The following is a 57,671-nucleotide window of genomic DNA, read 5'->3' as shown; positions in this document are numbered from 1 at the left end:
CTGTAATTGCCGAAATGCTTACCGTAGATCGTCAAGCCGCGCTTGTTCACCGGTTTGTCGGTGACGGCAATGCGGAAGGTCAGCTCGCTTTTGTAATCCAGCTTGATGTCGTCAAGGGTAATGTCTGAGATGCGGCAGCCGTCAATGAAGCTGCCCTCCTGATTGATGCGGATCAGCTTCAGCATGCCGTACTGGTTGAGATGGGGAGGCCACCAGTCCGGGTTGAAGGTGCCGCGCGCATCGCCGAAGTCACCGGGGCTGGTCCAGAAGCCGATCTCGATGCCGTTCACATAGAAATACAGATCCGAGGGATAATTATCGCTGAACCCAGGAGCCTCGGAGCCAATCTCCATGGAGAACTGGATTTCCCGGAAGGTCTGGTTGGCTTTGAGATAGTTAGGGATGCGGTATTCCAGGAAGCCTTCGGCCATCCAGATGATCTCGGAATCGATCCGCTGGGGATCGGCGAAGTAACGCGGCTCGTCGAAGTCCCCGATAATGCTGTCCTTGGTGGCCAGTCCGCAGGTCGGAACAGCCTGATAATTACTGTAATGGCCCACCTGAATCTCGACCTCGTACAGATTATCGACATCCTTGCTGCGCAGATCCACCATCAGCTTATCTTTATTCAGGTAGCAGACCTTCTGAATTCCGTGCTTGCCTACGGCCGTATTAATCTCAATTAAGCCGCTCTCCTCCAGCTTCTTGATATGCATGGTAATAGCCCCGTTGCTGAGATTCAGCTTCTTGGCAATTTCGTTGAGATTCAGGGCCTGATTGGTCGCCAGCAGCTCAAGAATCTGGATGCGGATTTCCGAGCTGAGCGCCTTGAAGATATCAATCCCGCTCATCAGATCTTTAATATAAATCATATTTAGAGTACCTTCTTCCACTGAGGTCATGAGAATCGAAACTATTTTATAAAATTATAAACTAACCGACCCTAAAAGGAAAGTATTCTGCCTTTATTTGTAGAAATCGATTAAATTTAAGCTAAAAGTAAAAGTTAAAGGCTGTTTGTTTTATATAATTATGAATACTTAATGCGCGGTTAAGTCAATATTAAATGATTTTTTTCAGTAAAAAGACAATAAACAACGTTTAGTTTGAATGTATTTAAAAAGATTTAAACTTTTATATTTACACTCCACTTTATATATGCTATTTTATACCTGTAAGCGAATACATTCAATTGAATTTCAATTATTTAATTAAAGAGTGAAACATAATGCGTCATGCGGTAGCTTGAACTAACAGAGCCGGTGAGGTTCCCTAGTTCTTCTATATAGATTGTATCAATCGAATTGCTCAGCAAATCCTAGGAGGGGTTACAGTGTTAAAGAAAAAGGGCTGGTTCACACTGCTGTCGTTGGTTCTGATGGTATCGGTTGTACTTACAGGCTGCGGCGGGAAGAACAATGCATCGTCCGGGGGCAATAGCGGAAGCGAAGCTACGGCGAATGCCGGCAGCAAGGATTCCAAGGAAACCAAGAATCTTACCTTTATGTTCCGCGGGGGAACCGATGAGCAGAAGGCCTATGAGGGTGTAGTGAAAAAATATGAAGCCGATCATCCAAACGTTAAGGTTAAGATCGTTGTGACTGCGGCAGATCAATATGCGACTAAGCTGAAGGCCTCTATTACCGGGAACAGCGTTCCGGACGTATTCTATTTTGAATCCGGTGATCTGAAGGCTTATGTGAACAGCGGTGTGCTGCTGGACCTGACCAGCTATGTGGAGAAGAACCCTAACATTGATTTGAATAACATCTGGAAATATGGCGTGGATCTGTACCGTTACGACGGCACCATGGCCGGGCAAGGCAATCTGTACGGGATGCCTAAGGACGTAGGCCCTTTTGCACTCGGCTATAACAAGACCATGTTCGAAGCTGCGGGTATCCCGCTGCCGGACAAAGACAAACCGTACACCTGGGATGAATTCATCAAAGTCGCTCAGCAGCTGACGATTGACAAGGACGGGGACGGCAAGCTGGATCAATTCGGCGCAGGCTTCAACGTACAGTGGGCCTTGCCTTCCTTCGTCTGGAGCAACGGGGCGGACTGGCTGGATGCGACCAAGACCAAGGTTACCATTGATGATCCGAAATTCATCGAAGCCCTGCAATTCTTCACTGACATGCAGCTTAAATACGGCATTACGCCGTCTACAGAACAAGCACAGACTCTGGATACCTACCAGCGCTGGATGAAAGGTGAAATGGCCTTCTTCCCTGTAGGTCCGTGGGATATGAGCACTTACGAGAAGCTTCCCTTCGATTATGACCTGATTCCATATCCTGCCGGCTCCACAGGCAAATCCGCCACATGGACCGGCTCACTCGGCATCGGTGCTTCCGCCAAAACCAAGCATCCCGATGAAGCCGTGGATCTGATCAACTATCTGACGGCCTCCAAGGAGGGAATGGAAGCGCTGGTGAAGGCTAAGGTGCAAATTCCGAATCTGATGGATATGGCTAAGGAATGGGCTGCTGATACTACGACCAAACCGGCGAACAAGGAAGAATTCCTCCAGGTCGTGAATGAATACGGACGGGTGCTGCCTGGCCACTACACGTACAATGCGGAATGGTATAACCTGTTCTACACGGACATCCAGCCAGTGCTTGACGGCAAGGTTACCCCGGAGGAATATGTGAAGACGGAACAGCCGAAGATGCAGAAGCTGCTGGATAAAGCGGTTGAGCAAGAGGCGAAATCCAAGAAATAAGCGGTACACATCGTTCTTGTCCAGCATACAAAGTGATGTCCGGTCTCCTATAACAGCGGGCCGGCATCACTTTATTCTGAGATGAACTTGTATATATTTTGGGGACCCCGCTAAGTATCTGAATACTCATCGGAGCTGATGCATCACTTTGTGGGGAAAGTTATAGACTATCCGAATTTGAGGTGATTCTAATGAACACTAAGCTGGGTCTGTACCGCAAGGAGAAAATCTACGGATTTCTGTTTATCCTGCCTCCGCTGCTGGGACTGCTGATTTTTACGCTGTATCCGATGATCTATTCGATCTATGGCTCATTTACGGATTGGGATGGGCTCGGCCAGATGAACTTCATCGGCCTCGGCAACTTCAAGGATCTGTGGTCGGATGAGCTGTTCCATAAGGCCTTATTCAATACCTTGTTCATGATGCTTGGCATTCCGATCGGCATTACGCTGGCGCTGCTGCTGGCGCTTGGGCTGAACCGGGGGGTGCCTGGGACTACAGCGTTCCGGGTCATCTATTATGTTCCGGTGATCTCTTCTCTGGCCGCAGTCTCGATCATGTGGAACTGGGCCTATAACGGTGACTATGGTCTCGTCAACCAGTTCCTCGATCTCTTCGGAATCAGCGGGCCGAACTGGATGGCGAATAAATATACGGTCAAGCCGGCGCTGATCATTATGGCGGTATGGAAGGGCCTCGGGTATACGATGCTGCTCTATCTGGCGGCGCTGCAGAGTGTCTCCAGATCTTATTATGAAGCGGCGGAGCTGGACGGAGCCAGCGGCTTCAAGTCCTTCTGGCATATCACCTGGCCGATGGTGCGCCCGGTAACCTTTTTCATCATCGTGACCAACATTATTGGAGGATCGCAAATTTTTACCGAGATGAACATTATGACCCCTACAGGCGGGCCTGAATATGCTTCAGCCTCCGTGGTGTTCTACATTTGGCAAAAAGCCTTCGGCAACTTCCAGATGGGCTATGCCTCTGCTATGGCGGTATTCCTCGGCGTGTTCATATTTGTTGTGACTCTTATCCAATTCCGAATGAACGAGAAGCAATCGTTCGATGTCGATTAACCGAAGAGGGAGGAGACCATAACTATGACGAGCAGAAGAAGAGTTACGCATAGCATTATCTTTGTTCTACTTTTAATCGGCGCGGTGTTCATGATCGGCCCGTTGCTCTGGATGCTGTCCACCTCATTCAAGGATAAGCAGGATGTGTTCGCCCTGCCTCCGGTGTGGATTCCGCGGCCGTTCCATTTCGATAAATATAGTGAGATATGGGAAGCGGGTCCGCTGCTGAGCGGGATCAAGAACAGCTTGATTATCGCCGTCACGGTAACGATCGTGGGTACGTTCACCTCCAGTCTTGCGGCGTTTTCGTTTGCTAAATTGCGGTTTCCTGGTAAAAATAAAATATTCCTGCTGATGCTGTCATCCCTGATGATTCCGTATCCGGCAGTCATGATTCCGCAGTTCTTCATGTTCTCGAAGCTGGGCTGGATTGATACGCTGCTGCCGCTGATCGTGCCGGGCTTGTTCGGCAATATCGTCATGATCTTCTTCCTGCGGCAGTATCTGAGCAGTGTGCCGAATGCCATTATCGAAGCGGCCAAAATCGACGGAAGCTCGTACTTCCGCCTGTACAGCTCGATTACCTTCCCGCTGATCAAGCCGGCGGTTGCAGCGCAGCTGATCCTGTGGTTCATGGGCATCTGGAACGACTACCTGTCTCCGATTATCTATCTGAATTCACCGGAGAAGCAGACCCTCCAGCTGGTTATCGCCAACTTCAATGCGACCTATGCGATCCAGACGGACTACCCGCTGATTATGGCGGCTTCGATTATTGCCCTGCTGCCGATGCTAATTATCTTCCTTGTTTTCCAAAAGCAAATTATTGAATCTGTTGCCATCTCCGGAGTGAAGGGCTAACAGAGACAAGACCAAAGGAGAAACCATAATGAATACAAATAGAGAGTACACTAACCCGCTTGTCGAACAGCGTGCAGATCCCTGGGTATACAAGCATACCGACGGCTATTACTATTTCACCGCTTCCGTGCCGGAGTACGACCGGATTGAAGTACGCAGAGCGTTAACGATTGAGGGGCTTCGGGAAGCACAGCCGGTAGTCGCCTGGCGCAAATATGAGAGCGGCCCGCTCAGCGCCAATATCTGGGCACCTGAAATCCATTACATCGACGGCAAATGGTATATTTATTTCGCTGCCGCCCGGACCACCGAAACGAAGGAAGGACTGTTCGACCACCGGATGTATGCCCTGGAGAATACTTCGGCGGACCCGCTGCAAGGGGAGTGGGTGGAGAAGGGCCAGATAAAAACGGCCTGGGAATCCTTTGCCTTGGACGGTACCTCATTTGGGCATAAGGGAGTACAGTACTATGTATGGGCGCAAAAGGACCCTGAGATTGGCGGCAACTCCAATCTGTATATCTCAGCCATGGAGAACGGCTGGACGCTCAAGGGTCCGCAGACGATGATCTCTTCGCCGGAGTATCCGTGGGAGGTCATCGGCTTCAAGGTGAATGAAGGCGCTGCGGTGCTGAAGCGGGGCGGCCGGATCTTCGTGAGCTTCTCGGCCAGCGCCACCGATCATAACTATTGCCTGGGACTGCTTACCGCAGACGAGGACAGCGATCTGCTGGACGCCGCATCCTGGACCAAGCATCCCGAGCCGGTGTTCCAGACCAGTGAGGAGAACGGGCAGTATGGTCCGGGTCATAACAGCTTCACAGTGGACGAGAACGGCGAGGATGTGCTGATCTACCATGCCCGAAGTTATAAGGAGATCACCGGAGACCCGCTCTACGACCCCAACCGCCACACCCGTGCCAAGCGCCTGCGGTGGAACGCGGACGGCACGCCGGATTTCGGAGTGCCGGTGAAGGATAGCCTGAGCAAGTTCTGATAATAAACGGAGATCCGGCAGCTCCGAAGCATTCAATGCATCAGGAACGCGGCTATTGCGGCGCTGCTTAAGCGGTTGACTCCCTAGAAATACACTATAATAGAGGTAGCCAAGGACATTATGATGATGTCCTTGGCTACCTCTATTTTTACATAGGCTCAGCCTGGAGAAGTTGACCTTGCGCGGATTTAACTTTATTAGCCGGGATGTCACATCAGGGCAGGGCTCATCCGTAGTACAGAATATAAAGAGTTCACAGGGACTTTAGGAAAGGGGTGGGAAAATGGATGAAACTGATCTGCAGCAGATCATCCCGGATATCCTCAACGGGGATACTGCTCAGTTTGAACAGATCATGCACCGGTATCAGAGACGGATTTTTTCGTATTGTTACCATATGTTAGGTCATTATACAGAAGCGGAGGATTGTACGCAGGAGGTATTTATTAAGACATTCCGGAAGTTAAGCCAATACAACCTGGAGAAGCCTTTTGAAGCCTGGCTGTATGCGATAGCCTCTAACTGCTGTATCGACACCATTCGTAAGCGAAGGTTAAGTAAATATCTTCCATTCCTGTATCGCAGCGATGAACAGAATCAGCATGTAGATCAAGCCATTGAGGATAACTATTACAATGAGCATGTTCTGCGGGCAATGTCCAAATTGACACCTGAGGAACGAAGCCTGCTGATTCTGCGATGTGTGGAAGATAAGGGCTATAAGGAAATCGGAGAAATTATGCAGCAAAACAGCAGCAGTCTCCGTAAGAAATTTGAACGCACGGCAGCTAAATTCAGAAAGTATCATGCTCATCTTACAGGAGGGATATCGGATGGATCACGACAGCAGTCAAGACCTCAGAACCATATTTCATAACGTCAAAGTTCCTGAGGCAGATGTAACGAAAGCTGTGATGAATATATTGGAGGATGAGAAAATGAATAAACGGGTTACCTTCTATTCTAAATATAAGCTGAGTACTCTTATCGTACTGGCATCACTGTTGTTAGCTTCATCAGCCTTTGCGGCTACACAGCTGATTACACTCACGAACAACAAAGGGGATGTAATCTATGAGGAAAAGAAATTCGAGGATTCAAATTTTCCGGATTATACGAAGGAAGAGCAGCTACGCAGCTTAAAAGCACACGGTCTAGGAAACGACTTGCTGCAGCCGGGCCAAGCAGCAGCAATCTATATGGCAGGAGAGAATACTGAGGGAGAGCTTTACATCAGGAGAGGAGCAGCATCCGGGTTCTCGGATGCAGCTACACTTCGCGATGAGCTGAAGCAGTCCGGCGCACTTATTTATGATAGGCTGCAGGATAAATATGATTTTGTTACAGGTGCTTTGACCTATAATCCTGATCCGCTCACCGACCAGAAAGAAGCTGAATTGACAGAACAATTAGCGCAAGAAGCCCGGGATTCCAAAGATGGATATGCTATGAGAATGCTTGATGTGTCTAAAGAGGGCTGGAGTATGATCGTTACGTATAAAGGGGAGGGACAAATGATTCTCGTTCAGCCGATGAAAATGAATGAGAAGTTAACGATACACCATTCTGAGGAGCCGTCAGCAGAGACTATAACAGTCGATGGTGTTGAAATGCTATATTCCTTATATACAAGCGGCAGCCAAGGGATTCGTTTCATTCACAATCTTCCCAGCAGTGATTTCCACATCGTTTATTATATTGAGGCTACCAAGGGGGTTACCAAGGAGGAATTGCTTGAGATCGCCAAAGCTTATTTGCAGTAATCATCTGATCAGCAGATATAAAGCCTATAAAAACTTGAAGCCTTTAGCCCCACTTGCAGCGTGGGGCTAAAGGCTTTATTGGGTTCTAATCAGCCGCTGCCAGCAGCGGCTGATTACATTCCATCACGAACTGTTTTATTTGCCCCCTAGAGGAACTGGAATAGTGTGTCTATAGAACTTAATATAGTGGAAGCCGTCCATCTCCAGGAATTCCGGCTTCTCTGTGGTCTGGAAGGAATATGTGCGCTCCCACAGGATATTGCCGTTCTTGAGATCCCAAGGGCGGGAATCGGATATCGAACTGACGGGAACGGCGGCTCCTCCGGCTTGAACAGCCAAAGTATCCTTATCCAGCATAGTGAACTGCTTCCCGGCGACCACAATATCATAGCCGTCAGCAGTCCGGGAGACGCTGCGAATCCAGAGCTTCTCCTCGCCGACTGTAACGGAGTGGTCTGAGGGTGAGGCCAGCGGGATCGGCTGACCGACCTTCTGATATCCGCTGAAATTATCCAGTACAAGTTCAACACTTTGCAGCTTGTCTGTTGGCAGCACATCGTATTCAATTATAAATTCCGGGGTTCCCTTTTTGCTGGAATTCGTACCCCGCATCGACCGGGAATTCATTTCCGTCCCATTCACATACAGTTTGGTTACAGCAGAGAATCTTGGATTTTCTCCATTATCCATCTTATAATGTCCCTTTACGATGGTTGACGTAGGAGAAGCCGTAATCGTGTCATAGTAGACGGTTCCCTGATCCACCGGAACGGCTTGATGAATATCGGCGACCAGGATGCTCTTCATGGCTCTACTGGCGTCAAAATTAAAGGAGAGCTTGGATTGCGCAGGCTTGTCTTCGGCCTGATAGCTGTATAGAGTAAGGGTCAGACTTCTGGCGAACGGACTGACCGGCTCAAATTTGTTAATTCCCTCATACCGGGTTTTGTCACTGTTGTAACCGCCGCCGCCACTTGTCGGTGAAGAGTCCGTCAAAAACCCTGTAATACGGCTTAACGCATACAGCGACGCCGGCTCCTCATCGAACCCTCCCGGCGGCAGGTCAATACTGTAATACATCAGTAGGGCATTATCATCCGCAATCACTCCGTTAATCGTGAATACAATCCCGTTCTCCAGCGTTATGCTTTTGTTGATGGTCTGTCCGTAGCCATGTTCAGCGACTCCAGAGAATCCAAGCGTGTACAGATCAGTCTGGTTAAACAGCTTCCCGCCGTAATAGGCCAACGCCGGATACTGATAGACGCCCACTGTCAGTAACATGGCTGCGGCGGCTGTGGCGGCCCAGGTCCGTGTCCCTCCAGCCCGTGATTTCCGTCTAACCGGAGCCTGCTCCAGCGCCTTCCGCAATCTGCCTTCAAGTTCTGACGGCGTCATGGTCTGCTGATGCTCCTGTAATCTCTCCTCGATCGTTCTCATAACGGTCACCTCCAATCATAGTTTTTAGTTTCTGTATTCCCTGCGAGATTCTGGACTTGATCGTGCCGACCGGCGCTTCCGTAATATCGGCAATGGTCTGATACGGCAGATCGTGGACATAACGCAGCTCAATCGCTTCCCGCTGCCGGGGATTCAAATGTGCGAGCAGGACGGACAAATCCATTTCAGACTCGGTATCGCGGTACGGGTTAGTTGCAGTCCATGCCTCCATTGCAGGCTCCGGCGCCTCGTCCTCCTCCAGGGGAACGAACCGGTTCTGGTTGCGGAGGACCGTTTTGCAGCGGTTGACAAGAATGGTTTTACTCCAGCTATAGAAGGCCTCGCGCTTCTTCAGTTGTTCCAGCTTCTCATAGAGCGTGACGATCATATCCTCCATTACATCCATCGCGTCATGCTCATTCCTCATGTAGCTATAGGCAAGACGATAATAAGCGTCCTGTTCGGCTAGGATTAGTTCTAATAATGCTTCTTTGTTACCGCGCTGTGCGGCTCTGACAAGACGGCTTATATTCATGTGCTCACCCCTTTCACAGATAAGAGTGCGTAGCGGCCCGGAAAGTTCATTATGCTCTCAAAAAAATATCCACAGCCTATTCCAGAGAAATCGTTAGTCTCTCTGGGTAGGCTGTGGAGGGAACGAAGGATAGGCAGGAGCTGGCGGCTGCTCTCACGCTCATTCGTAGAACAGCAGGCGCTTGGCATAAGCGTTGCGGAACTCGGTGGGAGTGAGGCCGACAATTTTTTTGAACGATTTCATGAAATTATGGCAATCCTTATAGCCTAGCTGCAATGACACTTCGCTGACGTTCTGGTTGGTGTCGGTCAGCAGGAATTTCGCCAGCTCCATCTTCTGCTGCAGAATATATTGCTTCAGGGAGATCCCGGAGATGACGGTGAACAGATGGGAGAGATACTTCTCGTTATAGCCGAAATAGGCGGCGATCTGCGATACCTTAATATGCTCGCTGCGGCTCCATTTGATGTAATCTAGAATATCGTTGTAGAGCTGCTCCTGCTTGGTTCTTTTGAACGGATCGGCATCGGTTGGCAGGGTCTGGCTGTACAGCTCGCACAGAATAACGGTAGACATATAGTTGCCCAGCACCGTCTGATTGTAGCTCCGCACCGAGTCCTGGAGCTGCTTCATCATGACGATGATTTTCTCGACATTCCGCAGGGTTCCGTATTGAGGCAGGTGAATTACATATTCTTCCTTGTCGCCGTTTGACGGAGGGGGGGCCGCAGTCTGACTACCGTTCGCAGCATGAAAATGCAGCCAATAAAAGCTACAGTCTGAAGACTTGTACCCGTATTGTCTGGTAAGCGGAGGCAGGAGCAGGAACTCGCCTTTGGAGACGACGAACTGCTGGTTGTCACCCGCCAGGTAGAGCACGCCTTCGGTCATAACTATCAGCTCATAATCCTGTAAAATCCGGCTTAAGTGAATCCACTCCGCCGAGGGGGCCACGAATTTGCCGGTCATCTCCAGATGTACCGGCTTATCTACCAGCAGTGTGAATGCAGTCATGTCATAATCCCCCTCGTTGTGGAAATAGTCTTATCCTATTACCATATCAAATAAGGGCTATCTTGAATACAGCAGAAGCTGCATCCGAGATAACCCTTGAGTGGAACAGTGTATTGCATTATGCCAACTGTTATTCTTTCACAATCTGAAGCTTATATTCCTGCACGGTGACATGATCCTCCGCCTTGACCGTGAGCTTCACCTCAGTGCGGCTATGTGGCAGCTTGATCTCGCGCGGGAGTGAATCCTCAATCAGAATCCCGTCTGCATAGACCAGGGCATTGTGATGGTGTGGTGTAACATTCAACTGTACACGGCTCGCAGCTTGCGGAACGCTCAGGCTATACGTGGTTATCCCGCCGCTGAAGGAGGTAGACAGCGTTCCTTCACTGAAGGCGAGCTGGCGCAGTCCGGCATTGTGATCATACCCGGTCATCATGCGCAGCAGGTCGAAGATGCCATTCTCCTTACCCGGAACCACGAATTTGACTTCCACCTCAGTCTTGCCGCCAACCGCTTCAGCAGGAATCAGATAACTCCGCTCGTAGAAGCTGCGGGCTTCATCCGTATGCAGGACCTCGCTCGCAATCAGCTCCCCGTCTACATAAATCGCTATTTTCTTACCATTATTTCCTGAGAAATAAGTGACCGAGAGGTAGTTGTCCGTGCGCGGTGCCACCTTCATCCGGTAGCTGAACCAGCCGCCGTTCTCCGCTTTGCGGATGTTATATCCGTCCCAGGTGGCTACAGAGGTGTTCTCTCCCTCAATGCCATGCTCCAGCTCATACTGATCATTGCCGACAGGCAGGCTGTCCAGTGTAGCGTCCTGCACACGCTGCCGGATTTTCCCTTGTAAAATATGCTTCTGCAGCTCAGCCGAATCCGCCTCCACCAGACGCCAGTAGATGCCGTAACGCTCACTATGCTGCTTATAATGCGGGGTGAAGACCAGCCGCTGATCCTCATCCGTTCCCCGCAGCGCAAAGGCCAGTTCTTCCTGCTCCAGCCGGACTACGCGGTCCGCAAGCTGCGCCAGCCACTCCTGCGGGCTCTCGTTCACCGTTGTGATGAAGTCCTTCACCAGCATGTTGCGGGTCGGAACACTTACAGCCACTCCTGTAGCAGACACGGACAGGTCACTCTGGCCCAGAGCGGCGCTCAGCACCACCGGCCCATACTTGAACGCGACCACCTGGCGGGCATCCGGCAGGCTGAAGTGCGCCAGCTTCATCGGCAGCTTGAGCTGAAGCGTGTCGCCGTCTTCCCATACTCTGCTCGCCAGCAGGTAACCTTCACTGACCGCTGAGTTCACAGGCTGCCCGTTCAATAGAAGCCCGGGTTCTCCGGCCAGCCAATCCGGCAGACGAAGCTTCAGCGTGGTGGACTGAGCCTGGGGCTGCATCACTGAGATCTTGAACTCTACAGTATCGCTATAAGGCAGATTGGCTGACTGGATCAGCACCAGGCCGTGCGCAGCAGAATCCAGGGTAGAGCTAAGGTACTGGTTGACCACTATGCTGGCCGCATCATGGAAATACAGGCTGTCATTCAGCTTGGTGAAGCTCTCCATGCCGGTTCCCGTACAGCACCAGAAATGCTCGAACGGCGAGCTGTACACCTTGAAATACCCGGTCGCCATCGGCTGGAAGTACATCGTCATGCCGGTATGCGGGTGCTGTGACGACACAATGGCATTCAGATACGTGTTCTCGTAGAAGTCGGCGTGACGGGGATCTCCCGTGAGTTTGAAAAGCTCGCGGGTCAGCTTGAGCATATTGTAGGTGTTGCAGGTCTCCGCTGTGAAGTTGGAGCGTTCCCGGTCCAGCATATCCGGATCACCGAAGTGCTCCCATTCGCTGTTCCCTCCGGTGATGTAGCTGTGATGATGGACAACCATCTCCCAGAACTGCACCGCCGCTTCCAGATAAAAGGCTTCGCTCTCCCCAAGCGTCCGGTAACGGTTCAGCGCGCCGAGGAATTTCGGAATTGTGGTATTGGCGTGCTTGCCCTTGAGAATATCCCTGCCCTCATGGACAGGAGTGAACAGCGTCAGCTCGTCAAAGCTATGTGCGGCGCTTAAATGGCCTGCTTTTCCGGTGATTCTGTACAGGTCGTACAGGCAGTCATTCATCCCGCCGTATTCCACCGATAATACACGCTGATGAACCTCTTCAGACCAGGAGGCTGTGCGGCGGTACACCCAGTCACCGAGCGTATCCGCGAGGTCATAGGCCGTTTGGCTGCCGGTGGCAGAGTAGGACGCGGTGAGTCCGGCGATGATTTTGTGCATCGTATACCAGGGGACCCAGGCCGGCTGCTTGTTCTCTACATGATCGAAAAGGCGTTCCTCGAACGCGGACAGGTAACCGCTCTCATGCTGGCACAGGGCCAGCTCTCCCAGAAGATAGTTCAGCCTGAACGCCAGCGCGTCATCCCGCGTACAGGCATAGGCCTGGGACAGCGCCGACAGATAGTGGCCCAGCGTGTGTCCGCGGATCTCTGTGTTCTCCCAGCCGGGATATTTGTCGGCACGCTTCGGCAGTCCCCGGTTCTCGCGGAAGCCCGCCAGCAGACGGTCTGGATCATAGCTGGTCAGATATTCGATCTCCTTGGCAAAGGCGTTCGCGATATACGGATCGGACACACGGACCTGGTCCATGCGGTATTCCTCGTACAAGGGCTTACCCTGAATCGGGGCCGCCAGAGACTGATGGGGTGTAATTGTCATTTTGTATCCTCATTCCTATGGGTTCTGTAGGGTTACTGCTGGATGAATATCCTATGTTTAAGCTTATAGATAAAGGGCTTGGGGGTAAATAGTGATAGGATTGAATATGTGTGAAAAGGTTAGATATCTGTATTCCTGAAAATTTTAATTATAGGGAATACTGTGAGAGGGTATTTTTTTGAATTTGTTTGAATAGAATAAATACTTGAGAAATATAAAATACTTATTCGGTAAAATTACTTGTTAAATGTTTTATCAAGGAATATAATAAGGGGGTCAATCATGGACGAGAATCTAATTGAAAACGGAACAGGAAAGGAACGAAAAAAAATGCCTACCACAGTTCTAAAACCTTCAACCATAGAAGCGAAATCAACAATTAGTAGAGCTGGACAAATAACTTTCCCTGCAAAAATCATGAAGCAGCTTGGGCTGAAAGAAGGGGATCAGCTTCGGTTTATCTTAAATGCCAAAGGTGAGATTAGAGTAGAGCCTATTTCTTTACTTACGGCAGAGGAGCTATTCGGAATATTTGATCAGCCAGGAGACAACGACAACTTTCAGCTGGATCTGGATTCAGCCAGAGAGGAGAGGGCAGGAATAATTATGGATAGCAGCCATATTGATGGAGGGAACAGAAGTTGACAAGGAAGAAAACGGAAATTTGGATTGATACCAATATTATTATTTATGCTTTACGAACCAATAAGGATTTTTCACCTCAAGCCCGGCAGTTGATTACAGCAGCTGCCGAAGGTGAATATATGCTTAAAGTTTCTCCGATTATTGTTAGTGAATGTGTTTTTGTACTGATGGGTAAACAATTTAATGTAAAGAAAGCGCAAGTGAAGGAAGCCTTAACTTCATTTATTAATTTAAAAGGGATTGAGTGTGAAGAAAAGGCAGTTATCGAAGAAGCCTTGGATCAGTTTAGCAAAAAAAGGATCGATTTTGTGGATGCTTATTTAGCAGCACATGCCAAAGCAATTACGCCTGCTCATGTGATAACGCTTAACGTTAAAGATTTTTTGAAGCTGGGAGTAACTGTCCAAACGCCCATTGAATTAATGGATATTAAACCTAATACATAGCTGAATACATCAGCGCTTTGACTTCACTTGAAACTCTTTGCGGAGGGCGGTACGCCTTTTCGCAAAGAGTTTTTTCTGGTTGCCTGAGAGTAATAGTCAACAAAAAAGCCACAACCGCTGCTGGGCAACAGGCTGTGGCTTGAGGTTATTTTATGGAAGGGATTAAGATAGCAGCTCCTTATGGAGTGTACTGCTGCACGATCGATACAATCTGGCCATCCTTGATCGTGAGGTGATAAGGCGAACCGCTTAGATCGAATACATCCGTCTTGGCGAATTCATGAATGAACTTCTCCAAAGTGAGCGACTCGTTCCAGTTCGTATCCAGGTCTTCGAGCTTGCCGGTGCGGTCATAGATCTGCATGGTGACCTTGGCATCCGGGGCTACCGTATAAGTAGTCAGCGTGTCGCTGTCGTTCACGATATAGTAACCGTCCGGGGCACCGCCGATTTCGGCTGCGGATTCCGGCTCCCGCTCTGCGAAGACCGCGTCGGCGGCTGAGCCTTCATACCATTCGATCTCATCCCCGGTAAGGGTCGTCTGACCGTTATGATTCTCTAAGGAATGTATATACACCGTCAGATGCTGGGCCACCCCCTCGCTCTTAGCATCAGCGGTTTTTATGGTTGTGCTTGCCGTAGTCACGAGGGAAAGGAACAACAGGACCAGAACAGGAAGCAGGTAGACGTTTTTGTTTTTTAACATTATGAATTTCCCCCTTGGCGTAATCTTACACGGCGTGAGTCTACACTCTTTATTTACCCTGCCGGAATATTCTCAAACTTGTTTATACCCTAATAAACGTTGGATCAGCAGAAATGTTGCAAAAGATTTTTTAACTGGGTATATATAACAAATATTCCGTCTTTGTCAACCTCTTTTGAACCGTTCAAACCAGATTGACCTTCCTAATTAAGGGATTTATGATATAGGAATATCTGGATTTTTACTAGAATATCTGGTTCTTGAGGGGCGGTATTGGTTTGCAACAGCACACTACAATTCAAACAGAACTGGCTGCTTTTCTTAAAAAAGAAGGCCAGACAATCAATCAGTTCGCAGGAATCTCCGGTGTCAATTCGGGAACGCTCAGCAGCATTATTAATGGTAACCGTCCTATTGCCATGCAGCAGCTGGACCGGATTACCGCCGGAATGGGGCTTCCTGAAGGAACATTTTATGAGTTATATATAGATGAATGTGTCGTACATTCCGCACCCGACTGGCGGCGGCTGGGACCCTTCCTGCACCGCTGTGCGGAGCTGGACAAGCTGGAGTGTATCCGGCAGGTGGTTCAAATCATCATGGACAATATTACATATGCCCCGCTCCTGTTCGATACGGCGGAGGAATTCTACGGGCAAGGCAAGCTTCAGGCAGCGGCTCTGCTGTATGAAGGGGTAGCCGACACTGAGAAATATCAGCATTCGGAGCGGCTGGCCCTGTGTCAGTACCGGCTGTTCATGATCCGGATCGGACAGAGCCCGGAGGCGGATTTCCGTGCGGCGACCCGGTTTGAATATTTCGTAGAGCGCCTGGAGGAAATAGACCAGTTGGAAGCGCTTCGGCAGCTGGCGGATATCTATATTGCTCTACAGCACTGGGAGAAGGCCAGACTACTGGCAGAGGAGCTCCGTCATAAGACATCTATCCAGTACGAAATCAGATTCTACAAAACGAAAAAGAAGAAGGAGCTGAGGCAGGCGCCCAGACCTCTTTGCTTCTATATACTGTATGCTTACTGGCTGCAATCCAAGGTATGCGAGGAATCCGGTGAATATGAGCGGGCGCTGGAATATGTAGGCCTTTACACTGAAATGAGCTGGATTGTCGAGGAATCGGAAGAGGTTCAGCAGATCCGGGCGCAGTTCAGCAGGCTGGGGGCAGTCTACAAGTCTCTATACCGCCTGATGTGCGGTGAGCTGGAGGCTCTTCCCGAGGTGATGGAATCTATCGGCACCCCCGGGCTTGGACTGCTGGACGGGCTGCTTAAGGCAGTTCAAGCGGCTAACCGGTATGGCTGGAAGGTAGATGAGCTTATCAGCCGCTTCCAGCCGCTGCTTACGCCGGAGGGAACGGCCTCCGGGCAAGCCGAAGGAACTCCGGGCAGGGAGACGCCGGAGCAATATCCGGTACTGCTCTATGAGCTGGCGCTGTACTCTCTCAAAGCAGAGAAGATAGAGCAGGGGATACGTTATATCTTCGGGAGCCTGGAGGCTTCCGCCGCACTTGGCAGCATAGCCTGTGTGATCCGCTGTGTAAGATTATTCGAGCAATTCCGGCCGCACGCTTCAGCGGAAGACCAGGATCGGTATAAGCGTCTGATCAATAAAGTCCAGCTGGCCCACACCGGAGCGAAGAGGACCACAGAATCCCTGCGGGAGTAACGAAGTATCTTTTTCATCCCATCCAATTCCTTCCTCAGCCTATTTTTGTGAATTTTGCAGGTTGTTGCTGTGTTTTTTCTGTTATGATAAGGACCAGTCAAGTTTATGGTAACATATTTAGGTTTTGGAAATGGGGTTCTGGAACGACGATGGAGATGAACGATACCGGCAGTTCGGCGATTCGCAATATAGAGGATGCCGCAGACCGGATAATAGAGCTGTTAAGCCAACTTTTCAAGTCTAACACGATTCTGATTTCGGTGCATGGTGTAAGCTCAGATCCCCTGCTGCGGGTGTTCAACCGGGAAGAGCTGTTGGGGCCGGATACACATGGATCTGTGTTGTTTGATGCTATTGGCAGTCTGATCCTTCTCAATGACAATGGACCGTTACTGGTCTCTGATACGCATAAACAGCCCGCGTCCCCTGCACTTGAGTTCATACACACACAGGGAGTACATTCATTCATTGGCGTTCCTCTGCTCACCGAGGATGGCGAATCTCTGGGAACGATCTGCCTACTGGACCCTGCTGCCGGGCGGCATACGAAGGAAGACCTGGACCTCTTAAGCGCTATGGCTTATTTTTTCACCTATATTATGAACTTGGAACGGAAGCTTGAAGATTTGGAACAGCGGAGACAAACGAAAATGGATCTGTTCGCCATGCTCAGCCATGAAATCCGCACCCCGATGAACGGCATTATCGGCATGACCGATCTGATGATGACGACTGAGATGAACGAGCAGCAGCAGTATTACATGGAGATCATTGAATCGAGCAATGCCAAGCTGCTGCAATTCCTGAACGATGTTCTGGATTTCAGCAAGATGGAAGCGGGCAAGCTGCTCATTGAAAAGGAACCGTTCGATATTATCACCGCACTGGAAGAGAGCGTCTATCTGTTCTCCACCAAGGCTTTTGAGAAAAACCTGGAGGTTATTCTGAATGTGGATTCGGAGATTCCTCTGTATGTTCTGGGGGATGCCCCCAAGATACGCCAGATCATCATGAATATCGTAAGCAACGCCCTGAAGTTCACCCACGCCGGGGAAATTCTGATTGAGCTGAAATCCTTGCCTGTTCACCGTGAAGAAATAGGGATTAGGATCACGGTTACGGATTCTGGAATAGGTATAGCGCAGGACAAGCTGAAGCTGCTGTTCAACAAATATACCCAGGTTCACCAGAGCAGCGAGCTGCATCATTACGGAGGTACCGGACTGGGGCTGGCCATCTGTAAACAGCTGGTGGAGCTGATGGGGGGAGAGATCTCTGCGGAAAGCCAGGAAGGGACAGGGACGAAGCTGGAGGTCACGCTGTATCTTGAGAAATATACAAGCCTGCCCTCGATTCCCTTCGAGAAGGATGTGCTTGACGCAATTAAGATTCTGGTAGTGGATGATAATCAGACCAGTCTGGATGTCATCTCTTCGGTACTTGAGGACTGGAGCGTGGCAGTGTCTTCTGCCCGGACTGCCGGAGAGGCCCTGGAGCTTCTGGCGGCCAATAACGATTATGATCTAATCCTTATGGATAAGGATATTGCGGGGACAGAAGCCACAGAGCTTGCCAAGCACATGCGCCAGCTTGTTCCGGGCAGGAAGCTGCCCGTTATTCTGCTTGCTCCCCTGGGGACGAATCTGGACGAGGAGACCAAAGCGCAGTTTTCCTCCATCATTATCAAGCCCATCCGTAAGGTTCATCTGCTCAATAACATATTGGCTTTGCTGAAGCACAGTAAGCCGGAGTCCTGATGGCGCATACTCCTCCTGGTGTTCTGCAACCAGTGAGATATTCATAGCCATACTTAATATAGCCTGTTTGAAGCCGGTGCCTGCCGGAATTCAAACAGGCTATTTGGTGCAGGCGGAGAGGGAGGCGGCGGGTTGCCCTGTACATACGGTAGATCCATGCTCCGCATACGGTGAATTCACTATTTCATCCGCTGCGTATTGTCGGACCGGACGTTCAGGTGACATAATCGAAGAGCAGGGCATCTGCACACAGGAAGGCGTGAACGACTTGAACTATTTCCGGAAGCAATCATTCCGCAGTAAATTAAAAACTGCATTCTTAGCCGTGATCCTCCTCTCCGTACTGATGACCGGGGGATTGTCGTATTCCATCTCGGCGGCGACTCTGGAGAAGAATGCGCTGAAGCTTACCCAGGATAACGTTGTCAAATCAGCGCAGATCATCGATGAGAAGCTGAACAAGCTGATGCTGATTATGATGACCTTCATGATCAGCCAGCCTTTTCACGATATGATGCGGGATGTCGTCACCGGGGATACAGGCCGGTATTATACTCATCTGAATGATCTTGATAACGTTTTCTCGCAGGCGCGGATTGCCGAGCCGTTGATCCATTCCATTTATGTGTCCACGCCGATCGGGGAGTTCTACCCTTCCTCGATGAACCGGAACCGTCTGACGGAGTTCAAGGATACCTTACTATATGAGCGGATTGAACAGGAGAAGAAAAATACATGGGTTGAAGGCCATGAGGACATGCTCTTCTCCGGGAAGGAACGGGTTATTTCACTGATTCTGGAGCCTATATTTGATACAGCGGTCCGCGGGGTCTATATTATCGTCAACATCCGTGAAGACGGCTTCCGCAAGCTGGTGAGCGGGGATACCGGCGGAGGGGCGCGCAGCTTCCTGCTGAACGCGGCAGGCAACCCCGTCTATTCTGTGAAGGACCCGCTCGTTCTGCAGGCGGTGGAGGGCAGTGATCTGACCGGCATGATCAGCAGCAGCCGGAATCTCAGCAATACCTTCAAGCTGGGAGGCGAATCGTATCTGCTGAACTATGCGCATCTGGGTATTGCTGATTGGACGATGACCACGATCCAGTCCAAGGCCGGCGTGCTGAAGGATATGATCTATGTGAAATGGCTGCTCGTGGTGGTAGCCCTCTTCGCCTTCACTGTTACCATGATGGTATCAGGAGCTTTTACCCGTTATTTGCTGCGTCCGCTGCAAGGTCTGATGAAGGTGATGAAGCGGGTGGAGAGCAATGATCTGACGGCAAGATTCGAGAGCGGGGGCGGAGACGAGCTGGCCCAGGTCGGGATGCGGTTCAACCAGATGCTGGAGCAGATCGTAGTGCTGATCGGAGAGGTCACACAGGCACAGACCAATAAGCGCTCGGCAGAGATCAAGGCCTTGTCGGCGCAGATGGACCCTCATTTCCTGTACAATACGCTGAATACGATCTACTGGAAGCTGAATCTGAAGCAAGTGAAGCAGTCGCAGAGCATGGTCATGTCGCTGTCCCGGCTGTTCCAGCTCGGGCTGAACAAGGGGCAGGAGATCACTACGCTGTCTAAGGAACTGGAGCATGTCCGCATGTATCTGGAACTGCAATGCAGCTGCTATGAAGGGCTGTTCCGTTATGAGATTTATGTCGAGGATGAAGCGCTGGTTACCCTCCCGATTCCGCGCATTCTGCTGCAGCCGCTGGTGGAGAACAGTATTCTGCATGGCTTCCGCAACCGGGAGAGCGGGGGGATAATTGATCTCGAAGTCTTCGATGAGGGAGCACGCTGGTGTATCAAGGTCAGCGACAATGGAGCTGGTATGGACGAGGAGGCGGTCCGTGCATTGTTCCGGCGGGAATCGGAGAAGGGCTATGCCGTATCCAATCTGATCCGCAGGCTGCAGCTCTACTATGGGGACAGTGCAGCATTACGGGTGGACAGCGGGCCGGGCCGGGGGACGGCGGTTATTATATCTTTACCCAAACGGGAGGAGCATCAGGATGGACGATCATAGCGTAACCCTCTGTATCATTGATGATATTAAAAGCGTGGTGGAAGGCCTGACCTGCATGAACTGGGCGGAGCACGGCATCCGGGTGGCAGGAACAGCGGCCAACGGTGAGGATGGGCTGGACCTGATCGCGGAGCTGCGCCCGGATCTGGTCATTACGGATATCCGTATGCCAAGGATGGACGGGCTGGCCATGCTGCGTGCCGTACTGGAACACCACCGGGACTGCAAAATTATTCTGGTCAGCGGGTATGCCGACTTCGAATATGCGCAGCAGGCGGTACAACTCGGCGCATTCGACTTCGTCGTCAAGCCGTTCACGGAAGAGGAGATCATGAAGGCGGTGCTGCGGGCAAAGGCGGAGATTATGGAGCAGCGTTCCAGGCTGGATACGCTCCGGGAGATGGAGAGCAAGCTGCGGGAGAGTCTGCCGGTGCTGCGGCAGGAATATTTCGCCCTGCTGGTCAGCCACCGAACGTCGTGGGAGCAGGCGAAGGCGCGCTGGGAATTCTTAGGCATCGATCTGAACCCCAAGGGGTTCGTGGTGATGCTGCTGGAGATCGACCACTTTCAGGAGCGGGCGGCAGAGCTGTCGATCCGCGAGGTGGAGCTGATCCGCTTCTCCCTGCTGAATATCACCCAGGAGACCATTTCCGGGCATACGCGCTGCGTGGTGTTCCGGGCCAAGCATAACCGCTATCTTGCGGTGATGAATGACTGTGGTCCGGCCAGTGCAGTGGAGATTGCCGAACGCTGCTGCAAGAACATTGAACGGTATACCAAGTTCACGGTATCTGCCGGTGTAGGAGGCCGGGTGGAGGAGACCAGCGAGCTGCCGGATTCCTACCGCCAGGCGCACCGGGCGCTGGCCCACCATCTGTTCACCGGAGGCAACGCGGCCATTATGTATGATGATGTTCACCAGAACGGAAGCCAGGAGCCGCTGGCACTGGAGTACAAGGACGAGCTGCTGCTGGCACTGCGCTCCGGCAATGTCAGCCGGACAGGCGCAATTCTGTCAGCCATTTCAGAAACGCTGCAGAGTCTGAGCTCCGGGCATAATCCCGATTATCTGCTCGTTCTGTATGAGGAGCTGGCCGCATCAGCGATCCGCACCTTCTATGAGCTGGTTCCGTACGGGGAGATTCAGCCGCTGATCCAGCGGTTCCGGGCGGTGCAGGGAACAGCGGGGCTGCCGCTTGCGACTCTCCAGCGGCTGCTGCTGGAACTGTGTACAGAGGGGGCCGCCCTGGTGCGCAGGAGCAGCCTGTCCGAAGGGCAGAAGGTGATCTATGAAGCGGTAGAGTATATTAAGGGCCGCTTGTCCGAGGATATCAGTGTCGGTGAATGCGCGGCGCATGTTCATCTCAGCACCAGCTACTTCTCCAGCCTGTTCAAGAAGGTGAACGGAGTGACCGTTACCCAGTATATCACCGCAGAGCGTATTCACCGGGCCAAGCTGCTGCTGGTGGAAGGGGCACAGGTACAGGAGGTGGCCTTCGCTGTGGGGTATGAGGAGCGCAGATACTTCAGCGAGATGTTCAAGAAGATCACCGGGCAGACACCGTCGGAGTTCAGGGCGGGGTACCACCCGGACCGCCAGGAGGAGCCCTACCATTGACAGCGTCCGATCCGCACCGGTGCAGCATCCTGTATGCTAACTATTTCACACATACCCAGCCTCACTCCGTTCAGTATCAGGACGGCTTATCCTTCTATCTCTTCAGACTTCAGATGGAAGGGACCTGCCGTGCTCTGGTAGACGGAAAATACGAGACGATCATCCCCGGGGATCTGCTGATCTATGCTCCGGATCAGCCGTATGAGCTGATTGTACAGCCCCGCAGCGCTCCAGGCTCTGGGGGAGTTCAGCCCGCCTCGGATTATTTCCTGATCGGCAAAGGGGAGTGGCTGGATTCCTGGTGGCAGGACCGCAGGCTGCCGGCCCGGACGAATATCGGCTTCGACGATACGGTCATTACCTTATGGAAGCATATTGCCGGCGAGAAGAGGAAAGTAATGCAGCATCAGGAGGAGTTGCTGGATTATCTGCTTAGAACGTTCTGTCTGACGCTGGAGCAGATCGTTCAGGCACGGCGGCGCACCAAAGGGGCGGAGACCGCCTACAGGCTGAAGCAGTTCATTGACAATCATGCCCATGAACCGCTCAGCCTGGAGCAGATCTCCGCCTCCGCCGGGTTAAGTATCTCCCGCGCTTCCTCCCTGTTCAAAGCCGCTTTTGGCCAATCGCCGTTCGCCTACTGCATTGATGTCAGGCTGAAGTCTGCCGAGCAGCAGGTGCTCTACAGCACACTGTCACTGGAGCAGGTTGCCGACAATGCGGGCTTCCAGAGCTACGCCCATTTCTGCCGGATGTTCCGGGAACGGTATGGCGCTCCCCCGGGAGAGTACCGGCGCAGCTTCGGCTTCCGGTTCAACCCTGGCTGAGTCCGGTGGTGTACAGCACCTGATTGAACTCAAGCAGTACCGCTTGCAGCTGTCCATACTCCACATCCTGAACCATGCCGTTCCCCTCAAGCGCCAGTACAGCAGCGGCTGCCGCCGATTGCCCCAGAATCATGAAGACCGGCTCCATCCGGATGGAGCCGTAGGCCGCATGAGTGGCCGACAGACATACCGGTACGATCAGGTTGGTGCATTCGCTCCGCTTCGGCACCATTGCCCGGTAGCTGATCGGATAAGGCTCGGCCAATCGGATATAGAATCCGCCCTCCGTGCTGACATGCCCGTCTTCGTTCACATAGTATTGCGTATGATGCGAATCCATGGCGAAGGAGCCCATTCCGGCCGAATCCGGCACCGGGTGCTCCCGCCTTACATCATGCTCTGTCACCACATAATCTCCGGTCATTCTGCGGGACTCCCTGATGTAGAGCTGGGAAGGCCAGTGGCCGCTGTCCCCGAATTCGTCAAGCGGCAGGCCCCACGGCTTGTAGGCCTCCCGGATCTCCTCCGGCACCCGCGGATGGTTCTGGATCGTCCAGACAACCCCCTGCTGGTAGATGCGGTGGGCCTCCCATATCTTGTCCCGCGCCGCATAATCCGCCTCCGGATAACTGTGGTTCATGCCGTTATAATCCGTAGAAATGCCGCTATTGTTATTGGAATCGGTCTTGTCCGCAGTGACCCGGTTCAGCTTGAAGAAGCGTGAGCGCTGCCCCTGCTCAATGGCCCGGAACAGAATCTCATAATCGGCTTCGTTATAGTCCTCAGGCTTGCTGATCATCAGGCGATTGCCCGGATTGTCTGTCAGACACATGCGGAAGTTATAGGCTTGCAGCTTACGGTCTCCCTCGCCGGCATCGCCGCCACGGTCCGCATTTACACGCGGGAGTAGTCCGCTTGAAGGCATTCCTTTAATGACATAGGGGTCAATTCCCGGAGGGAGCTCGTTCAGTTCAGGGCCGGGCTGAATGCCGTTTAATGTCTCTCCATACTGTGCGTTCGGCTCCCGGCCGACCACATAAGACACACCGGAATGGCCCATCAGGTCTCCCTCGTAAGAGGCGTCAATGAACATTTTGCCGTGATAGACCTTCCCGGATTCCATAGTAATGGACGTGATTCTTGAGCCTTGCCGGGTCACCCCATTCTTAAGCTCCAGCCTTTCCCCGCAGACGACTTCAAGGTTATGCTCCGCCACCCAGTCCTGCAGCACCTCAAGCGCAACCTTAGGCTCGAACAGCCAGCAAGCCCCGTCCTGCGCATATTTCTGCGCGATCCGCTGGTAGAATTCCAGAGATAAGCCGCCGACTGCCTCTTTCATTCCTACATCCGTATCACCCAGCCCTCCGGTGGTCATGCCCCCAATTCTCCGGCTCGGCTCGATGACTACCGCACTTTTGCCCATAATAGATGCCTGGACAGCCGCTGTAATGCCTGCAGCCGTTCCGCCGTATATGACAAGATCATATTGTTTCATCCGGCGTACCCTCCTCCTTGGTAACGATTTTGCCTGCAAAAATGATTATAAGCCGCTGCCCGGACCCGCGTGAATGATGGATCTTCCTGTTTCATTTGACGGATCTTACTGTTTTGCCCGGAAGGCGGGTTTCAGGAGAAAAGTCTTTTGAATTCGCGGATAGCCTATGATAAGTTGTTTGCTGAAAAACGGAATATGCCCCTGCTTCAGGAGGTAAACCAGGAGGAACTATGAAACCACAATTTCGCTATTTGGACAAACCGGCGCTTGAACCTGTACCAGGCTGTGACTGGGCCGACAAAATGGTTCTGAATCCGGCGATCATCCAGGACCCTGACTCGAATGACATTCATATGCTGTTTCGGGCAACGGGCCCGTGGCCGCAGAAGAGAAGAGAGGGCTGCCATGATCCCTATCCGATTTTTTTGGGCTATGCGCGGAGCAGGGATGGGGGAGAGACCTGGGAGGCGGACTTTTCAAGACCTGCTCTGGCTCCGGCCCTCGGGTATGAAGAGCATGAATTGTACATTACGGACATTTACGGAAAAAGAGTGCGGAATTATGCCAACGGCTGTGTGGAGGACCCCCGTATCTTCTATGTCGGGAACGAGCTGTATGTCACGGTGGCCTGCCGGGCGTTTCCCCCTGGCCCTTACTGGCTTAGCAGCCAGCAGCCTCCGGTCCAGACGCGCTTTGAATACGTGCCGGATTGGATTTTTGCCGGAGAGGGTTCGGACCCGTTCATTCAATCAGCCCGGGCGAATGATACGGTCAGCGTTCTGTACAAGCTGAATTTAGCCAAGCTGAAGGAAGGGGAATATGAAGACGCTTTCGGGTACGTAGGTCCGCTTACCGAGGGGCATATCAGCGATAACCGTGATGTGTTCCTGTTTCCTGAGAAGATGAGGATTGCAGGTAAATGGCAATATGTGATGCTGCACCGGCCAATGAATGTCCTTCCCTTTGCCGGAGGGGAGCAGGCGGGCAAGCCTTCCATTTATCTGGCAGCGGCGGAATCATTCGCGGATTTCGCTTCACCTGCGGCAGTCCACCGGCTGCTGGCCAGTCCGCTGTTAGATTGGGAGGAGAACCGAGTGGGGGCAAGCTGGCCGCCGGTCGCCCTGGGCAATCAGGAGTGGCTGGTAGCTTATCACGGGAAGAAGAATGTGCAGTTTGGATATACGCAGTCCTTCATGATCCTCAGGGAGCAGGAGAATGATTTCCCGGTCATCATCCACCGCTGCTCCGAACGTCTGATGTATGCCGAGCGGGATTGGGAGATGCCGGAGGATTACCCTACGCCTTGTCTGTTTACCACAGGAGGCATTGTCATGGGGGAGGATCTAATCATGTCTTATGGCGCTGCGGATCAGAAGGCGGGTATCGCTTGGGTTCATTTTGCGGAGTTATTGGAGTACATCCGGACATTTGATGAGAACGGCATCCTGCTGTAACGGGAGAGCCCGGCCGCTGCCGCCTGCCGCAAAGAATAGAATTCTGTCCCTCAAGAGTGAGTCTGCCGCACTCCTTTTGCGGGAGGGGTAGCCTATAATAGAGAACGAGCTCACAATACAAATGTTAATCAAAGGGGTAGAACGTATGCAGAAAAAATGGTTGGGTCTCAGCCTGAGCCTCATGCTGGCCGCCGGAATCGCCGGCTGCGGCGGGAACGGGAACAATAATAAGAGCGGCGGTGCGGCAGAGGGGACACCCGGAGCGGCAACAGCGAGTCCCACAGCTTCGGCCGCAGCAGAAACAGGTGAGCCGGTACAGCTTAAGTACTGGACGGATGACCGTCATGACCAGGAATATATCAAGGAATTGGTCAACAAGTTCAATGAGACGAACGGCGAGAATATCCAGGTGGAACTGACAGTCATGTCTGAGAATTATGCGCAGAGCGTTGACATTGCCTTCACCAGCAACCAGGCACCGGATATCCTCCGTCTGAAGAGCGGCAATACCCCCGAATTTGTCAAAAAAGGCTATCTGGCTCCGATTGACGGTTACCTGACCGATGAGATCAAAACGAAATTCGGCAGTCTGCTGATCGATGGTGTCAACCGTTTTGACGGCAAGGTATATTCTTTGGCCAATACCGGTCTCACCCTGCGCCTGATCTACAACAAGGATCTCTTTGACAAAGCAGGCATCGCTAATCCTCCAGCATCGCTACAGGAAATGGTCGATGACGCCAAAAAAATCACTGAAACCGGCAAATCGGAGGGCGTATACGGCTTTGCGTTGAACTTCAAAAGTCCAAAGTCGGCCTTTGACCGGTCAATGCGCGAGATTCTCTCCTTGAGCGGCTATCAGGGCCTTGGCTTTGACCTGAAGACTGGCCAGTTTGACTTCGCACCTTATTCCCAGGTTATCGAATATTTCAAGCAAATGTACGAGGACGGAAGCATCCTGCCGGGTGCGGAGACGCTGGATATTGACCCGCTGCGCGCCCAATTTGCCGCAGGCAAAATCGGCATGTACCTCAGCTTCTCGACGGAGCCGGGTGTATACCAGGACCAGTTCCCGACAGAGATCAACTGGGCAGGTACGCTGGCCCCAACCCTGGACGGGCAGATTAAGGGAACCTCGGAGATCGTATCCGCCGGCACCTGGCTCGGGATTAGCGCGAAATCGGCGCATCAGGAGGCCGCCTGGAAATTCATGCAGTACATGTACGGCGACGATATTCTGAAGACGTATCATGAGAAGGGCTTCGGGATTGCAGTGGTGCCGAGCATTGTGGAGCAGGCCAAAAATCCGGAGATTGGCGGAATGGAAGGCTTCCTGGTCGGCGAGCATGACTCGCTCTGGCCTGCTGTGCCGAACGTCACGCCGGAAGGCTCTACCTATGCGGATGCTTTTTTCAAATATATGCTCTCGGGCGGAGATGCCAAGGCCATTGCTGCTGATCTGAATACAAGATACAATGACGCATTGTCCAAAGCGGTCGAGAAGGGCGAGGTTACCGTTACGCCTGACCCGGCGTTTGATCCAATGAAGCCGCAGGGAGAATAACGGGTTACAGAGGGGCTTGTACGGGATTCCCGGATCAGCCCCTTTGCTTTCCCCGAAGGAGACCAATCATGATCTATAAATGGAAAAGACTTGGGGAGAACTCCCTGTTCCTGGCACCTAGCGTCATTCTGACACTCACGCTCGGCATCTATCCTCTGATCTGGATGCTACGCTATATGTTCTATGATTATGCCGGATACGGCGAGGCGCTGTTTACCGGGCTGGACAATTTCAGCCGGCTGCTGCGGGATACCCTGTTCTGGGAATCGGTGCGCAATACCTTTATCTTTGCCGGAGGGAAGCTGCTGCTGACTCTGCCGCTGTCGCTGCTGCTGGCTGTTATTCTTAACGGCAGATTGCGCGGGTCCAACTTGCTCCGGGGCATTTATTTCTTGCCGACGGTCATTAGTACTGCGGTCATCTCTGTTGTTTTTTATAACATCTTCAATTCCTATAACGGGATGGTTAACACAGTTCTGATGAAGCTGCATCTCGTCTCCCAGCCGGTCGACTGGCTTGGTCCGAAGCACGCCATGCTTACGGTAATTATTGTGGCGGTCTGGGGCGCGGTCGGCAACTATATGCTGCTCTTCCTCGCCGGGCTGCAGAGCATTCCGCAGGACCTGTACGAGAGCGCGTCCATCGACGGAGCGAACGCCGGAAGACGCTTCTGGAATATCACGCTTCCGATGCTGGCTCCGGTAGCCCAGATGGTCATTATGCTGGCGATTATCGCTTCCCTGAAGGGCTATGAGAGCATCATGGTCATCACCGAAGGCGGACCGATCGGCAAAACGGAAGTCATGTATCTCTATCTCTACAAGCTGCTATTTCCTGTATCCACCGGTTCACCGGTAACGCAGCAGCTTGGTTACGGCAGCGCCGTGGGCTTCGCCACCGCTGTGATTGTCGGAGCGGTAACCGGCCTGTATTTCTTCTTCAGCCGCAAAATGAACAAGGTGTATTAGGAGGCTTATCCAAATGAACGAATCTGTGATATCCAAGCAGCCCGGAAGGCGGCCGCAGACGGTGGACCGGACGCCTGGTACTGCCGGGAGAATCGTAACCCGGACACTGATGTGGCTTTTCCTGCTGGCAACGGCGGTCCTGACACTGTTTCCGCTGCTGATGACACTGACCGGTTCCTTGAAGACCGGGGCTGAGATGATGACGGGCGGAACTCTTTTTCCCGCCAAGCTGCAATTCAGCAACTATGCTGAAGCCTGGAAGCAGGCCAATTTCGCCCGCTATACCTGGAACAGTGCTTTTATGAGTGTGATGGTGACGATAGGGACGCTGCTGGTTGCATCCATGGCTGCTTATGTGGTGGACCGGCGTGATTTTCCGGGAAAAAGGATCTATGTCACGGTGCAGGCGTCCATGATGTTCATTTCAGTCGGGGCCATCGTCCTGCGCCCGCAGTTCGATCTGATGGTTGCGCTGCATCTGAATACCACGCTGTGGGGGGTCATTCTGATTTTGGTCAGCGCCCATTCCAGCACCTTCTTCATGCTGCAGGGCTTCTTCAAAGCGATTCCCCGGGAACTTGATGAGGCGGCGATGGTGGACGGCTCGGGCTTCATCCGCACCTTTTTCCGCATCATTCTGCCGCTCTTGACCCCTGGGCTTGGGGTGGCCGGATTGTTCGCCTTCCGCCATGCCTGGAACGAATACATTCTGCCTCTGGTGTTCACGATGACCAATCCCAAGCTGCAGACGCTAACGGTCGGACTAGCGAATCTCCGCTACGGCTCCTCCGCCGCGATGCAGATTCACCTGATGATGGCCGGGGCCTGTCTGTCCATCCTGCCAATGCTCCTGGCGTATATTCTGGCGAATAAGACCTTCATCCAGGTGACGGCGGGTTCGGTGAAGGGGTAATAAACTTTAAGATAAGCCTATGCTTCCGAAGCGAGTTTTGCGAGGTGGATTCAGGTGAAGCTACGCTATCAAAACTTTTAGGAGGATAACGATGAATTACGGACATATTACAGTACCGCAGGCAGAGGTGCCGGTCTCCCGCGAGGTGGATGTGTTGGTCATCGGCGGCGGGGCGGCAGGGATTGCCGCTGCCATCTCGGCGGCCGAAGGCGGGGCCAGCACCATGATTGTGGAGCAGCGCGGGTATCTGGGCGGAATGGGGACCGTGGCGCTGGTACCTGCCTTCTGCCCCTATACGGATAAGGTCAAGCCGATTATCCGCGGCCTCGGGCTGAAGCTGATGGAGCGGATGAAGCAGGCCTGTGATCCGGGGTATCAGGAGGAATACCGCGAGCAGCTGGACTGGGTGCCGATTGATCCTGAAGTGTTGAAGCGCGTCTATGACAATGCGGTACTGGAGAGCGGTGTGACGCCGCTGTTCCACACCTTTGTCTACGATGTGGTGCGTTCTCCGGACGGACAGACGATAGAGGGTGTAATCATTGTCAATAAATCCGGGAGATCCTTCATCCGCTGCCGTTATATCATCGACTGCACCGGCGACGGCGACGTTGCTGCCCTGTCGGGCGTGCCGTTCCAGAAGGGGGGCGGAGACGGGGAGCTTCAGCCGGGCAGCATGTGTTATCTGCTGGCGAATGTGGACCGTCCAAGCTTCAACCGCTTCCTGGCGGAGACGGGAGATACAGGTCAATTGCACCGGACGGTGGAGCAAGCCATCCTGGAGGGAGCGCTGCCGGAAGGCCGCAAATCGATCTCCGGCCTGGCCTGGGTGAGCGATCAGCTGGTCGGCGTTAACTTCGGCCATGTGTTCGGGGTGGACGGAACGAAGGCTGAGGACCTGACACACGGAGCCATTGAAGGCCGCCGGACGGTGCTGCGGCAGCTTGAATTCTTCCGCAAGTATGTGCCTGGCTTCGAACAGGCGCATCTGGTGGCAAGCGGAGAGCAGCTTGGCATCCGGGAGACGCGGCGCATCCAGGGCGATTATACGCTGACTGTGGACGACTTCGTGGCCGCGCGTTCTTTTCCTGACGATATAGCGCGCAATGCCTACTATATTGACATTCATCTGGCGACAAGCAAAAGTGATATGACCTTCAATCATCTGCCGCCGGGAGTCTCCCACGGGGTGCCTTACCGGGTGATGCTGCCGGTGGGCATCCGCAATCTGTGGGTGGCGGGACGTTCGGTGTCCTCGGACCGGGCGGTGCAAGGCTCCCTGCGCGTCATGCCGAACTGCTTCTCGATGGGCCAGGCCTGCGGCACAGCGGCAACGCTTGCACTCCGGGACGGCACGGACTCCCGCAGTATCTCGATTCCTGAGCTTCAGCAGCGTCTGCTGGAGCAGGATGTGTGGCTCGGGGAGAATTTCGTCCCGGGGGCGGCGGAGCAGGATGCGGAAGCGGGGCAGGCGCAGTGAGCGGCGCGGAGAATGTGGAGAACGTGAAGAATGTGAATAGCTTGAAGAGCGTGGAGAGTGTGAAGAACGTGGGAAGTATGGAGAGCGTGGAGCGAACGGAGAGTGTGAAGAGCGGGAAGAGTCTGGAACGCGTGGACAGTGTGGAGAGCGTGGGGAACGGAAAGAACGTGGAGAAGGTGAAGAGAGAGGAGCGCGCAGAGAGCGGGAAGAGCGGGAAGAGTGTGGGGAACGTGAAGAACGTGAAGAGTGTGGAGAGCGGGAAGAACGTGAGGAACGTGAGGAACGTGGAGAGCGTGGAGAACGTGAGGACCCTCCCTTTGCTGGAGGAGTGGTTTCACGGGGCGGTCTCACTGGAGCACCGGCAGGAGGGGATCAAGCCCTGGCGGATTCCGTACCGGGACTATGATCTATATCCGCCGGACGGGATCGGCGGCAAGGCGGAGATCTGCTCCGGTATCCGGCTGCGGCTGTCCACCGGCTCCAGGACCTTCGTACTCTGGTTTGAACCGCTGGCGGAGGACGCTTCACTGGATTGTGTGGCTGACGGCCGGCTGGTGCAGACGCTCCGGCTTGCTGCGGGGTCTGCGGAGGCCCGCTTTACTGGGCTTCCTTCAGGTATGAAGGAGCTGGAAATCTATCTGCCGCAGAACACCGGTATGACGATAAGCGGTCTTGCCATTGATGATGATGCCGTTGCCGAACCGCTGGAGGACCTGCGGCCCCGCTGGGTGACGTATGGAAGCTCGATTACCCAGTGCGTAGCGGCTTCTAGCCCGTCGCGCACCTGGCCGGTGATCGCCGCCGGGGAGATCGGCTATCACTTGACCAATCTTGGCTTCTCCGGAAACTGCCTGATGGAGCCGATGGCGGGCCGGCTGATCCGGGATCTGCCGGCTGACCTGATTACCTTGTGCGTCGGCGTGAACATCTACGGCGCAGCGTCCTCCAGCCCGCGGATGTTCAAGCCGCTGCTGATCGGCCTGCTGGAGACGATCCGGGAGAAGCATACAGAGACACCTATGGTGGTCATCTCGCCTATTTACGGAACGGAGCGTGAGACAGAGGAGAATCCGCTCGGCTTTACCCTGCCGCTGATGCGACGGGAGATCGCGGATACAGTGAAGCTGCTTCAGGCGCGGGGAGACCGCCAGCTGCATTACATGGATGGTCTGGAGTGGTTCGGTCCGGCGGACGGAGAGCTGCTGACCGATGGTCTGCACCCCGGTCCCGAAGGCTATGAGCTGCTGGGCAGCCGCTTCAGCAGCAGGCTGGCGGCTGCACTCCGGGGCGAAATGCTGCACCAGTAGAGCATCCAATCTCACTCTGAGGGTTGCTATGACCCGATTAAGTACCAGCAATAGGCTTGAGTGTATTTTGTACAACTAAATCTTCTGATGTACCGCTGAGTATGCATTTAGTTGTATTTCATACATTTAAACTGGCATCCCTACCTGGGTTATCGCCCATTCCGGCAGATTTAGTTGTACAAAGTACAGCTAGAAGAGGCGAACCTTTCTTTTCACGGTTTTTAGATGTACAGAATACAACTATCGCCGAATACTCGGTTCAAATGCAACTTTAACGTTACCATAATTATTAACTAAATTCAGTCCTTGTGCTCTATGCTCTACTAGCTGAAAATGGAAGATTTCATGTGAACATTTTATAGATTAACTATGCAAGATGATGCATAATAGGTGATGCAAAGACACTGATTACGCTTTCATCTATTAACTTACAGAGGGGAATCTGCACAATGAACGATCTGACAACAGGAACGCTGACTTCAAGTCCGGTGATGGTCCGGCATCCGCTTAACCCGATTCTGAAGCCTTCTGATGTACCCTATGGACCGGCGATGGTATTCAACGCCGGGGTGACGAAATTCAAGGGCAGATATGTCATGGTGTTCCGCAATGATTACGGGGATGAGAGCAAGGGAATCGTGGCTCCCCATCATACCACCAATCTGGGGCTTGCCTTCAGCGATGACGGCGTCCATTGGGAGGTACAGCCGGAGCCTTGCTGGTCCTGGCATGATGAAGAGGTGGTCAGAGTGTATGATCCGCGCCTGAGCGTGATCGGTGACCGCTGTTATATGTGCTTTGCGGTCGATACTCGTCACGGGCTGCGCGGCGGGATCGCTGTCACTGACGATTTCAGTTCGTTTGAGGTGCTTAGCCTGTCGCTGCCGGATAACCGCAACATGGTGCTCTTCCCGGAAACCATCGGAGGCAAGTATGTAAGGCTGGAGCGCCCGCTTCCGGTCTACAGCCGGGGCGGCCGCGACCGCTTCGATATGTGGATGAGCGATTCCCCCGATCTGAAGTACTGGGGGAACCATAAGCTGCTGCTGGCCGTGGAGCAAGTGGCTTATGCCAACGATAAGGTAGGTCCAGGTGCGCCTCCGGTGAAGACGGACAAGGGCTGGCTGACCACCTTCCATGCAGTGGATCTCGATCCTGCCCGGGGCAAGAACGGCTGGGAGGAAACCTGGAAGAAGCGCTACACCGCCGGAATTATGCTGCTGGATCTGGAAGATCCGAGCAAGATTATCGGCCGGGCGGAAGCCCCGCTGCTGGTGCCGGAGACAGCGTATGAAACTTCAGGCGGCTTCCGCAACGATGTCATTTTCCCCGGCGGGATGATCCTGGAGGACTCGGGCGAGGTCAAAATCTATTACGGTGCAGCCGATACGGTGGAATGCCTGGCCACGGCCCATGTAGACGATCTGCTCAGGCTTTGCCTGGAGCCGAAGAGATAATTAGACCGGTTATATAGGCAGGGGGCCTTCCGTTATGCGGGGGGCTCCAGCCTTTTTTTGTTGAGAAATTATGATTTACGCCGCCTGTGGATAGGTATGTACGCAAAAAATGTATAGAAGAATGCTGCAAGAAGTGCAACAATACTGCCCCATAGAAGCGGCCTCTGCCGGAATCCTGCACAAACTGCAACAAATCCAGCGATAACTTGCTCTAACTATCGAAATTTGTGCAAACAATGCAACATTGTACTTCGACCCCGTAACATTTATAGATGAATCCTGCAAAAAGTGCAACAATGCTGCCCCCCATCCAAGCAGTAGGTGAGAGAAGTCGTCAGCATCCCTTACCCGCAGGATGATTTTGTTCAAATAGGCAGCGGAATCTGCCGAATTATCATGCCCTGTCTTGACGCCGGGCCGGAGCAGCCGTATCGTACAAGTGACAAGAACCGATAACCAAAGGGAGGTACAAGGTACATGCTTCAGAAGGAAAAGCTATGAATACATTCACAGCCTATGGCCGCAAGCTCGGGCGGCAGATCGCCGGCAGGTATTACCGGATATCCATCAAACAGAGGATTTTGTTCTCGTTCATCGTACTGATCACGCTGTCCATCGGTGCAATGGGCACCTTCTCATATTGGATTGCCGCGCAGGAGATCGAGGATAATGCTTACGCCGGCAGCCGGGAGACCGTAAGCAAAACGGCCCAACTGCTGGATTCCCGCCTAAATGATGTAGCGCTGTCTGTACAGTCCCTGATGCTGAGCGATGCGTACCGCAAGATGATGCTCGATGTGTTCAGCCATGATGTGTCGAATTACTATGTACACCTGTCCGATCTGCAATATGTCCTCTCTCAGGCAATGTTCAATCAGCCGATCATTGAGAGTGTGCTGATCGTAACCCCGATTGGCGATTTCTATCCCACTACGCAGATCCGGGCCCAGGACAACTCGTTCTACGGCTCGGAATTATATGATCTGAGCAAGGAGCAGCCGGGCGGCTACTGGGCCAAAGGACATTATGACCGGTTGTTTACAGGCAGCCAGAGGGTGGTCTCCTTCGTAGTCCGGGGAATTTATGAATACCCTTACACGCCGATCAGCAATGTATTTATTGTGGTCAATATCAGGGAGAACCGGATCGATGAGCTGCTGAATACAGGCGGAGAACAAGCAGGGAGAAATTATTATCTGGTGAGCGGGGAAGGAGAAGCTGTCGTGGAGTCCCGCTGGCCGTTCCGGGGCAGGTTCCCCTGGAAGCCGGTGCTTGCAGAAGCCGGGAAAGCGGCCGATCCGCAGGATCACTACTACAGCTATGGCGGCAAGGAATATCTGGTGAATTATACAAGCTCAGCCGTATCACACGACTGGATCATCTCCGGCATGCAGTCGCGGGACCAGCTGCTGGGCAAGCTGCAGCGGGTGCAGCGGATCACCCTCTATGTCATCGTTGTTTTCCTGCTGGCGACCTGGCTCATTTCGAATAAGCTAACATCTGTACTGCTGAAGCCCCTGTTCAAGCTGCGGCGGCTGATGCGCAGAGTCGAAGAGAACCAGCTCAGTGTGGTGTATGAGAGCCGTTATGAGGATGAGGTTGCCCAGGTCGGCTTTCAGTTCAACCGGATGATGTCGGAGATTAAGACGCTGATCGCGGATGTGAAGACCAAGGAGGAGGGCAAACGGCATGCAGAGATCCGTGCCCTTACGGCGCAGATGGAGCCGCACTTTCTGTACAATACGCTCAATACCATCTATTGCAAATCGGTCATGGGCGAGAATGACGATGTAAATGAGATGATCCTGTCGTTGTCGCAGATGTTCCAGATCGGACTCAGCGGCGGCAAGGATCTGATTACCCTTGCGGATGAGCTGTCCCATATGCGGCAGTATTTCGCCATTCAGCAGAAATGCTATGAAGGTCTGTTCGAATACACGGTGACGGTAGAGGACGAGGCCCTGCTGTCCTGCCTGCTGCCGAAGATTATCCTGCAGCCGGTGGTGGAGAACAGCATTCAGCATGGCTTCAGCGACCGGACCATAGGAGGCAGGATAGACATCACGGTCAGCCGGGAGCAGGGGATGCTGCATATTTGCATTACCGACAACGGACGGGGACTTGATGCTGCACAGGTCAAGCAGGGGATGGCCACGGCTCCGCAGTCGAGGAAAGGTTATGCCCTGTTCAATATCAGGCACCGGCTGGCGCTGTATTACGGGGATGAAGCCCGTATGGATGTGGGCGGCGAGCCAGGTAAGGGATCACGGACGGATATGTGGATTCCGCCTAGGGAGGAGAGTTGAAGGATGGAACGGAAGCTGGAGCCGGAAAGGTTCAAATTATGTGTAATCGACGATATCAAAAGTGTGGTGGAGATGGTCTCGCGCAAGCCGCCGTGGCAGGAGTACGGTATTGAGGTCGCCGGTACGGCGCTTGACGGCGAAGCGGGGCTGCAGATCATCCGCGAGACCCGGCCGGACATTGTGCTGACGGATATACGCATGCCAAGAATGGACGGCCTGCAGATGACCCGGGCGATTCTGGAGGTGCTGCCGGACTGCAAGATTATTATTCTCAGCGCCTACTCGGAGTTCTCTTATGCCCAGGAAGCGATCCGGCTGGGGGCGCTTGATTTCGTGAAGAAGCCCTTTTCCCTGGAGGAGATTGTGAATGCAGTGCTGAAGGCCAGGGAGCTGTGCCGGGAGGAGCGTCAGGAGACGGCCAGACTTGCTGTGATGGAGGCGAGAATCAGGGAAAGTCTGCCTATTCTCCGCCAGGAATATCTCACCTTCCTGCTGCACCACCAGACGACAGAGACAGATGCCCGTTCCCGCTGGGCCTATCTTGATATCCCGCTGGACCAGCATGATTTCTTCGTGTTTGTCGCCGAGATCGATCATTTCGCGGAGAAGCTGGGCGGCCAGCCTGTGCAGGAGGTCGAGCTGCTGAGGTTCAGCCTGCACAATATTCTCGAAGAGACGATTTCCGCCTGGACCCGCGGCATTATTATCCGGGAGGCGACAGACCGGTACGTCTGCATCATGAACGGCTCGGACCCGGAGACCGCCGCGTTGATTACGGAAGCCTGCTGCACGAATGTAAGCCGCTTCTCGCGTCATACCATTTCTATTGGCGTGGGGCTGGGCACGGCGGCGATTCAGGGGCTGGGTACGGCGTACAGGCAGGCGCTGAGCGCCCTGGGGTATCATTTCTATACCGGGGGCAACGGGGTATTTCATTATAGCAATATCGAGAATAAACCTCTCTCGCTCCACAGCTATTCTGCCGCCGCCGAGCAGGAGCTGCTGTTCGCCTTGCGTTCCGGCAATTCCGCCAAAAGCCTGCAGGTGCTGGAGCAGTTGTTCGCGGAGCTGCTGGACAGCGGGCTTTGGCCTGAGCCGCGTTATGTGGAAAGTGTCGGCTATGAGCTGAGCTCCAGGATCTGCCGGGTCCTGCTGGAGCAGTTCCCTTACGGGCAGGTGGAGCCGCTGGAGCTCCGAATTTCCGCCCTGAAGAACCAGATGCATCCTTCCCTTCAAGATATCCGGGACCTGCTGTCCTGGCTGTGCCGGGAGGCCTGTGCGCTGGTTACGGAGGCCCGTTCTCTGGAGTCCACACGGATTATCCGCCAAGCCGTCGAATACATCCATAGTCATCTGGACACGGGGCTGTCACTGGAGCAGATGGCGAAGCAGATTAACCTTAGCCAGGGGTATTTCTCCAATCTGTTCAAGAAGGTGCAGGGAATTTCGTTCCAGCAGTATGTGATGCATGAGAAGATGGAGAAGGCGAAGGCGATGCTGATCAGCGGCCGGCAGGTTCAGGAGATCGCCCAGGATCTCGGGTATGAGCACAGGCGCTATTTCAGTGAGGTATTCAAGAAATATACGAGCATGACTCCGTCGGAGTTCAAATTGCATTATATTGGAAAAGAATAGCAATCAGCAGGGGAGGAATTTCCGCAGGGCGGAGATTGCCTCCCCTGTTTGTATACAACTCCTACAGAAATCTGCCCTTAATGTGGGCTTACCCGCCTTATCTGAATCCGCCTATAGAACTATAATCAAGTTGTAAGCGAATACAGCAGGGTATATAAGGGGGCACTACCAATGATGAAGCGTACGCTAATGACATCTCTGAGCCTGGTCCTGGCACTCGGCTTGGCAGCCTGCGGCAATGGTAACAGCGGCGGCAATGCAGCTGAAGGCAAGGGAGAAGGGGCGAAGGCCGGTTCGGGGGAAAAAACTAAAATCAGCTATTGGACAGGCGACCGCCACGATGCGGATTTTATAAAGGAGAAGGTAGCCGAGTTCAACGCATCCAATCCTGACGGGATTGAAGTGGAGCTGGTCGTCAAGGGCGATGACTTCGATACCGCACTCGATCTGTCCTTCCAGACCTCGGATGCGCCGGATGTGATCCGGGCGAAGGAGAATACCATCCAGACCTTCTACAAAAAAGGCTTTCTCGCTCCGATTGACGAGTTCCTGAGCGATGAGATGAAGACGAAATTCCCGGCCATGCCGGATCTGAATGAATTTGACGGCAAGCGTTACAGTCTGCCGAACTACGGAACGACCATGCGTCTGGTGTACAACAAGGATCTGTTCGCCAAAGCGGGCATTGAGCATCCGCCGACTACCTTACAGGAGCTGGTGGATACAGCCAAGAAACTGACCGAAGCCGGCAAAGCGGACGGCGCTTACGGCTTCGCCCTTAACTTCAAGAACCCCGGCAGTGCGTTCGCACGTTCGGCGCGGGTGGTTGCGGAGATGAGCGGCTATGGCGGCTTCGGGTATGATTTCAAGACGGCCCGCTATGACTTCAGCGGCTTCGAGCCGATCATCAATGCTTTTAAGCAGATCAAGGACGACGGCAGCATGCTGCCGGGTGTAGAATCGCTGGATATTGATCCGCTGCGGGCACAGTTTGCGGAAGGCAAGATCGGAATGTACATGTCCTACTCCTCGGAACCGGGCGTCTACAAGAATCAGTTCCCGGCCAAGATTGACTGGGCGGCTGCTCCAGTTCCGACCATCGACGGCAATGTGAAGGGGGCTTCCGGCTTCCTCGGGGGCCAATGGCTGGCGCTCAGCTCGAAATCAGAGCATAAAGAAGCAGCCTGGAAGTTCATGGAGTTCATGTACGGCGATCAGGTGCTGACGGATTATCAGGAAAAAGGCTTCGGCATCTCCATGGTTCCGTCCATCAGCGCAGCAGCCAAGACACCGGATGTGAACGGCATCGAAGGCTTCCTGCCGAACAAGTACGATGGAGTGTGGCCGGTCTATCCGTCTGTAGCACCGGAAGGCATGAAATCGGATGACGCCTTCTTCAAATATATGCTGAACGGCGGCGACCTGAAGGCGATTATCGCTGATCTGAACAAACGCTATAATGCTGCACTGGACAGTGTGATTGCGAATGACGGCGTGAAGGCCGAGCCGGATGCCGGCTTTGATCCCGCCGCTCTGGGCGGCAAGTTCGCCAAATAGACAAAAGGTTAGGGATAGAGATATATAGGCCGGGATAGCGGGGGATGAGGGAGCAGCTTCCTCATCCCTCTGCTCTGGCCGTAAAGGAAAGGAGCCGGAAGAAACCAGATGAACAAAACGAAACATGCCTTATTTTCATACAGCTTTATCTTTCCAAGTGCCTTGCTTACGTTGGTCCTCGGGATTTACCCGATTGCCTGGGCGTTCCGCTATATGTTCTATGATTACAAAGGGTTTGGAACGGCGCGGTTTACCGGTCTGGCCAATTTCAGCCGCATTCTGAAGGATACCCAGTTCTGGGATTCGGTGGTGAATACATTTGTTTATGCAGGCGGCAAGCTGCTGATCACCATTCCGCTGGCCCTGCTGCTGGCCGCCATATTGAACCGGGGGCTGCGGGGCAGACAGCTGCTGCGGGGGATTTTCTTCATGCCTACCGTCATCAGTACCGCGGTAATGGCCGTAGTCTTCTTCACGATTTTCAACTCATATAACGGAATTCTCAACCAGTTCCTGATCCGCTCGGGCCTCTCCGATTCGGGTGTGGACTGGCTGGGGCCGAAATATGCCATGCTCACTGTCATCCTGGTTGCGGCCTGGGGGGCGGTCGGCAATTACATGCTGCTCTTCCTCGCCGGTCTGCAGAATATTCCCGAGGATGTGTACGAGGCTTCTTCTCTGGACGGGGCAGGCAAAATCCAGCAGTTCCGCTATGTCACCCTGCCGATGCTCGGGCCTGTCATGCAGATGGTTATTATGCTGGCGATCATCACAGCCCTGAAGGGCTACGAGAGCATCATGGTACTGACTGAAGGCGGACCTGTAGGCAAGACGGAGGTCATGTTCCTGTATTTGTACAAATTATTTTTCCCTGTCGGCGGGGGCAGCGCGGCGGTTCAGGTCCAGGAGTTCGGATACGGCAGTGCGGTCGCCTTTGTGTCTGCGGTCATTGTAGGGATGATATCACTCATTTATTTCTACGCATCCAGACGCATGAATCAGACCGATTGAGGAGAGAGGCTATTATGAGACTAAGAACCATACTGGGCAAAATCATCCTGTGGATTTTTTTGCTGACCGTTGCATTTGTCACCCTGATTCCGGTCGTGATCACCATCCTGGGCTCCTTCAAGACCAATGCTGAGCTTACTGCGGGAGCGACTTTCCTGCCGGAGAGCTGGCACTTCTCGAACTATGCCGAAGCCTGGTCGCAGGCGAATTTCTCCAGATATACGCTGAACAGCCTGATGGTTTCTCTGGCGGCAGTGGTCGGCACGCTTCTGGTATCATCCATGGCGGCTTATGTAGTGGACCGGATGGATTTTGCCGGCAAAAAATTGTATATCGGACTGCAGTCCTTCACCATGTTCGTGGCTGTAGGGGCGGTTGTGCTGCGTCCGCAGTTCGATCTGATGGTTAAGCTTCATCTGCACAACAGCCTGTGGGGCGTGATATTGATTCTGATCTCCGCCCATGCTTCGATCTTCTTCATTCTGTTCAGCTTCATGAAGGGGATTCCCCGCGAGCTGGACGAGGCGGCGCTGATCGACGGCTGCTCCCCGGGCCGGACCTTCTGGCGGATCATTCTGCCGCTGCTCGGACCCGGACTTGGCGTAGGTGCCTTATTCACCTTCCGCGGCGCGTGGAATGAATATCTGCTGCCGCTCGTCTTCACGATGACGAAGCCGGAGCTGCAGACGCTGACCGTCGGGCTGGCGAACCTGAAATACGGGATTTCGGCCGCTTCCCAGACCCACTACATGATGGCGGGCGCCTGCTTGTCCATTCTGCCGATTCTCGTCGCCTATCTGTTCGCCAACAAATCCTTCATGCAGATGACCGCCGGTTCCCTGAAGGGGTAGCTGTACGGCTCTGCACAGACTATAGACAACATGAAACAATCAACATTCAACATTTAAGGAGGTACACCCCATGACACTACACATTCCGGCGATTCTGCAATCCGCCCCGTTCATCCGGCGGTATCCGGGGAATCCGGTGCTGGATGCAGCGAAGGTTCCTTACCCCACCGCACTGGTATTCAATGCCGGTGTAACGAAATTCAACGGCAAATATGTGATGATCTTCCGCAATGATTACGGCTCACTGGCCGATCAGACGCTTGAGCCGCACCACACCACGGATCTCGGCATTGCCTACAGCGACGACGGGCTGAGCTGGACCGCCGGCCCGAAGCCGGTGTTCAAAATGCACGATGAGGAAATTATCCGTGCCTACGACCCGCGCCTGACCGTGCTCGGCGGCCGCTGTTATATGTGCTTTGCCGTGGACACACGCCATGGCATCCGCGGCGGAATTGCCGTCACCGATGATCTGGAACACTTCGAGGTACTCAGCCTGTCCACACCGGACCTGCGCAATATGGTGCTGTTTCCCGAGCTGATTGGCGGCAAATACGTCCGGCTGGAGCGTCCCTTCACGGTGTACAGCCGCGGCGGCCGGGATCGTTTCGACGCCTGGATCTCCGAGTCGCCGGACCTTGTGCATTGGGGCAACTCCAGCCTGCTGCTCGCCGTCGAGCAGGTGCCGTTTGCCAATGACAAGGTCGGTCCGGCCGCGCCTCCCGTCCGGACGGACAAGGGCTGGCTGACCACCTTCCATGCGGTGGATGTAGACCCGGCCCGGGGCAAGCACGGCTGGGAAGACACCTGGAAGAAGCGCTACACCGCCGGAATTATGCTGCTGGATCTGGAGGACCCCCGCAAGGTAATTGGCATGAGCAAGCAGCCGCTGCTGGCACCGGAGACGGATTATGAGATTGGCGGGGGCTTCCGTAATCATGTGATTTTCCCCGGAGGAATGATTCTGGAGGATGACGGTGAGGTCAAGATCTATTACGGCTCTGCGGATACGGTAGAATGCCTGGCGACTGCGCATGTAGATGATCTGCTCCGGCTCTGTCTGGAGCCGGGGGAATAGATGGAGCTGGAAGCTGGCTGAAGGAGGGAATGAGGAGCGGTAGTGGTGGGATGGTGCATAAAGTGCAACAATGGTAGCTTAATAGGAGCGACTTGAGCGGAGAGTGTGCATAAAGTGCAACAATTCTAGTACGATAGTAGCAACCGTGGGCAGAATGTGCAAAAAGTGCAACATTGCAGCTCAATGGGAGCGACTTGAGCGGGGAGTGTGCTTAAAATGCAACATTTCTAGCTCAATTGCAGCGACCGTAGGCAGATTGTGCATAAAGTGCAACAATGCAGCCCCATAGGAGCAGCCAGCGCAGGAATCCTGCACAAATTGCAACAACACAGATCCAATTAGCACCGGTTCGCCGAAATTCCTGCAAAATCTGCAACAATAGCTCCACAGCCAGTAACCAATGTAGAGAAATCCTGCAAAAGGTGCAACCTTGCCGGAACCCAGCCAAACCCGCTAACTGAAAGCGGGCGTTGGGGCGGGAATAAGATGTAAAAGTGCACCTGAATTGGCCGAAAGTTGGCGATGGGTGAGAATGAGGTGTAAAAGTGCACTTGAGTTCAAGTTGGCGTTGGGCAGAGTAAGGTGCAGAAGTGCACCTTATCCCGGCCTAAAGCAGGCGCAGGGCGGGAATGCGGTACGCCCTCTCAGCTCGTCAACTGGTGCAGCACCAGAGCACATGCGCCTGTTGCGACAGCACGCTCGCCCAGGCTGCTCCGGGTGAAGCGGACGTTATATTGTCCGCGGTAATAGGTCCGCTCCAGCGCGATCCGGGTGGCAGTCTCGTAGAAATCTGCGGCCAGGAACAGCGGGCCGCCGAGGATGACTTCCTCCGGGTGGAGGATGTTAATCAGGTTCGCCAGTCCGATGCCGCAGGGTACGGCCATCTCTTCAAATAACCGGACCATCACAGGATCGCGCTCCCGGAGCGCTTCCAGCAGATGGACGAATTCCAAAGCCTCCGCATGCTCTGCCAGAGCACGGAGGCTTGTGCTGCTGTCCAGCCGCCAGGCCTCGCGGGCCTGTCCCTCCAGCGTCCGGACCGACACATAGCTCTCCCAGGCCCCGGCGTTGCCGCCGGGAAGCTGCGGCGGTACTCCCGCGCGGTCAATGATCATCTGCCCGACCGCTCCCTCGGTATCGATTATGCCGTAGAGCAGCCGCCCATCGTTCATAATAGCGGAGCGCAGGCCGATTCCGGCATGGAGATAGAGAAGGTGCTGCTGCATCCGGTTGCTGCCGGCCCAGTATTCGCCGAGCAGTGCCGTATTGGCTCCATTATCCAGATAGACAGGCACCCCCAGGCGCTGCTCCAGCTGTTCCTTGATATGTACTTGTGACCAGCCCTCTGCAGGAAAACGGGCCGGATTCAGGATAACTCCGGCTGTGCGGTCCAGCGGACCAACCGCGCCGATGCCCAGACCGGCGACCCGGCTAAGCTGGACAGAGGCTGCGTCAAGCATCTGTAAGCCTTGTCTGTGGAGCGACTCCATTAGAAGCTCGGGGGTAAGCCCTGCATCCATGCTCCAGGTATGCTCGCCCAGCAAGCGCAGATGAAAGTCTGTCAGCACAAGCTTGGCATGGGTACGGGAGATCTCCAGCCCCAGCAGATAAGCGTAAGATGGATTCGTCTCATAGAGGGTAGGGCGGCGTCCTCCGGTGGATTCGCCGAAGCCGACCTCAACCAGAAGCTCCTGGGACAACAGTTCATCCAGGATGCGTGTTAACGTGCTTATGGTCAGTCCGCTTTCGTCCAGCAGGGTCTGCTTGGAGACGGTACCGTGTTTTCTGACCGTGAAATAGATCTCTCTGGCTTTGGGATTGGCGATGATTTCATGAATAGGCAGCACAGATGGTTCTCTCCTTATGAAAAGACTATACCTGACGAATGGACTACATCTGCTTCAACAATGACATAAAAAGCAGGGTGCCGCAACTATCACAAGGAGAGTGTAAGCGCCATTTCGAATATGTAGCCGCTGCCGGGGAGAGACACAGGACGGTCAGGCAGCATATGAGGATAAGCAGGCGTTAGTGGCGAGGATTGTTCATCCTAGAGCAGCGCCTTGAAGGAATGGCGGATCACATCGCCGCGGCTGATGATGCCGACCAGCACATGGTTCCGTTCAACGGGAACCTTTTTGATTTGCTTTTTGCCGAGGATGGTGGCGATGGCTTCAATATCTTCTTCGGCATGTACAGTGATGACCTTCTTCTTGGCGATAGCCATTACGTTCAGACCCAGCAGCTTCTGCGCCCGTTCCTCGAACAGATCATTATCCCCGACGAACACATTAATCTGGAAAAAAGAATCCACAATCAGATCCTCATGCCTGCCGATATAGCGCATAATATCCCCGTCGCTGAGGTAGGCGACAATCTCATTCCGGTCATTCACGACAGGCATACCGCTGATCCGGTGGGCAATACATTTCTCAATAAAAGTCCGTACGGTGTCTTCCTGCTTAACCTTGTACACCTGACGGACCATGAATTCATGGGCTTTCATACCGGTTCCCCCTGAAAATTAGCTTTTGCAGAAATAAGTTGTATCATGAAAGTATATACTTGTATTATACAAGTGGAAAGAGTAAAGTCAATGAATAAAAGAGAAGAGGGGCAACCGGCATGGACAAACATTCAATTGAGACAATAGAGCTGGAAATGGCGGTTCTGTTCCGCCGTCTCACTTCAATTACCACGTTCAAAAAAATAGGTAATCTGGATCGTGCGGCCTACCTGCTGCTGCATCACATTGCCTCTCGTGAAGGAACTGCCGGGATAAAGGCAATCTCCGATGAGTTTCAGTTGGATATTTCTACGGTCAGCCGACAGGCTGCCTCACTGGAGAGTAAGGGGTACATCACCCGGGTACCGGACCCTGTGGACGGGCGGGCTTATTCGCTGCAGATTACAGAGACGGGCAAAGCGAGTCTGGAGGAGAACCGGCAGGTCCGGCAGGAGATGATCGAACAACTGCTAAAGGGCTGGTCGGAGGAGGAGGGGCATTCTTTCGGGGAGCTGCTGCGGAAGTTCAATGCGGCTTTTCTGGAGGAGGGCTGATGGTTCGCGGAAGTCTCTGGAAGCTCCCGGAGAGATCACAGCAAAAGGGCCGTCCGCAACGTTATTTCACGCTGCGGACGGCCCTTTTCATAGTATTCAGGCAACGGAACAGGCATCAAGCAAAGCCTGCATTCCCGCTCATCCCCACCCACAGCGGGGATTGCTCCAGACAAGCGGCGAGCTGGAGCAGCAGGTCCTCGCGCCCTTTGGAGGCCATGACCTGGACGCCGATCGGCATTCCTTCGGCCGTAAGATGCGTCGGCACGCTCATGGCGGGCTGGCCGGTCAGGTTGGCAAGCTGGGTGAAGGGCGTGTACGTCAGGCTCGGCTCGAACATCTCGTAGATCATCCGCCGCTGCGCGTCCTTCGGCAGCCCGCTGATCTGCATCAGCTTCTCTGTCTCCGCCGTGGTCTGGGTCAGCTCTCCGACCTTCGGGGCGGAGTCTGCATTAGCCGGAGTAATATACAGATCGAAGCGGTCCATCAGCGCGGCCATTTGCGCAGCGGCTACATCCCATTCGTGCAGACTGTGCACGAATTCTGCCGCCGAGACCTGCTTCCCGGCTTCGGCCAGCACCCAGGTGACAATATCCACTTCCTCTGCCTTAATTGCATGGCCCATGGCGCTCTCCAGCGACAGGAACATGGCGGATACTTCTCCGGCGTTCATCGTATAGTAGTTGTCCATCAGCCGCACCCCGTTGACCGGGCTCAGCTTCTCTTCCACTTCATAGCCCTCGGACTCCAGCCACTTGACCGTCTTCAGCACGGCCTCTACCGCCTCAGCGGATACCGGTGTTCCCACCGGCGAAGCGGTGGTGAAGGCGATCCGCAGCTTCCGCTGCGCAGGCCTCAACAGATCGTCCAGGTAGACGCCCGGATACAGCGGCGTCTGAAAAGCTGCTTCCGGCTGCACCACCTGCAGCAGATCCAGCATCGCGGCGCTATCCCGCACAGAGCGGGTCAGCGCAAAATCAATCGACGCGCCCTGCCACTGGCGGCCGATTCCCGGGCCGACCGGCGTACGCCCGCGCGTCGGCTTCAGCCCGAACAGGCCGGTGAACGAGGCCGGTATGCGGATGGAGCCGCCGCCGTCACTGGCTCCGGCGGCCGGGACGATCCCGGCGGCAACCGCTGCCGCCGCACCGCCGCTGGAGCCGCCGGGTGAACAGGCGGGGTTCCAGGGGTTGCGGGCCGGGCCGTGGAGCAGGGGCTCGGTGATGTTTTTCAGCCCGAATTCCGGCGTATTCGTATGGCCCAACGGAATGAAGCCGCCACGCCGGATACGGGCCACATAGTTAGAGTCCCTTTTCGCTACATTGTCCTTCATCAGCAGAGCGCCCGAGGTCAGCGGTTCGCCGCCAATCGCCTGGGAGATATCCTTCAGCAGGAAGGGGACGCCGGCGAACGGACGGGGGGTATCCCCGGAATCAAGGGGCATCCCCGCAGCCTCCTTCAGCGCGGCCTCCCGGCGGGTGCGCACCACCGCATTCAGCAGCGGATTCACCTCATCCATCCGGGCAAAGGCGGCTTCCACAAGCTCACTTGCAGAGACCTCCCGTGCCTTCACTAGGGCGGCAAGCCCCAGCGCATCATAACCGGAATAAGCAGACAACGACATAGGTATAACCTCTTTCTGGCAGGAACAGGCAGGCTACATAGTGGTCAGGCTATAGCTGCAGTCTCGCGCATAGTATATTGCGTTATAAGGAGGGCAGAGACTTTTCAAGTGCGCTCATCTGTAAGATATTGCTTCACTGGAGGCGGCGTATACTCTGCGAACTGCTGCAGAATGCCCTCCGGCGTGGTAGCGTTCAGCATGATGGAATGATGCTTCTCCTGCATGAATTGTTCCCGGGCCATGTTGCTGAACAGGGCAATCAGCGGATCATAATAATGATTCACATTAAGCAGTCCGCAGGGCTTCTGATGCAGGCCGAGCTGCGCCCAGGTGAAGATCTCGAAATACTCTTCCATCGTGCCCGGGCCGCCCGGCATAGCAATGAATCCGTCCGCCAGCTCAGACATCTTAAGCTTCCGTTCGTGCATAGAGTCTACCATAATCAGCTCTGTCAGACGGGTGTGCTCGATTTCTCTTTGCTTCAGAAAATGCGGCAGCACCCCGATCACACGGCCTCCCGCCTGCATTACGCTATCCGCAATAGCGCCCATCAACCCTACAGTAGCTCCGCCATAGATCAGCGTAATGTTACGTGCGGCAAGCTCCTTGCCGAGTAGAATAGCGGATTCCTTGTATACGGGCGAAGCCCCTTCACTGGAACCGCAGAACACTGCGATACTCTTCATAAGCTGCTGACTCTCCTTTGTCTTAATATCTAAAAATGCTTGGTGTATGTGTATCTACAACAAAGATACCATACGATGTTGTGCGTTAGAAGGATATGCTTAATGTTTAACTCTGGATTACATTCATTTTACAAAGGGGTCTATGTACAAAAGGAGCCAACAGAAGTTGTTGGCCCCTTGCAGATGCTCTTAATGGACAGGGGTTAATTCGGCGACTAATTGTACGGCTTTGGCGGCATCGATGCGTCCATAGCCATACCGGTCATGCCAACTGCCCGACATGGGTCTTGCTGATTTGAGGAGAATTTCCTGAATTTCCTCACTGGATAAAGAAATGCCGTGGGCCAACGCCTCTGCGAGCATCAGGGCAACAATACCGGTTACAGCGGGAGCTGCCATACTGGTGCCCATCATAGGAGTAACCTTATCTATTGATCCTGATTTAGCGGCCATAACCATGAATTGTTCACGTTCATTTTGCGTAGCATTTCCTCCAGGAGCACTAATCTCCGGCTTTTGTCTTCCGTCACGTGTCGGACCGGCGCTAGAGAAGAAGGAAAGTGGTGTGCCTGCTTCTTTGGCGCTGTATGAACCGACAACGACTGTTTTTTTGCCGCAGCAGATTGAACCAAGGGTATGCGTATTATCCAGCGGTTTTTCAAAATGGGACTGGCCAATATCATCCCGCTCAATCCAGGCATGATATTTACCCGAACGGATCTTCACTCCGCGAAGTCTAAGTATCCATGCACCGGCCGGTAAACTGCTCTCCATGAAGATATTCATGACGTTGTCACCGTTGTTCGGATCTTGTTTCCGGTGGGAGATGAAGATCAGGATTTCATTCCGGTTCCCGACTGCCTGGTGATTCGTGCCGAGCTTAACCTCACCGAGGTTATCCCCATCCGGAGTGATGAATTGGCAGGATAATTCATCTGCTGCATCGTACCAAAGCTCGATTTCGTTAGAGGTACGGTCTGATCGTTCCACGATCCAGCGAAGATCCTTCACCTCATTCTGGCGGATTGTACCACTGGCGTGTATGCCATCGGTGTAAGAGTTGCTGGCGGCCAATACGATGGCCCGATTGTTAGCAGCGGTTAGGAGTGTATCGAATCCTACCTCAACCAGAGAAGTGCCGTCATGGGGGCCGCCGTTGGTACCCAGACTTATATTGGTAACACACGGCCGGTCTCCGGCGAGCTTATAGATGTATTGCAGAGCCTCCAGCAGATGCACTGAACCCCCGAAATCTCCTTTGACCGCGTCCGGTCCCGACCATGGAACATCATCGGCATTCAATTGTACAAAAATGATATCTGCCTGAGGAGCAGTACCGGGAACATTAGTTCCGTTACCGTTGCCCGCAGCAGTATCCATAACGTGTGTTCCGTGCCAGGGCTCATTTTCATGTTTGGGATCAGAAAGATGTAATGCCGCGAACGGATCATCTGTTTTCAGAGCACGGTTTAATTCGCCCTGTGGAAAGACTTTGCCGTAACCAAACTCGGTATCACTGGAATTAGGAACCGTCTGATCCCAATAGCTAAGTATCCGGCTTGTCCCGTCTGAATGGATAAAGTTCTTATGGGTAAAGTCACATCCATAATCTACAATCCCTACGACCACCCCTTTTCCGCCGTGGCTGTTGGTATTTTGATTCAGCAAGTCCGCCCGGGCCTTAGTTTCTTCAATGGTCCTAAAGAGCTGGGGCTTCAATAATTGTGATGACTTCAAGCTCATTACCGCCGGTGAATTGCGGATCTGTTCAATCTGATCGGCGTCAATCCGGGCGGTAACGAGCCGTACATTCTCCTGCTCCTCAGGAACGCTGCCCAAGTCGGCAATTTGCCGGACTCCGGACAGATTTTTCCACACCTCCATATCCTTCACCTTGGCGATAACCGCGATTTCGCGGGTATCCGCTGTCTCCGTTGATTCTGCGTTGAACAAATGCGGATGAGCATCCTTGTGTTCACTTTGATTAAAGGCAATGACCCGCTGCAGTCTTGGATCAAGCTTAGTAGGGATCTCACTCGTTGTTTCTTTGAGTTTCATTTCATGTCTCCTTTAGCTGGTTAGTGTACTGGAAAATACAACGTCCATATACTTTCACTAATTTGAATTTTTATAAAAGCCATTTTATTCAAACCGATACATCCTATGGGATATGAACAATACAGCATGAAAATTATGGTCATTCATGCACGGTCATTCTTATTAAATGCATAAATGCATGTCGTCAAATAAACAATTATGTAAAAAAAAGTAAGTATCATCAAGTTAATGATTTCACATAATACCTGCGTTCTTTATTGGGAGGTACCCAAAAAAATAAATTGTAAGGGGTGAACAATGAATGTTCATATCCAACGAATCAGGAAGCAAGACGTATTCACTGGTTGGAAAACGATATGCAGCTGCGAACAATACCCCTTTGACACCGGATGATTACCGCGATCTGGTGAAACGCCGTGCGGTTTCCATTCTGCATATTACTCCTGATGAGCAGGAGTGGCAGGGGAACGAAGAGCTCAGAAGAGAAACCGAGCAACTGATTATGGAGAAAATTCACCGTGACAGCAATCTGCTGCCCATTGATTTTTTGAGCAAGGGAGTTGAACGCGCCAAAGCGGTCTGCCGGATTGTAACACCTGCGGGACTTGGAACCGGATTCTTGATTGGCCGTGGGCTGGTGATGACTAACCATCATGTGCTGGCAAGCGTCGAGGAAGCAACTGGTAGCCAGGTTGAATTCGGATATGAAGAGAATGGGAAGATCGTCAAGCTTGCACTGAAGCCTGAGGAATTTTTCATCACTTCACCTTTTGAAGAATTGGACTTCTCGATCGTAGCCTGTGAGACTGCCGGGATTGAGGATGTGATTCCTGTGAAGCTGATGCGGAGTCCGACAACGATTACCCGTGGAGAATATGTTAATATTATCCAGCATCCCAAGGGCAGGCAGAAAGAGATTGCTCTGCAGGACAACACAGTCAGCTATGTCTATGAAAAAGTGATTCATTATACGACCGATACGGAGCCGGGCTCCTCGGGTGCAGCAGTGTTTAACAACCAGTGGCAGCTTGTTGCCTTGCATCATGCAGGCTGGTATACAGACAATGATCAGCAGCAGGCAGTGAATGAAGGCATAAGGATCTCCGCAATCGTTGCCAAACTTGTAGCTCTTGCCCAAACTGGTGATTCTGCTGCTCTGCAGCTGACACAGAAGCTTGAAGGCACTTCGCCGTATCTGGGATTCTACGATGTTGAGGGGCTGGTGGATAACCGCAGAGAGCTTGCTGAAATCGAAATCCCCTCCTTCAAAGGAGATAAACGGTTCGCGGATATCGGATTCTGGAATATCGAAAACTTCAACAATAGCGTAAGTGAACAGCGGATTAAGGATGTTGCCCATTTAGTGGCGGATATGTCGATGGATACGCTTGGCCTTGTTGAGGTAGAGCGGGGGGCGCTGGACCGGCTGAGACAAGAGCTGAAGAATCGCGGAGCTGCTATGGACTACGTGTACCTTGATGCGGATGGGGGGCAGGATCTTGCGGTGCTGTACGATACGACCACGGCTAATGTTGAGCTCAGAACTGACATTAACCTGAAGTACGGCCGGCTGCTGCGTTCAGAAATCAACGGTAAAACTGCTTTTCCGAGAGAGCCTCTATTCGCAAAATGTACAGTTAGAGAAGAGGGCCAGAATGTTGAATTCCTGAAGATTGTGGTGCATCTGAAAGCCATGCGTGATGCGGTAAGCACCGAAAGACGAACGCTTGCCGCCCAGACATTGTCAGTCATCATTGAGGATCTGAAGCGTACAGAAGAGTTCAAGGAGCTGCCTATTCTACTGGGTGGAGACTTAAATGATGATGCAGGCAGTGTGTCACTGAGTCCGGTGATGAACATGCCCTCAGTGCTTACGCTAACCCTTGACGATGCGCAGGCAGGTCATATCTCTTACATTGGTGATCATAAGTCGCTGATTGATCACATCATTATTACCAAGGATACCAGGGCAGGAGTTATCAGCTTCGACGGAAAGCAGGATGACGCCGGAATCGTCAGATTTGACAAAAGCATGCCTGATTATGCTTCGAGAATCTCAGATCATGTTCCAATCGTGCTACGGATCATCTATAAAGACAGCAGCACCGAGCAGGATAACCTGAGGATTCCTTCAGTGCCGAGTGTGGTTTGGGCGCAGGGAAATACGATGGAGCATGCGCTGCTCAAGCTTCAGCTGAACCGCTTCAGACTCGAAGAGGAGCGGGGATATTACGATGCCGAGAAGGATAAATTCGATATTGTGAACTACTATCGCAGCGTGGATCTCCAGTCCGGGGGAGGCCAGGTGTTCCGTCAGCTGCATCAGCTGATGCTTGAGACCCATAACAGCATTTTCTCCTACCCGGCAAGCCGGACGCAGCTATATGCCGGAGTCGATATCCGCGAGGATGGCAGTCTGCACAGCCTGTATTCAGGAGAGAAGCTTGATGCAGAAGAACTGATCCGGGAGGATCACCGTACCGAACGGCTGCGGAAGGAGTTCATGGAGAGCCTTGCCCTTCACGGCCAGGAGGAGGAGGAAGGGTTCCAGGAGCTGATCGATGAGAAATTCGGGTTCAATGTCGAGCATGTTGTTCCCCAGTCCTGGTTCAGCAAAAGCTCGCCTATGCGGGGCGATCTGCACCACTTATTCATCTGTGAGAAGGAATGCAACAGCTATAGAAGCAACATTCCATACTATGATTTTGCTGACTATAATCCGGAAGCTTACCGGGAAACCGTCCGGAATGCCTGCGGGAAACGCGGCGGGATGATCCGCTTTGAGCCGGAGAGCGGCAAGGGGGAGGCAGCGAGAGCGGTTTTGTACTTCCTGGTACGGTATCCGGGTAAAATCGAACGGCAAAATGAGCGGATTGACATTAAGCTGCTGCTGGGGTGGCATAAGGAGCATCCGGTGAGCCTGCATGAGAAGCACCGCAATCAGCTGATCTTTGAATTGCAGGGCAATCGCAATCCCTTCATTGATCTGCCTGAAATTGCAGATCAAATAGAGTTTTAACCAAGAGAAATAAGGAGGCGGCAACGTAATGAACATGACTGGTACCGGAATTAATCAACCGCCTGCAGAAATGGTAAACCAGCTTCAGCAAGGCGGTTATGTGCTGTATTTCCGCCATGCCCAGCCGGCTGAGACTTCTGGTGATCCGGGCTTAAGCGCGGAGGGGCAGGAAAAGGCGGCATTACTAGGCAACTGGATGAGGGAACAGAATATTAAGCTAAGTCTTCCTGTGTTAACCAGTCCTACGCATCGGACACAGGAGACAGGGAAGGCTGCTTTTCAAAGTATCCGGGTTGAAGAAGCTCTGGCTCATATGGATACATTGTTTATGGAGAATCCGGCCGGTGAAGCAATGGTGATGAAGACGCGCCTTGTGAGCCTGTTGGAATCCATTCCCTCAGAGAGCACTAATACAGTGCTAGTGGCGCATAGCTTTTCCTTTAATAATCAGATCAAAGCCAGACCTTACCTCGGATTGATTTTGCTTAAGCCTAAGGGTGAAGGGCAAGGTTATGAGATTGCTGATGCATTTGATTTTTAACTAATAAGGAGATGTCTCCAATCATGCCCGAAGGAATATCTTTTGAATGTAAGCTTTTCCTTGACCCTAAGCAGGTGCTGCTGGGGGGAGATGGACAACTGCTTCCTAAAGTTGCCGGTCTCTCCTTTGAACTCAAGGACAAAATGCAAATTCATCTGATGGATACACCAAAGTTAGAGCTTTATGAGACGGGGTGGATTGTCCGTAGCCGTTTCAAGGAAGAGAAATGGGAGCTTACCTACAAGAGACGTATCAGGGATTACCAGAGTTTGGATCGTGCAATGAAGCAAGCAGTCGCTGAAGGATTTACACCCGGTGAATATGAGGCCGAAGTCGAGTGGGGATACACGAAACAAGCGTTATCTCTGGCAAAAGACTTTGACATTGCTCTGGAAGACCAGCCTGAGGGACAATGGAAGCAACTGATCCTAGACAAAGCCCCGCAGCCTTTTAAAAACAGCAGTGTCTTCAAGTCTATAGCAGATACCCGGGTAACGGGTCCTATCCGGTCCGAGAAATATAATAGTAAGTGGGAACAGGAGAAAGTTCACCTGGAAGTCTGGACCATCGGGGCAGAACGTATCGCTGAAGCAACAATGAAAATAAAGAACGCGACCGATACCGAAGCAGCGGACAAGCATCAACAATTCATTACTCTGTTCAAAGAGGCTAATCTGCTGCTCGAGCAGGATATTTCCAAAACCAAATGGGCACTTGAGAAATTAATGAAGGCTCATACACCACAAACTACACATTAAAGGAGACGAGTATAATGCCACTGAATCCATATGGCGTACTAAAAGGAAAAATCATCAAAGGAATACCTGCACCTCCCACAGGCGACAGCACCCCGCATTATCATGCTGTGGTCAAGGCTGCCGGCAGAGAATACAAATTAGCCATCAATGTACAATCCACCGAGGCCCCTTCAGAGCTGCTCTATCTGGTCGGAGATAAATTTAATTCTGAACAGATTACCCACCTGCAGAGTTTAAAGGACGGGATTACTAAAATTGGTAAATCCAACCGTGATGAAATTGCCTTGGACTACATCCGCGGCGGACTGTTTGACCCCTCGAAGATGATCGCACTTCCATACAATGAAGACGGTCCCGATAATGACCTGAATGAGAAGGTTGATGCCTATTTGCAACGTGCAATTAAAGATGAAACAGCTAAAATTTATGTATACGGTGAGCCTTTCCCGGGCGGTATCCACAATATCCACATGAATCAAGGGAATGTTCAAAAATACAAAGCGGACGACGGCATCTGGCAGGATGGCGGAATTGTGATTCATTTTGAGCAGGAAGACAAATGGCTCGGCCTGTTCCTCTCCTTCCAGTCGCAATCCTGGTGCACCGATGACCAGGGCCATATGGAACGTCCGGTTAGTGAATGTAATCATCTGACTCAAAAGTCTGCGCAGCTGTCTAATTAGAGCGAAAGGAGCATCATGATGAGCGGACATATTGAACATGAAGAAGGATTTATCCCCAAGTTTTTACTTGAGGAATTGGCGGAAAAAGGGAATGAGGATGCGAAACGCACACTTGCTGGTATGGCGGAGTTAGCCAAGAAAGAGAAGCAGGTAAAAAAAACGGAAGGCCAGGCGGTAAATAACGCCTTCGAAGCCAGCCATAACCCGAAATGTGTAGTATATGACAGTCAGGGCACGGGAGAGCTCCGGTATAAATTAAGCCGCAAAGAAGGAGATGCTCTGCATAACGATCAGGCTGTAAACCTTACCTTCGATTTCTCCAGCAAAACGCTGGAGTACTTCAAACACAAGCTTAACCGGAATTCCATCGACGATGAGGGGATGGATGTTATATGCAATGTTCACTTTAAGAAAAATTATAATAACGCCGTGTGGTTACCCAACCAGAATCAGCTTGCTATCGGTGACGGAGACGGAAAATGGTTCATCAATCTTAGCAAGAGCCTTGATGTTGTCGCTCATGAAATGGCTCATGGTGTCACCCAGTATGTCAATCATCTTGATTACATGAGACAATCCGGAGCACTTAACGAGCATTTCTCGGATGTCATCGGAACTGCCGTGCAGCAGTATGTAAAAGGGCAAACCGCACGAACGGCCGACTGGCTCATCGGTGATGAGATTGTGGGTACAGAATTTCCCGGCAAAGCGCTCAGATCCATGAAGGAGCCGGGGACAGCCTATATTGGAGACAGGCAAGTGTCTCACTTCAGCAAGTATATGGAAATCCCCCTAGGTGATGATGGCGGAGGCGTACACTATTACAGCGGAATACCGAATAGGGCTTTCTATCTTGCGGCGATGGAACTGGGCACTGACCCGGCTGCATACTTATGGTACACTGCTTTGCAGGACCGTGAGACGATTAAGCATAATGCCAAGTTCGTGGATCTGTTGCAGGCTCTTCTTATTGCAGGAGAGAAGCTGGTCCGGCAGGGCAAACTGCCGCAATCCGCAGTCGCAGTGATCACGAAAGTATTCAGTGATGTGGGGATTCTCCTGCCCGTTCATGCTTGAGGAAGGGGCGAAAAGAATTCCTTGCATCAGCCGCATTGACAACCATTTTAGAAGCGGCTATACTTTCTGTAATCTTATAGTTGGTATACGTTGAACGAGCCAGTAGCAGCCTTGTCCCTGTTCCCAGAGAGCCGGGGGTCGATGGAACCCGGTACACACAAGCGGACTGCGAATTACGCCTCGGGAGTATCTTGGGTAATGCCAAGCGGAGCTAAGCGAACGATAACTCGCCTGAGAGTGGTATGGACCTGCGTGCAGCATCAGGTCTGTGCAATTTGGGTGGTAACACGGTTAATGATAATCGTCCCTGTGTCTGAATAGACAAGGGGCGATTTTTTTGTTGTCTGTGTGGTTTGCTGGCTGGGTGCGTGGCGGGCTTAAGCTTCTGAGGCTGCTGCGGTAGGGCTGCTGTTTTTTTGACGGATACCAAGGGATATAGAACAATCACTTACACAAAAGGGGCTGTACATGTTGAACATTATCGACGAGCTATTGTGGCGCGATGCCATTAACCAGCAGACAGATGCGGACGGACTGCGTGAATTGACGGAGAGTAAGGCGGTATCGCTGTATTGCGGCGTGGACCCGACGGGCAACAGTATGCATATCGGCCACCTGATTCCATTCATGATGCTGCGGCGCTTCCAGCTGGCCGGTCACCGTCCGGTGATTCTGATCGGGGGAGCTACGGGAACGATCGGCGATCCGAGCGGACGCCAGAGTGAGCGCTCTTTGCAGACGATGGAGCAGGTGCAGGAGAATGTGGATGCGCTGACGGCCCAGATGAAGAAGCTGTTCATTACTGATGGCGACAATCAGGTGCGGATGGTGAACAACTACGACTGGACCAAGGATATGAACGTCATTGATTTCCTGCGTGATTTCGGCAAAAACTTCAGCATCAACACGATGCTCGCCAAGGATGTAGTCGCCAGCCGTCTGGACAGCGGCATCTCGTTCACGGAGTTCGCTTACCAGATTCTGCAGTCCATTGACTACCTGCATCTGTACCAGAACGAGGATGTGCAGCTCCAGATCGGCGGCTCGGATCAATGGGGGAATATTACGAGCGGCCTCGATCTGATCCGTAAAAAAGAAGGGAATGAAGCCAAAGCCTTCGGCCTGACCATTCCGCTCATGTTGAAGGCTGACGGTACGAAGTTCGGTAAAACCGCCGGCGGCGCCATCTGGCTCGACCCGAAGCAGACTACCCCTTACGAGTTCTACCAGTTCTGGGCGAACACCGATGACCGTGATGTGGTTAAATACCTGAAGTACTTCACCTTCCTGAGCAAGGAAGAGATTGAGGCGCTTGAGGAGAAGGTAGCCACTGAGCCGCATAAACGCGAAGCGCAAAAAGCGCTGGCCGAGGAAATGACCCGCTTCGTGCACAGCGAGGAGCTGCTGGAGCAGGCCAAACGTATCAGCGCGGCACTGTTCAGCGGCGATATCCGCTCCCTGACTGCGGACGAGATCGAGGAAGGCTTCAAGGAAATGCCGACCTTCACAGCGGGCACTGAGACCAAGAACATTGTAGACTGGCTGGTGGACCTGGGGGTTGAGCCATCCAAACGCCAGGCGCGCGAGGATATTACTAAGGGCGCAATCTCGATCAACGGGGAGCGTGTGAATGAGCTGGAGACGGAGATAACAGCTGCAGATGCCATCGGCGGCAAGTTCATCATCGTCCGCAAGGGCAAGAAGAATTACAGCCTGGTGAAGCTGGTCTAAGCGCAAGCTGCGGGCGATGGTTTGCGGAAGGCGAGTAGAGCGGGCCGGATGTTGAGCCAGATCTGGAGCGGTGTTAGGCTGGAGCGAGGCTGAGGGTGAACTGGAACGAGGTTGATGGTGGCTAGGGTGAGGTAGATTAGCTAGGGTGAGACAGAGATGAGTGAGGTTTGGCTAGATGAGCTAGGATGAGCCAGAAGAGTTAGGTTTGGCTAGATGAGGTAGAGTAAGATAGATGAGTTAGGTTGAGCTAGATGAGCTAAAGTAAGACAGATGACTTAGGTTGAGCTAGAGTGAGAATGGTGTGAAGTAACTGAGTGATTGGGCTATCCCACTGTCAGCAGTGACAGGGATAGCCTTTTTTGGTGGTCGCGGAAGGTGAGACGGTCTCCCGCCTTCCTCCCCTGATCACCGTAGGCCGGAAGCGTGATGGCGTAAAGTAAGTTGTGTACCAAGATTTGGAGCCTAGTCAGGCACCAAAAAAGTAGGGTATCCTCGGGATTGCG

45 protein-coding genes (1 of these 45 running past the window's edge) are annotated in these 57,671 nt (G+C 53.0%); 33 read left to right on the top strand and 12 right to left on the bottom strand.

The features are described 5' to 3' along the window. Positions 1–872, bottom strand: partial view of an ArsR/SmtB family transcription factor gene (locus C173_RS13825; protein ID WP_036725693.1) — the 5' portion only. Its footprint begins 88 nt before the window's first position; only the first 872 of its 960 coding nucleotides appear in the window; its start codon is at positions 870–872; its stop codon lies beyond the left edge, outside the window. Between the two features lie 461 nt (positions 873–1,333). Here C173_RS13825 and C173_RS13820 point away from each other — a divergent pair, with 461 nt between their 5' ends. From C173_RS13820 to C173_RS13795, 6 genes are all read left to right on the top strand, one after another. After that, entirely contained in the window at positions 1,334–2,731 is a 1,398-nt protein-coding gene (locus C173_RS13820; protein ID WP_036725692.1) for an ABC transporter substrate-binding protein, read from the top strand. A gap of 191 nt (positions 2,732–2,922) precedes the next feature. Then, positions 2,923–3,813, top strand: a complete 891-nt coding sequence (locus C173_RS34230; protein WP_036725691.1) for a carbohydrate ABC transporter permease — start codon at positions 2,923–2,925, stop codon at positions 3,811–3,813. Positions 3,814–3,837: 24 nt separating this feature from the next. Beyond that, positions 3,838–4,674 carry a carbohydrate ABC transporter permease gene (locus C173_RS34225; RefSeq protein WP_076155496.1) on the top strand — a complete coding sequence of 279 codons (837 nt, stop codon included), beginning with the start codon at positions 3,838–3,840 and terminating at the stop codon, positions 4,672–4,674. Positions 4,675–4,702: 28 nt separating this feature from the next. Continuing rightward, complete coding sequence (locus tag C173_RS13805; RefSeq protein WP_036725687.1) at positions 4,703–5,671, top strand: glycoside hydrolase family 43 protein; 969 nt, start codon at positions 4,703–4,705, stop codon at positions 5,669–5,671. A gap of 283 nt (positions 5,672–5,954) precedes the next feature. Beyond that, entirely contained in the window at positions 5,955–6,548 is a 594-nt protein-coding gene (locus C173_RS13800; protein ID WP_036725686.1) for an RNA polymerase sigma factor, read from the top strand. Next, positions 6,445–7,434 carry a hypothetical protein gene (locus C173_RS13795; protein WP_235191887.1) on the top strand — a complete coding sequence of 330 codons (990 nt, stop codon included), beginning with the start codon at positions 6,445–6,447 and terminating at the stop codon, positions 7,432–7,434. Before C173_RS13800 ends, C173_RS13795 begins: the two co-directional genes overlap by 104 nt. A 135-nt stretch (positions 7,435–7,569) precedes the next feature. On the opposite strand, the gene C173_RS13790 is transcribed toward C173_RS13795, so the two are convergent. From C173_RS13790 to C173_RS13775, 4 genes are all read right to left on the bottom strand, one after another. Beyond that, the gene (locus C173_RS13790) at positions 7,570–8,874 is read right to left on the bottom strand and encodes a DUF4179 domain-containing protein (RefSeq protein WP_036725682.1); all 1,305 of its coding nucleotides are present in this window, start codon (positions 8,872–8,874) and stop codon (positions 7,570–7,572) included. Then, positions 8,813–9,409: a sigma-70 family RNA polymerase sigma factor gene (locus C173_RS13785; protein ID WP_036725680.1), complete on the bottom strand. Its 597-nt coding sequence runs from the start codon at positions 9,407–9,409 to the stop codon at positions 8,813–8,815. Before C173_RS13785 ends, C173_RS13790 begins: the two co-directional genes overlap by 62 nt. A 159-nt stretch (positions 9,410–9,568) precedes the next feature. Next, positions 9,569–10,423: an AraC family transcriptional regulator gene (locus C173_RS13780; RefSeq protein ID WP_036725679.1), complete on the bottom strand. Its 855-nt coding sequence runs from the start codon at positions 10,421–10,423 to the stop codon at positions 9,569–9,571. A 130-nt stretch (positions 10,424–10,553) separates the two neighbouring features. After that, positions 10,554–13,151 (bottom strand): beta-L-arabinofuranosidase domain-containing protein, encoded by a 2,598-nt coding sequence (locus C173_RS13775; protein WP_051478044.1) that lies wholly within the window; start codon positions 13,149–13,151, stop codon positions 10,554–10,556. A gap of 282 nt (positions 13,152–13,433) precedes the next feature. Here C173_RS13775 and C173_RS13770 point away from each other — a divergent pair, with 282 nt between their 5' ends. Then, complete coding sequence (locus tag C173_RS13770) at positions 13,434–13,796, top strand: AbrB/MazE/SpoVT family DNA-binding domain-containing protein (RefSeq protein WP_036725678.1); 363 nt, start codon at positions 13,434–13,436, stop codon at positions 13,794–13,796. Then, the gene (locus C173_RS13765) at positions 13,793–14,242 is read left to right on the top strand and encodes a PIN domain-containing protein (RefSeq protein WP_036725676.1); all 450 of its coding nucleotides are present in this window, start codon (positions 13,793–13,795) and stop codon (positions 14,240–14,242) included. The genes C173_RS13770 and C173_RS13765 overlap by 4 nt, the downstream gene beginning before the upstream one ends. Before the next feature lie 178 nt (positions 14,243–14,420). Here C173_RS13765 and C173_RS13760 read toward each other — a convergent pair whose 3' ends face one another. After that, on the bottom strand, positions 14,421–14,948 hold the full coding sequence (locus tag C173_RS13760; RefSeq protein ID WP_036725674.1) for a hypothetical protein: 528 nt from the start codon (positions 14,946–14,948) through the stop codon (positions 14,421–14,423). A 278-nt stretch (positions 14,949–15,226) separates the two neighbouring features. On the opposite strand from C173_RS13760, the gene C173_RS13755 reads away from it, so the two are divergent. From C173_RS13755 to C173_RS13735, 5 genes are all read left to right on the top strand, one after another. Next, on the top strand, positions 15,227–16,630 hold the full coding sequence (locus C173_RS13755) for a helix-turn-helix domain-containing protein (RefSeq protein WP_051478043.1): 1,404 nt from the start codon (positions 15,227–15,229) through the stop codon (positions 16,628–16,630). 149 nt (positions 16,631–16,779) lie between these two features. Then, the gene (locus C173_RS13750; RefSeq protein WP_036725673.1) at positions 16,780–18,387 is read left to right on the top strand and encodes a GAF domain-containing hybrid sensor histidine kinase/response regulator; all 1,608 of its coding nucleotides are present in this window, start codon (positions 16,780–16,782) and stop codon (positions 18,385–18,387) included. Positions 18,388–18,655: 268 nt separating this feature from the next. Next, positions 18,656–20,413, top strand: a complete 1,758-nt coding sequence (locus C173_RS13745; protein WP_036725671.1) for a cache domain-containing sensor histidine kinase — start codon at positions 18,656–18,658, stop codon at positions 20,411–20,413. Further along, the gene (locus C173_RS13740) at positions 20,400–22,031 is read left to right on the top strand and encodes a response regulator (RefSeq protein WP_036725669.1); all 1,632 of its coding nucleotides are present in this window, start codon (positions 20,400–20,402) and stop codon (positions 22,029–22,031) included. The genes C173_RS13745 and C173_RS13740 overlap by 14 nt, the downstream gene beginning before the upstream one ends. Continuing rightward, complete coding sequence (locus C173_RS13735) at positions 22,028–22,858, top strand: AraC family transcriptional regulator (RefSeq protein ID WP_036725668.1); 831 nt, start codon at positions 22,028–22,030, stop codon at positions 22,856–22,858. The genes C173_RS13740 and C173_RS13735 overlap by 4 nt, the downstream gene beginning before the upstream one ends. Here the strand turns inward: C173_RS13735 and C173_RS13730 are convergent. Next, positions 22,845–24,353, bottom strand: coding sequence for an FAD-dependent oxidoreductase (locus C173_RS13730; RefSeq protein WP_036725667.1), 1,509 nt, complete (start codon positions 24,351–24,353; stop codon positions 22,845–22,847). The genes C173_RS13735 and C173_RS13730 overlap by 14 nt on opposite strands. Positions 24,354–24,583: 230 nt before the next feature. On the opposite strand from C173_RS13730, the gene C173_RS13725 reads away from it, so the two are divergent. The 13 genes from C173_RS13725 to C173_RS13665 all read left to right on the top strand — a co-directional run bounded on the left by C173_RS13725 (position 24,584) and on the right by C173_RS13665 (position 41,934). Continuing rightward, positions 24,584–25,807, top strand: coding sequence for a hypothetical protein (locus C173_RS13725; protein ID WP_036725666.1), 1,224 nt, complete (start codon positions 24,584–24,586; stop codon positions 25,805–25,807). Positions 25,808–25,952: 145 nt separating this feature from the next. After that, entirely contained in the window at positions 25,953–27,371 is a 1,419-nt protein-coding gene (locus C173_RS13720; RefSeq protein ID WP_036725663.1) for an ABC transporter substrate-binding protein, read from the top strand. A 68-nt stretch (positions 27,372–27,439) separates the two neighbouring features. Beyond that, a complete protein-coding gene (locus tag C173_RS13715) occupies positions 27,440–28,339 on the top strand; it encodes a carbohydrate ABC transporter permease (RefSeq protein WP_036725661.1) in 900 nt (299 codons plus the stop codon). A gap of 13 nt (positions 28,340–28,352) precedes the next feature. Further along, positions 28,353–29,252, top strand: a complete 900-nt coding sequence (locus tag C173_RS13710; RefSeq protein ID WP_036725659.1) for a carbohydrate ABC transporter permease — start codon at positions 28,353–28,355, stop codon at positions 29,250–29,252. A 91-nt stretch (positions 29,253–29,343) separates the two neighbouring features. Then, complete coding sequence (locus C173_RS13705) at positions 29,344–30,732, top strand: FAD-dependent oxidoreductase (protein ID WP_036725658.1); 1,389 nt, start codon at positions 29,344–29,346, stop codon at positions 30,730–30,732. Then, the gene (locus tag C173_RS13700; protein WP_235191886.1) at positions 30,666–32,039 is read left to right on the top strand and encodes an SGNH/GDSL hydrolase family protein; all 1,374 of its coding nucleotides are present in this window, start codon (positions 30,666–30,668) and stop codon (positions 32,037–32,039) included. Before C173_RS13705 ends, C173_RS13700 begins: the two co-directional genes overlap by 67 nt. Before the next feature lie 449 nt (positions 32,040–32,488). Next, a complete protein-coding gene (locus tag C173_RS13695) occupies positions 32,489–33,496 on the top strand; it encodes a glycoside hydrolase family 130 protein (protein WP_036725656.1) in 1,008 nt (335 codons plus the stop codon). Between the two features lie 497 nt (positions 33,497–33,993). Next, on the top strand, positions 33,994–35,802 hold the full coding sequence (locus C173_RS13690) for a cache domain-containing sensor histidine kinase (protein WP_036725655.1): 1,809 nt from the start codon (positions 33,994–33,996) through the stop codon (positions 35,800–35,802). Positions 35,803–35,805: 3 nt separating this feature from the next. Further along, complete coding sequence (locus C173_RS13685) at positions 35,806–37,437, top strand: response regulator (protein ID WP_036725654.1); 1,632 nt, start codon at positions 35,806–35,808, stop codon at positions 37,435–37,437. Between the two features lie 171 nt (positions 37,438–37,608). Continuing rightward, positions 37,609–38,994 carry an ABC transporter substrate-binding protein gene (locus C173_RS13680; RefSeq protein ID WP_036725651.1) on the top strand — a complete coding sequence of 462 codons (1,386 nt, stop codon included), beginning with the start codon at positions 37,609–37,611 and terminating at the stop codon, positions 38,992–38,994. A 108-nt stretch (positions 38,995–39,102) separates the two neighbouring features. Then, complete coding sequence (locus C173_RS13675; protein WP_036725649.1) at positions 39,103–40,005, top strand: carbohydrate ABC transporter permease; 903 nt, start codon at positions 39,103–39,105, stop codon at positions 40,003–40,005. 14 nt (positions 40,006–40,019) lie between these two features. Then, positions 40,020–40,856: a carbohydrate ABC transporter permease gene (locus C173_RS13670; RefSeq protein WP_036725647.1), complete on the top strand. Its 837-nt coding sequence runs from the start codon at positions 40,020–40,022 to the stop codon at positions 40,854–40,856. Between the two features lie 70 nt (positions 40,857–40,926). Beyond that, positions 40,927–41,934 carry a glycoside hydrolase family 130 protein gene (locus tag C173_RS13665; protein WP_036725645.1) on the top strand — a complete coding sequence of 336 codons (1,008 nt, stop codon included), beginning with the start codon at positions 40,927–40,929 and terminating at the stop codon, positions 41,932–41,934. A 644-nt stretch (positions 41,935–42,578) separates the two neighbouring features. On the opposite strand, the gene C173_RS13660 is transcribed toward C173_RS13665, so the two are convergent. After that, positions 42,579–43,781 (bottom strand): ROK family protein, encoded by a 1,203-nt coding sequence (locus C173_RS13660; RefSeq protein ID WP_036725643.1) that lies wholly within the window; start codon positions 43,779–43,781, stop codon positions 42,579–42,581. Positions 43,782–43,984: 203 nt separating this feature from the next. Continuing rightward, positions 43,985–44,440, bottom strand: coding sequence for a CBS domain-containing protein (locus tag C173_RS13655; RefSeq protein WP_036696539.1), 456 nt, complete (start codon positions 44,438–44,440; stop codon positions 43,985–43,987). 119 nt (positions 44,441–44,559) lie between these two features. Between C173_RS13655 and C173_RS13650 the strand changes: the two genes are divergently transcribed. Next, the gene (locus C173_RS13650) at positions 44,560–44,994 is read left to right on the top strand and encodes a MarR family winged helix-turn-helix transcriptional regulator (RefSeq protein WP_036725642.1); all 435 of its coding nucleotides are present in this window, start codon (positions 44,560–44,562) and stop codon (positions 44,992–44,994) included. A 115-nt stretch (positions 44,995–45,109) separates the two neighbouring features. Here the strand turns inward: C173_RS13650 and C173_RS13645 are convergent, their stop codons facing one another. From C173_RS13645 to C173_RS13635, 3 genes are all read right to left on the bottom strand, one after another. Further along, positions 45,110–46,615 carry an amidase gene (locus tag C173_RS13645; RefSeq protein ID WP_036725641.1) on the bottom strand — a complete coding sequence of 502 codons (1,506 nt, stop codon included), beginning with the start codon at positions 46,613–46,615 and terminating at the stop codon, positions 45,110–45,112. 104 nt (positions 46,616–46,719) lie between these two features. After that, entirely contained in the window at positions 46,720–47,301 is a 582-nt protein-coding gene (locus C173_RS13640) for a TIGR00730 family Rossman fold protein (protein WP_036696546.1), read from the bottom strand. Between the two features lie 189 nt (positions 47,302–47,490). Then, positions 47,491–49,359 (bottom strand): S8 family peptidase, encoded by a 1,869-nt coding sequence (locus C173_RS13635; protein ID WP_036725639.1) that lies wholly within the window; start codon positions 49,357–49,359, stop codon positions 47,491–47,493. Between the two features lie 301 nt (positions 49,360–49,660). On the opposite strand from C173_RS13635, the gene C173_RS33650 reads away from it, so the two are divergent. The 6 genes from C173_RS33650 (at position 49,661) to tyrS (ending at position 57,168) form a co-directional block, all read left to right on the top strand. After that, the gene (locus C173_RS33650; protein ID WP_081751168.1) at positions 49,661–52,378 is read left to right on the top strand and encodes an endonuclease; all 2,718 of its coding nucleotides are present in this window, start codon (positions 49,661–49,663) and stop codon (positions 52,376–52,378) included. A 28-nt stretch (positions 52,379–52,406) separates the two neighbouring features. Further along, positions 52,407–52,919 (top strand): histidine phosphatase family protein, encoded by a 513-nt coding sequence (locus tag C173_RS13625; protein ID WP_036725638.1) that lies wholly within the window; start codon positions 52,407–52,409, stop codon positions 52,917–52,919. A 23-nt stretch (positions 52,920–52,942) separates the two neighbouring features. After that, the gene (locus C173_RS13620) at positions 52,943–53,677 is read left to right on the top strand and encodes a hypothetical protein (protein WP_036725635.1); all 735 of its coding nucleotides are present in this window, start codon (positions 52,943–52,945) and stop codon (positions 53,675–53,677) included. A 14-nt stretch (positions 53,678–53,691) separates the two neighbouring features. Then, the gene (locus tag C173_RS13615) at positions 53,692–54,360 is read left to right on the top strand and encodes a YukJ family protein (RefSeq protein WP_036725633.1); all 669 of its coding nucleotides are present in this window, start codon (positions 53,692–53,694) and stop codon (positions 54,358–54,360) included. Positions 54,361–54,378: 18 nt separating this feature from the next. Further along, complete coding sequence (locus C173_RS13610; RefSeq protein ID WP_036725631.1) at positions 54,379–55,437, top strand: M4 family metallopeptidase; 1,059 nt, start codon at positions 54,379–54,381, stop codon at positions 55,435–55,437. A 471-nt stretch (positions 55,438–55,908) separates the two neighbouring features. Beyond that, positions 55,909–57,168 (top strand): tyrosine--tRNA ligase, encoded by a 1,260-nt coding sequence (gene tyrS / locus C173_RS13605; RefSeq protein ID WP_036725840.1) that lies wholly within the window; start codon positions 55,909–55,911, stop codon positions 57,166–57,168. Positions 57,169–57,671: the final 503 nt, after the last annotated feature.

This window comes from Paenibacillus sp. FSL R7-277 (genome assembly GCF_000517965.1).
Classification (GTDB): Bacteria; Bacillota; Bacilli; order Paenibacillales; family Paenibacillaceae; genus Paenibacillus_AQ; species Paenibacillus_AQ silagei.
The sequence above is the reverse complement of the archived record's forward strand: the minus strand, read 5'-3'. Positions and strand labels throughout refer to the sequence as shown.

Coding starts and splice junctions, on each gene's coding strand:
- C173_RS34230 (WP_036725691.1), top strand. CDS start 2,923: ATGAACACTAAGCTGGGTCTGTACCGCAAGGAGAAAATCTACGGATTT.
- C173_RS34225 (WP_076155496.1), top strand. CDS start 3,838: ATGACGAGCAGAAGAAGAGTTACGCATAGCATTATCTTTGTTCTACTT.
- C173_RS13805 (WP_036725687.1), top strand. CDS start 4,703: ATGAATACAAATAGAGAGTACACTAACCCGCTTGTCGAACAGCGTGCA.
- C173_RS13800 (WP_036725686.1), top strand. CDS start 5,955: ATGGATGAAACTGATCTGCAGCAGATCATCCCGGATATCCTCAACGGG.
- C173_RS13790 (WP_036725682.1), bottom strand. CDS start 8,874: ATGAGAACGATCGAGGAGAGATTACAGGAGCATCAGCAGACCATGACG.
- C173_RS13785 (WP_036725680.1), bottom strand. CDS start 9,409: ATGAATATAAGCCGTCTTGTCAGAGCCGCACAGCGCGGTAACAAAGAA.
- C173_RS13780 (WP_036725679.1), bottom strand. CDS start 10,423: ATGACTGCATTCACACTGCTGGTAGATAAGCCGGTACATCTGGAGATG.
- C173_RS13775 (WP_051478044.1), bottom strand. CDS start 13,151: ATGACAATTACACCCCATCAGTCTCTGGCGGCCCCGATTCAGGGTAAG.
- C173_RS13770 (WP_036725678.1), top strand. CDS start 13,434: ATGGACGAGAATCTAATTGAAAACGGAACAGGAAAGGAACGAAAAAAA.
- C173_RS13760 (WP_036725674.1), bottom strand. CDS start 14,948: ATGTTAAAAAACAAAAACGTCTACCTGCTTCCTGTTCTGGTCCTGTTG.
- C173_RS13750 (WP_036725673.1), top strand. CDS start 16,780: ATGGAGATGAACGATACCGGCAGTTCGGCGATTCGCAATATAGAGGAT.
- C173_RS13740 (WP_036725669.1), top strand. CDS start 20,400: ATGGACGATCATAGCGTAACCCTCTGTATCATTGATGATATTAAAAGC.
- C173_RS13730 (WP_036725667.1), bottom strand. CDS start 24,353: ATGAAACAATATGATCTTGTCATATACGGCGGAACGGCTGCAGGCATT.
- C173_RS13725 (WP_036725666.1), top strand. CDS start 24,584: ATGAAACCACAATTTCGCTATTTGGACAAACCGGCGCTTGAACCTGTA.
- C173_RS13720 (WP_036725663.1), top strand. CDS start 25,953: ATGCAGAAAAAATGGTTGGGTCTCAGCCTGAGCCTCATGCTGGCCGCC.
- C173_RS13715 (WP_036725661.1), top strand. CDS start 27,440: ATGATCTATAAATGGAAAAGACTTGGGGAGAACTCCCTGTTCCTGGCA.
- C173_RS13710 (WP_036725659.1), top strand. CDS start 28,353: ATGAACGAATCTGTGATATCCAAGCAGCCCGGAAGGCGGCCGCAGACG.
- C173_RS13705 (WP_036725658.1), top strand. CDS start 29,344: ATGAATTACGGACATATTACAGTACCGCAGGCAGAGGTGCCGGTCTCC.
- C173_RS13695 (WP_036725656.1), top strand. CDS start 32,489: ATGAACGATCTGACAACAGGAACGCTGACTTCAAGTCCGGTGATGGTC.
- C173_RS13690 (WP_036725655.1), top strand. CDS start 33,994: ATGAATACATTCACAGCCTATGGCCGCAAGCTCGGGCGGCAGATCGCC.
- C173_RS13685 (WP_036725654.1), top strand. CDS start 35,806: ATGGAACGGAAGCTGGAGCCGGAAAGGTTCAAATTATGTGTAATCGAC.
- C173_RS13680 (WP_036725651.1), top strand. CDS start 37,609: ATGATGAAGCGTACGCTAATGACATCTCTGAGCCTGGTCCTGGCACTC.
- C173_RS13675 (WP_036725649.1), top strand. CDS start 39,103: ATGAACAAAACGAAACATGCCTTATTTTCATACAGCTTTATCTTTCCA.
- C173_RS13670 (WP_036725647.1), top strand. CDS start 40,020: ATGAGACTAAGAACCATACTGGGCAAAATCATCCTGTGGATTTTTTTG.
- C173_RS13665 (WP_036725645.1), top strand. CDS start 40,927: ATGACACTACACATTCCGGCGATTCTGCAATCCGCCCCGTTCATCCGG.
- C173_RS13655 (WP_036696539.1), bottom strand. CDS start 44,440: ATGAAAGCCCATGAATTCATGGTCCGTCAGGTGTACAAGGTTAAGCAG.
- C173_RS13650 (WP_036725642.1), top strand. CDS start 44,560: ATGGACAAACATTCAATTGAGACAATAGAGCTGGAAATGGCGGTTCTG.
- C173_RS13645 (WP_036725641.1), bottom strand. CDS start 46,615: ATGTCGTTGTCTGCTTATTCCGGTTATGATGCGCTGGGGCTTGCCGCC.
- C173_RS13640 (WP_036696546.1), bottom strand. CDS start 47,301: ATGAAGAGTATCGCAGTGTTCTGCGGTTCCAGTGAAGGGGCTTCGCCC.
- C173_RS13635 (WP_036725639.1), bottom strand. CDS start 49,359: ATGAAACTCAAAGAAACAACGAGTGAGATCCCTACTAAGCTTGATCCA.
- C173_RS33650 (WP_081751168.1), top strand. CDS start 49,661: ATGTTCATATCCAACGAATCAGGAAGCAAGACGTATTCACTGGTTGGA.
- C173_RS13625 (WP_036725638.1), top strand. CDS start 52,407: ATGAACATGACTGGTACCGGAATTAATCAACCGCCTGCAGAAATGGTA.
- C173_RS13620 (WP_036725635.1), top strand. CDS start 52,943: ATGCCCGAAGGAATATCTTTTGAATGTAAGCTTTTCCTTGACCCTAAG.
- C173_RS13615 (WP_036725633.1), top strand. CDS start 53,692: ATGCCACTGAATCCATATGGCGTACTAAAAGGAAAAATCATCAAAGGA.
- C173_RS13610 (WP_036725631.1), top strand. CDS start 54,379: ATGAGCGGACATATTGAACATGAAGAAGGATTTATCCCCAAGTTTTTA.